The organism is Amycolatopsis sp. 195334CR (genome assembly GCF_017309385.1).
Taxonomy (GTDB): domain Bacteria; phylum Actinomycetota; class Actinomycetes; order Mycobacteriales; family Pseudonocardiaceae; genus Amycolatopsis.
In genome coordinates, this window is the sequence record NZ_JAFJMJ010000002.1 from 717631 (window position 1) to 771246 (window position 53616).

Annotated in this window: 63 protein-coding genes (2 of these 63 cut by a window edge); 36 read left to right on the top strand and 27 right to left on the bottom strand. The window is 71.2% G+C overall.

Going from position 1 to position 53616, the window contains the following annotated elements; genetic code table 11:
* A protein-coding gene (locus JYK18_RS26295; protein WP_206806157.1) for a discoidin domain-containing protein crosses the window boundary here: on the top strand, positions 1-855 show its final stretch. The gene continues 2235 nt to the left of window position 1, outside the view; 855 of the gene's 3090 nt are visible here — the last part of the coding sequence; the start codon falls outside the window, past its left edge; its stop codon occupies positions 853-855.
* On the opposite strand, the gene JYK18_RS26300 is transcribed toward JYK18_RS26295, so the two are convergent.
* Positions 827-1837: an LLM class flavin-dependent oxidoreductase gene (locus JYK18_RS26300; protein ID WP_206806158.1), complete on the bottom strand. Its 1011-nt coding sequence runs from the start codon at positions 1835-1837 to the stop codon at positions 827-829. The two genes, JYK18_RS26295 and JYK18_RS26300, sit on opposite strands and share 29 nt — an antisense overlap.
* A gap of 29 nt (positions 1838-1866) precedes the next feature.
* Positions 1867-2760 (bottom strand): SMP-30/gluconolactonase/LRE family protein, encoded by an 894-nt coding sequence (locus tag JYK18_RS26305; protein WP_307796070.1) that lies wholly within the window; start codon positions 2758-2760, stop codon positions 1867-1869.
* A gap of 223 nt (positions 2761-2983) precedes the next feature.
* Here JYK18_RS26305 and JYK18_RS26310 point away from each other — a divergent pair, with 223 nt between their 5' ends.
* From JYK18_RS26310 to JYK18_RS26320, 3 genes are read left to right on the top strand one after another with little or no spacing between them, the layout of a single operon-like run.
* Positions 2984-4285 (top strand): MFS transporter, encoded by a 1302-nt coding sequence (locus JYK18_RS26310; RefSeq protein ID WP_206806159.1) that lies wholly within the window; start codon positions 2984-2986, stop codon positions 4283-4285.
* Positions 4282-5877, top strand: a complete 1596-nt coding sequence (locus JYK18_RS26315) for a carboxylesterase/lipase family protein (protein WP_206806160.1) — start codon at positions 4282-4284, stop codon at positions 5875-5877. Before JYK18_RS26310 ends, JYK18_RS26315 begins: the two co-directional genes overlap by 4 nt.
* 24 nt (positions 5878-5901) lie before the next feature.
* Positions 5902-6579, top strand: a complete 678-nt coding sequence (locus tag JYK18_RS26320; RefSeq protein WP_206806161.1) for a TetR/AcrR family transcriptional regulator — start codon at positions 5902-5904, stop codon at positions 6577-6579.
* 7 nt (positions 6580-6586) lie between these two features.
* Here JYK18_RS26320 and JYK18_RS26325 read toward each other — a convergent pair whose 3' ends face one another.
* Positions 6587-6868 carry an ANTAR domain-containing protein gene (locus JYK18_RS26325; protein ID WP_206806162.1) on the bottom strand — a complete coding sequence of 94 codons (282 nt, stop codon included), beginning with the start codon at positions 6866-6868 and terminating at the stop codon, positions 6587-6589.
* A gap of 50 nt (positions 6869-6918) precedes the next feature.
* Positions 6919-7554: an STAS domain-containing protein gene (locus JYK18_RS26330; protein WP_206806163.1), complete on the bottom strand. Its 636-nt coding sequence runs from the start codon at positions 7552-7554 to the stop codon at positions 6919-6921.
* A gap of 87 nt (positions 7555-7641) precedes the next feature.
* Here JYK18_RS26330 and JYK18_RS26335 point away from each other — a divergent pair, with 87 nt between their 5' ends.
* Together JYK18_RS26335 and JYK18_RS26340 are read left to right on the top strand one after the other, a co-directional pair.
* Entirely contained in the window at positions 7642-8073 is a 432-nt protein-coding gene (locus JYK18_RS26335; protein ID WP_206806164.1) for a hypothetical protein, read from the top strand.
* Between the two features lie 125 nt (positions 8074-8198).
* The gene (locus JYK18_RS26340) at positions 8199-9077 is read left to right on the top strand and encodes a YihY/virulence factor BrkB family protein (protein ID WP_242582823.1); all 879 of its coding nucleotides are present in this window, start codon (positions 8199-8201) and stop codon (positions 9075-9077) included.
* Here JYK18_RS26340 and JYK18_RS26345 read toward each other — a convergent pair.
* Positions 9055-9537: a nitroreductase family deazaflavin-dependent oxidoreductase gene (locus tag JYK18_RS26345; RefSeq protein ID WP_206806166.1), complete on the bottom strand. Its 483-nt coding sequence runs from the start codon at positions 9535-9537 to the stop codon at positions 9055-9057. The two genes, JYK18_RS26340 and JYK18_RS26345, sit on opposite strands and share 23 nt — an antisense overlap.
* A 305-nt stretch (positions 9538-9842) precedes the next feature.
* Here JYK18_RS26345 and JYK18_RS26350 point away from each other — a divergent pair, with 305 nt between their 5' ends.
* The 4 genes from JYK18_RS26350 (at position 9843) to JYK18_RS26365 (ending at position 11722) form a co-directional block, all read left to right on the top strand.
* Positions 9843-10439, top strand: a complete 597-nt coding sequence (locus tag JYK18_RS26350; RefSeq protein ID WP_307796071.1) for a TIGR00645 family protein — start codon at positions 9843-9845, stop codon at positions 10437-10439.
* The gene (locus JYK18_RS46935) at positions 10436-10861 is read left to right on the top strand and encodes an SDR family oxidoreductase (RefSeq protein WP_307796072.1); all 426 of its coding nucleotides are present in this window, start codon (positions 10436-10438) and stop codon (positions 10859-10861) included. Before JYK18_RS26350 ends, JYK18_RS46935 begins: the two co-directional genes overlap by 4 nt.
* A gap of 73 nt (positions 10862-10934) precedes the next feature.
* The gene (locus JYK18_RS26360) at positions 10935-11255 is read left to right on the top strand and encodes a DUF3140 domain-containing protein (protein WP_206806168.1); all 321 of its coding nucleotides are present in this window, start codon (positions 10935-10937) and stop codon (positions 11253-11255) included.
* 35 nt (positions 11256-11290) lie between these two features.
* Positions 11291-11722: a hypothetical protein gene (locus JYK18_RS26365; RefSeq protein WP_206806169.1), complete on the top strand. Its 432-nt coding sequence runs from the start codon at positions 11291-11293 to the stop codon at positions 11720-11722.
* Between the two features lie 6 nt (positions 11723-11728).
* Here the strand turns inward: JYK18_RS26365 and JYK18_RS26370 are convergent, their stop codons facing one another.
* On the bottom strand, positions 11729-12562 hold the full coding sequence (locus JYK18_RS26370) for a helix-turn-helix transcriptional regulator (RefSeq protein ID WP_206806170.1): 834 nt from the start codon (positions 12560-12562) through the stop codon (positions 11729-11731).
* A gap of 142 nt (positions 12563-12704) precedes the next feature.
* Here JYK18_RS26370 and JYK18_RS26375 point away from each other — a divergent pair, with 142 nt between their 5' ends.
* Positions 12705-13511: an NADPH-dependent F420 reductase gene (locus JYK18_RS26375; RefSeq protein ID WP_206806171.1), complete on the top strand. Its 807-nt coding sequence runs from the start codon at positions 12705-12707 to the stop codon at positions 13509-13511.
* A gap of 48 nt (positions 13512-13559) precedes the next feature.
* Here JYK18_RS26375 and JYK18_RS26380 read toward each other — a convergent pair whose 3' ends face one another.
* The gene (locus tag JYK18_RS26380; RefSeq protein ID WP_374195086.1) at positions 13560-14198 is read right to left on the bottom strand and encodes an alpha/beta fold hydrolase; all 639 of its coding nucleotides are present in this window, start codon (positions 14196-14198) and stop codon (positions 13560-13562) included.
* A gap of 10 nt (positions 14199-14208) precedes the next feature.
* Here JYK18_RS26380 and JYK18_RS26385 point away from each other — a divergent pair, with 10 nt between their 5' ends.
* Both JYK18_RS26385 and JYK18_RS26390 read left to right on the top strand, forming a co-directional pair.
* Complete coding sequence (locus tag JYK18_RS26385; protein ID WP_206806173.1) at positions 14209-14868, top strand: helix-turn-helix transcriptional regulator; 660 nt, start codon at positions 14209-14211, stop codon at positions 14866-14868.
* Positions 14865-15554, top strand: a complete 690-nt coding sequence (locus tag JYK18_RS26390; protein ID WP_206806174.1) for an SDR family NAD(P)-dependent oxidoreductase — start codon at positions 14865-14867, stop codon at positions 15552-15554. Before JYK18_RS26385 ends, JYK18_RS26390 begins: the two co-directional genes overlap by 4 nt.
* A 162-nt stretch (positions 15555-15716) precedes the next feature.
* Here JYK18_RS26390 and JYK18_RS26395 read toward each other — a convergent pair whose 3' ends face one another.
* Both JYK18_RS26395 and JYK18_RS26400 read right to left on the bottom strand, forming a co-directional pair.
* Complete coding sequence (locus JYK18_RS26395; RefSeq protein ID WP_206806175.1) at positions 15717-16574, bottom strand: LysR substrate-binding domain-containing protein; 858 nt, start codon at positions 16572-16574, stop codon at positions 15717-15719.
* A gap of 16 nt (positions 16575-16590) precedes the next feature.
* Positions 16591-17346: an SDR family oxidoreductase gene (locus JYK18_RS26400; RefSeq protein ID WP_206806176.1), complete on the bottom strand. Its 756-nt coding sequence runs from the start codon at positions 17344-17346 to the stop codon at positions 16591-16593.
* A gap of 120 nt (positions 17347-17466) precedes the next feature.
* On the opposite strand from JYK18_RS26400, the gene JYK18_RS26405 reads away from it, so the two are divergent.
* Complete coding sequence (locus JYK18_RS26405; protein WP_206806177.1) at positions 17467-18213, top strand: helix-turn-helix domain-containing protein; 747 nt, start codon at positions 17467-17469, stop codon at positions 18211-18213.
* Positions 18214-18261: 48 nt separating this feature from the next.
* Positions 18262-18672: a VOC family protein gene (locus JYK18_RS26410; RefSeq protein ID WP_206806178.1), complete on the top strand. Its 411-nt coding sequence runs from the start codon at positions 18262-18264 to the stop codon at positions 18670-18672.
* Positions 18673-18679: 7 nt separating this feature from the next.
* Here JYK18_RS26410 and JYK18_RS26415 read toward each other — a convergent pair whose 3' ends face one another.
* The 4 genes from JYK18_RS26415 to JYK18_RS26430 are packed head-to-tail and all read right to left on the bottom strand — an operon-like array spanning position 18680 to position 22847.
* Positions 18680-19696 carry a hypothetical protein gene (locus tag JYK18_RS26415; protein WP_206806179.1) on the bottom strand — a complete coding sequence of 339 codons (1017 nt, stop codon included), beginning with the start codon at positions 19694-19696 and terminating at the stop codon, positions 18680-18682.
* A 40-nt stretch (positions 19697-19736) separates the two neighbouring features.
* Positions 19737-21137 carry an NAD(P)/FAD-dependent oxidoreductase gene (locus JYK18_RS26420; RefSeq protein ID WP_206806180.1) on the bottom strand — a complete coding sequence of 467 codons (1401 nt, stop codon included), beginning with the start codon at positions 21135-21137 and terminating at the stop codon, positions 19737-19739.
* Between the two features lie 31 nt (positions 21138-21168).
* Entirely contained in the window at positions 21169-21807 is a 639-nt protein-coding gene (locus tag JYK18_RS26425; protein ID WP_206806181.1) for a GPP34 family phosphoprotein, read from the bottom strand.
* Positions 21808-21821: 14 nt separating this feature from the next.
* Complete coding sequence (locus JYK18_RS26430) at positions 21822-22847, bottom strand: acyl-CoA desaturase (protein WP_206806182.1); 1026 nt, start codon at positions 22845-22847, stop codon at positions 21822-21824.
* 160 nt (positions 22848-23007) lie between these two features.
* Between JYK18_RS26430 and JYK18_RS26435 the strand changes: the two genes are divergently transcribed.
* Both JYK18_RS26435 and JYK18_RS26440 read left to right on the top strand, forming a co-directional pair.
* Positions 23008-23970, top strand: a complete 963-nt coding sequence (locus JYK18_RS26435) for a GntR family transcriptional regulator (RefSeq protein ID WP_206806183.1) — start codon at positions 23008-23010, stop codon at positions 23968-23970.
* Between the two features lie 13 nt (positions 23971-23983).
* The gene (locus JYK18_RS26440; protein WP_206806184.1) at positions 23984-24445 is read left to right on the top strand and encodes an NUDIX domain-containing protein; all 462 of its coding nucleotides are present in this window, start codon (positions 23984-23986) and stop codon (positions 24443-24445) included.
* A 10-nt stretch (positions 24446-24455) separates the two neighbouring features.
* On the opposite strand, the gene JYK18_RS26445 is transcribed toward JYK18_RS26440, so the two are convergent.
* Positions 24456-25181, bottom strand: a complete 726-nt coding sequence (locus JYK18_RS26445; RefSeq protein ID WP_206806185.1) for an SDR family oxidoreductase — start codon at positions 25179-25181, stop codon at positions 24456-24458.
* Positions 25182-25253: 72 nt separating this feature from the next.
* Between JYK18_RS26445 and JYK18_RS26450 the strand changes: the two genes are divergently transcribed.
* The 4 genes from JYK18_RS26450 to JYK18_RS26465 are packed head-to-tail and all read left to right on the top strand — an operon-like array spanning position 25254 to position 28779.
* On the top strand, positions 25254-26090 hold the full coding sequence (locus tag JYK18_RS26450) for a LysR family transcriptional regulator (RefSeq protein WP_206806186.1): 837 nt from the start codon (positions 25254-25256) through the stop codon (positions 26088-26090).
* Positions 26091-26144: 54 nt separating this feature from the next.
* Positions 26145-26315 (top strand): hypothetical protein, encoded by a 171-nt coding sequence (locus JYK18_RS26455; protein ID WP_206806187.1) that lies wholly within the window; start codon positions 26145-26147, stop codon positions 26313-26315.
* Positions 26316-26329: 14 nt separating this feature from the next.
* Entirely contained in the window at positions 26330-27523 is a 1194-nt protein-coding gene (locus JYK18_RS26460; RefSeq protein ID WP_206806188.1) for a 26S protease regulatory subunit, read from the top strand.
* An 8-nt stretch (positions 27524-27531) separates the two neighbouring features.
* A complete protein-coding gene (locus tag JYK18_RS26465; RefSeq protein WP_206806189.1) occupies positions 27532-28779 on the top strand; it encodes a lipopolysaccharide assembly protein LapB in 1248 nt (415 codons plus the stop codon).
* A gap of 49 nt (positions 28780-28828) precedes the next feature.
* Here JYK18_RS26465 and JYK18_RS26470 read toward each other — a convergent pair whose 3' ends face one another.
* Positions 28829-30313 (bottom strand): non-reducing end alpha-L-arabinofuranosidase family hydrolase, encoded by a 1485-nt coding sequence (locus tag JYK18_RS26470; RefSeq protein ID WP_206806190.1) that lies wholly within the window; start codon positions 30311-30313, stop codon positions 28829-28831.
* A gap of 280 nt (positions 30314-30593) precedes the next feature.
* On the bottom strand, positions 30594-30923 hold the full coding sequence (locus tag JYK18_RS26475) for a MerR family transcriptional regulator (protein ID WP_206806191.1): 330 nt from the start codon (positions 30921-30923) through the stop codon (positions 30594-30596).
* Between the two features lie 169 nt (positions 30924-31092).
* On the opposite strand from JYK18_RS26475, the gene JYK18_RS26480 reads away from it, so the two are divergent.
* The 4 genes from JYK18_RS26480 to JYK18_RS26495 all read left to right on the top strand — a co-directional run bounded on the left by JYK18_RS26480 (position 31093) and on the right by JYK18_RS26495 (position 34108).
* The gene (locus JYK18_RS26480; RefSeq protein ID WP_206808131.1) at positions 31093-31524 is read left to right on the top strand and encodes an Hsp20/alpha crystallin family protein; all 432 of its coding nucleotides are present in this window, start codon (positions 31093-31095) and stop codon (positions 31522-31524) included.
* Between the two features lie 67 nt (positions 31525-31591).
* The gene (locus JYK18_RS26485) at positions 31592-32077 is read left to right on the top strand and encodes a hypothetical protein (protein WP_206806192.1); all 486 of its coding nucleotides are present in this window, start codon (positions 31592-31594) and stop codon (positions 32075-32077) included.
* Positions 32078-32361: 284 nt separating this feature from the next.
* A complete protein-coding gene (locus tag JYK18_RS26490; protein ID WP_206806193.1) occupies positions 32362-33456 on the top strand; it encodes an endo-1,4-beta-xylanase in 1095 nt (364 codons plus the stop codon).
* 79 nt (positions 33457-33535) lie between these two features.
* Positions 33536-34108, top strand: a complete 573-nt coding sequence (locus tag JYK18_RS26495; protein WP_206806194.1) for a hypothetical protein — start codon at positions 33536-33538, stop codon at positions 34106-34108.
* A gap of 3 nt (positions 34109-34111) precedes the next feature.
* Here the strand turns inward: JYK18_RS26495 and JYK18_RS26500 are convergent, their stop codons facing one another.
* On the bottom strand, positions 34112-35017 hold the full coding sequence (locus JYK18_RS26500; protein ID WP_206806195.1) for a LysR family transcriptional regulator: 906 nt from the start codon (positions 35015-35017) through the stop codon (positions 34112-34114).
* Positions 35018-35132: 115 nt separating this feature from the next.
* On the opposite strand from JYK18_RS26500, the gene JYK18_RS26505 reads away from it, so the two are divergent.
* Genes JYK18_RS26505 through JYK18_RS26525 form a run of 5 tightly spaced genes read left to right on the top strand, consistent with a single transcriptional unit; the run spans position 35133 to position 38132 of the window.
* Positions 35133-35939: an inositol monophosphatase family protein gene (locus tag JYK18_RS26505; RefSeq protein ID WP_242582101.1), complete on the top strand. Its 807-nt coding sequence runs from the start codon at positions 35133-35135 to the stop codon at positions 35937-35939.
* Between the two features lie 9 nt (positions 35940-35948).
* Positions 35949-36575, top strand: a complete 627-nt coding sequence (locus JYK18_RS26510; RefSeq protein WP_206806196.1) for an NADPH-dependent F420 reductase — start codon at positions 35949-35951, stop codon at positions 36573-36575.
* A gap of 15 nt (positions 36576-36590) precedes the next feature.
* Positions 36591-37418, top strand: coding sequence for a GNAT family N-acetyltransferase (locus JYK18_RS26515; protein ID WP_206806197.1), 828 nt, complete (start codon positions 36591-36593; stop codon positions 37416-37418).
* On the top strand, positions 37411-37569 hold the full coding sequence (locus JYK18_RS26520) for a hypothetical protein (protein ID WP_206806198.1): 159 nt from the start codon (positions 37411-37413) through the stop codon (positions 37567-37569). The genes JYK18_RS26515 and JYK18_RS26520 overlap by 8 nt, the downstream gene beginning before the upstream one ends.
* Before the next feature lie 26 nt (positions 37570-37595).
* A complete protein-coding gene (locus JYK18_RS26525; RefSeq protein ID WP_242582104.1) occupies positions 37596-38132 on the top strand; it encodes a hypothetical protein in 537 nt (178 codons plus the stop codon).
* A gap of 291 nt (positions 38133-38423) precedes the next feature.
* Here the strand turns inward: JYK18_RS26525 and JYK18_RS26530 are convergent, their stop codons facing one another.
* Positions 38424-39218: a MerR family transcriptional regulator gene (locus JYK18_RS26530; protein WP_206806199.1), complete on the bottom strand. Its 795-nt coding sequence runs from the start codon at positions 39216-39218 to the stop codon at positions 38424-38426.
* A 78-nt stretch (positions 39219-39296) separates the two neighbouring features.
* Here JYK18_RS26530 and JYK18_RS26535 point away from each other — a divergent pair, with 78 nt between their 5' ends.
* Complete coding sequence (locus JYK18_RS26535; RefSeq protein WP_206806200.1) at positions 39297-39659, top strand: nuclear transport factor 2 family protein; 363 nt, start codon at positions 39297-39299, stop codon at positions 39657-39659.
* 40 nt (positions 39660-39699) lie between these two features.
* Positions 39700-40530, top strand: coding sequence for an SDR family NAD(P)-dependent oxidoreductase (locus JYK18_RS26540; RefSeq protein ID WP_242582107.1), 831 nt, complete (start codon positions 39700-39702; stop codon positions 40528-40530).
* An 86-nt stretch (positions 40531-40616) separates the two neighbouring features.
* Here the strand turns inward: JYK18_RS26540 and JYK18_RS26545 are convergent, their stop codons facing one another.
* The gene (locus JYK18_RS26545) at positions 40617-43931 is read right to left on the bottom strand and encodes an error-prone DNA polymerase (protein WP_307796073.1); all 3315 of its coding nucleotides are present in this window, start codon (positions 43929-43931) and stop codon (positions 40617-40619) included.
* 228 nt (positions 43932-44159) lie between these two features.
* Positions 44160-44765, bottom strand: coding sequence for a TetR/AcrR family transcriptional regulator (locus tag JYK18_RS26550; RefSeq protein WP_206806201.1), 606 nt, complete (start codon positions 44763-44765; stop codon positions 44160-44162).
* A 100-nt stretch (positions 44766-44865) separates the two neighbouring features.
* Between JYK18_RS26550 and JYK18_RS26555 the strand changes: the two genes are divergently transcribed.
* On the top strand, positions 44866-46020 hold the full coding sequence (locus tag JYK18_RS26555; RefSeq protein ID WP_242582110.1) for an NAD(P)/FAD-dependent oxidoreductase: 1155 nt from the start codon (positions 44866-44868) through the stop codon (positions 46018-46020).
* Positions 46017-46622, top strand: coding sequence for a DUF3159 domain-containing protein (locus tag JYK18_RS26560; RefSeq protein ID WP_206806202.1), 606 nt, complete (start codon positions 46017-46019; stop codon positions 46620-46622). The genes JYK18_RS26555 and JYK18_RS26560 overlap by 4 nt, the downstream gene beginning before the upstream one ends.
* A gap of 3 nt (positions 46623-46625) precedes the next feature.
* Here the strand turns inward: JYK18_RS26560 and JYK18_RS26565 are convergent, their stop codons facing one another.
* Genes JYK18_RS26565 through JYK18_RS26575 form a run of 3 tightly spaced genes read right to left on the bottom strand, consistent with a single transcriptional unit; the run spans position 46626 to position 49138 of the window.
* A complete protein-coding gene (locus JYK18_RS26565; RefSeq protein ID WP_206806203.1) occupies positions 46626-47567 on the bottom strand; it encodes a sigma-70 family RNA polymerase sigma factor in 942 nt (313 codons plus the stop codon).
* Positions 47568-47577: 10 nt separating this feature from the next.
* A complete protein-coding gene (locus JYK18_RS26570; RefSeq protein ID WP_206806204.1) occupies positions 47578-48780 on the bottom strand; it encodes an NAD(P)/FAD-dependent oxidoreductase in 1203 nt (400 codons plus the stop codon).
* A gap of 49 nt (positions 48781-48829) precedes the next feature.
* Positions 48830-49138 (bottom strand): hypothetical protein, encoded by a 309-nt coding sequence (locus tag JYK18_RS26575; RefSeq protein ID WP_206806205.1) that lies wholly within the window; start codon positions 49136-49138, stop codon positions 48830-48832.
* Positions 49139-49210: 72 nt separating this feature from the next.
* Here JYK18_RS26575 and JYK18_RS26580 point away from each other — a divergent pair, with 72 nt between their 5' ends.
* Positions 49211-50110: a LysR family transcriptional regulator gene (locus JYK18_RS26580; protein WP_206806206.1), complete on the top strand. Its 900-nt coding sequence runs from the start codon at positions 49211-49213 to the stop codon at positions 50108-50110.
* A 7-nt stretch (positions 50111-50117) separates the two neighbouring features.
* Here the strand turns inward: JYK18_RS26580 and JYK18_RS26585 are convergent, their stop codons facing one another.
* From JYK18_RS26585 to JYK18_RS26595, 3 genes are all read right to left on the bottom strand, one after another.
* Complete coding sequence (locus JYK18_RS26585; RefSeq protein ID WP_206806207.1) at positions 50118-51047, bottom strand: NADP-dependent oxidoreductase; 930 nt, start codon at positions 51045-51047, stop codon at positions 50118-50120.
* A 106-nt stretch (positions 51048-51153) separates the two neighbouring features.
* Positions 51154-51537 carry a MerR family transcriptional regulator gene (locus tag JYK18_RS26590; protein ID WP_206806208.1) on the bottom strand — a complete coding sequence of 128 codons (384 nt, stop codon included), beginning with the start codon at positions 51535-51537 and terminating at the stop codon, positions 51154-51156.
* A 10-nt stretch (positions 51538-51547) separates the two neighbouring features.
* Complete coding sequence (locus tag JYK18_RS26595; RefSeq protein WP_307796074.1) at positions 51548-52267, bottom strand: PAS and ANTAR domain-containing protein; 720 nt, start codon at positions 52265-52267, stop codon at positions 51548-51550.
* Positions 52268-52347: 80 nt separating this feature from the next.
* Between JYK18_RS26595 and JYK18_RS26600 the strand changes: the two genes are divergently transcribed.
* Positions 52348-53379 carry a Gfo/Idh/MocA family protein gene (locus JYK18_RS26600; RefSeq protein ID WP_206806210.1) on the top strand — a complete coding sequence of 344 codons (1032 nt, stop codon included), beginning with the start codon at positions 52348-52350 and terminating at the stop codon, positions 53377-53379.
* A gap of 9 nt (positions 53380-53388) precedes the next feature.
* On the opposite strand, the gene JYK18_RS26605 is transcribed toward JYK18_RS26600, so the two are convergent.
* On the bottom strand, positions 53389-53616 hold the final stretch of the coding sequence (locus JYK18_RS26605; RefSeq protein ID WP_206806211.1) for a hypothetical protein. The gene runs 1179 nt beyond the window's last position; 228 of the gene's 1407 nt are visible here — the last part of the coding sequence; its start codon lies beyond the right edge, outside the window; its stop codon occupies positions 53389-53391.

Sequence of the window (53616 nt, forward strand, 5' to 3'; positions counted from 1 at the left end):
TCCGACGGTGCCGCGGCACCGCTGCAGGTCGAATGCCACCCGGATCCCCGCGCGCTGCCCGTGGCCGGGGCGCGGCCGGTCGCCGACGTCGCCGCCGTGCGCACCTCGGTGCTCGACGGGCACCTCGTCCTGTTCAACCTGTCCGGCTCGGCCGCGACGGCGACCGTCGCGCTACCGGCGACGGAGGGCGTGGTCCCGCTGTACCGCGGTGATCAGGTGACCACAAAGGACGGTAGTGCGCTGGCGGTTTCGCTGGCCGCGGCGGAAGGGCGTGTCGAACCGGCGTGGTTCACCGTCCAGGTCGACGGCGGGCGGACCGGCCTGCGGGCCTCGGTCGCCGATGCCGCCACGCTCCGGCTCACCGCGCCCGCCGGGGACGTGGTCCGCTGCCGGGTGCAGCCCGTCGGTGAACCCGCTCGGCAGGTCGCCGTTCCCGGCGGCCGGACGGTCACGGTCACCGCGCGCACCACCCGGCCGTACCCGCTCGGCGACCTCGCGCTCGGGGCCACGGTGTTCCCGGCGGAGCCGCTGCCCGCGGGGATGTCCGCACCGGGTGCCGCGGTCGACGACAACGACCGGACCTCCTGGCAGCCGGGCACCGACGGCCGGATGGTCGTCGACCTCGGTGCGGTCCGGGCGCTCGGGCAGGCCGAGCTGACCTGGACCGCCGACGCGGTACCGGACATGGTCCTCGAAACCAGCGTCGACGGGCGCACCTACACAGCCGTCCCCGCGACACCCCGGCGACGACGCGACACGGTGCCGCTGAACGGTTCCGCCCGGTACGTGGCGGTGCGGGTGCGAGGCGCGGCGACCGCGGCACTGGTCAGTTTCCGGATCCTTCCCGGAAACTGACCGCCACCGCGTGGAAGCGTTCCAGCTCTCCCCGGATGTCCGGGCCGCAGGGCTGGAACACGATCTCGGTGACCCCGCGGGCCGCGAGCCCGGCGAGCTTGTGCCGGATCTGGTCGCCGGTGCCGCTGAGGGTGACGTCGGTGAGGATCGTGTGGCCGCCCGCGTCCCACGCCGCGCGGTCGGCCTCGTTCAGCTCGACGCAGTGTCCGGAGTGGACGGACAGGTGCCGGTCGGCGGGCGGGGTGCGGTCGACCACCGCGAGCCACTGCTCGCCGCCGGGCAGCGCGCGGACGGCGTCAGGACCTTCGAACTCGTAGGTGCCGTGGTAGGCCAGCGCCCAGCCGGGCCCGCCCGCGGTCCTGGCGTGCTCGGAGTCCAGCGCCTCGCCTTCGTCCAGCACGGTTCCCCAGGCCAGGAACGGCACCCACGCGTACTCGCCGGCGAACTCCGGCGGCTGCCGGGTCGTGTACAGCCCGTCGGCGTGCTTCTTCGCCACCTCGTTGCCCTTCGGCCCGAGCGCGGCGACCAGGACCGGCACCTCGACCGGGCGGGCGGGCGCGTGCCCGCCGGGGTGGAGCATCCGCATCCGCTTGCCTTCCCACGCCACGGTTTCACCCCGCAGCAGGCCGCGGTAGGCGGTGAGGTAGGCGTCCATGAACGACCAGCCGACCGCCCCGTACCCCATGGCGCGGCGGCCGGAGAACCCGGTGCCGAAGGCGATCGCCACCCGGCCGGGGGCGAGCGCGGCCAGGGTGGCGGTCGCGGCCGCGTTGGCCATCGGGTGGCGCAGGCTGGGGACGAGCACCCCGGGGCCGAGGCCGATGCGGTCGGTCCGCGCCGCGGCGAGGGCGAGCGTCATCCACACGTCCGGGCTCTGCTGCGGGGTGTCGTAGACCCAGGCGCGGGTGTAGCCCAGCTCTTCGGCCACCGCGATGTGCCCGGGGGTGTCGAGAGTGGTCGGGAAGGCGCACGCTACGTCCAACGGTTTCCTCCATCGCGGGGCGGGACGGATCAGGGCAGGCCGGCGTGCGGGACGTCGACCCGGCACGCGAGCAACTCGGCTTCGCGGGCCGCGCGACGTTCGTGCTCGGCGAAGGAGGGCGCGGCGCAGGCGAACAGCGTCCGGCCGTCGGCACCGCCGAGCATGCACGCGTAGACACCCATCTTGGTGGCGATCTCCTGGGCCACCTCCCCGCCTTCGCGGACCCGGAGCAGCCGCGCGTGCGTCGCGTCGGCAACCCAGATGGCACCTTCGGCGTCGGCGCAGATGCCGTCCGGCGCCACGGCGAGCCGGGTCACCGCGGTCTCGACCTCTTCGGTCCCCGGCGGCTCGCCGAACGCCGCCCACACGCGCCTGCCGGACAGCCCGCCGTCGGCGTCGATGTCGAACGCGGTCAGCCGCCCGGCGAAGGTCTCGGCCACGACCAGCACCCCGCCGGGCAGGATCACCATGCCGTTGGGGAAGTGCAGGCCGTCGGCCACCGTGGTGAGCGAGCCGTCGGGGTCGACGCGGGTGAGCACGGTGTCGCGCAGCGCGGCGCCGCTCATCAGGTCGAAGCCGAAGTTGCCGACGTAGGCGCGGCCACGCTCGTCGACCACCATGTCGTTGAGCGCGGCCGGTACCGCGCCGGAGAGGTCGGCGTGCTCGGACAGGCGGCCCGAGTCCTCGCGTACCAGGATCCGGCGGTCGCGCATGGAGACGATCAGCGCGCGCCCGTCGGGCAGGAAGCCGAGGCCGGAGGGCTGGCCCGGCACCTCGGCGATCACTTCGGTATCGCCGCGGTCGTCGGTGGCGACGACCCGGTTGGTGTAGAAGTCCGAGACCCACAGACGCCCGTCTCGCCAGCGGGGGCATTCCAAGAACGAGTAGCCGTCGAGCACGACGGACATCTCCGGTGGCCTCACCCAGCGAATGGTTGCCCCGCGCCGGGTTCGTGTCAAGGTGCGGTCATCCGGTTTGTCCTAACAGGACAGTGTCGGTGCTGCTTTGTCCAAAGAGGACTTTATCGCCGAGATCGTCCAGGTCGGCGGTGGGAGAAGTGGGGTCTTGTGTTCGGCTGTGACCTGTGGCACAGTCAAATGTCACCGAGTGCCATTCAGATGGCATCCAGTGTCATTGGAGATCGTCTTGAGCGAAGACGCCCTGCACGCCGCGGCCAGCCGCAAGGCGGCGTTCCGGCTGCTGCCGATCCTGTGCCTGGTCTACTTCATGGCCTTCGTCGACCGGACCAACGTCGGCCTGGCCAAGACCTCGCTGGAAGCCGACGTGGGCATCAGCGCCGCGGCGTACGGCGTCGGCGCGGGCATCTTCTTCCTCAGCTACGCGCTGCTGGAGGTGCCGAGCAACCTGGTCATGCACCGCGTCGGGCCGCGGCGGTGGATCACCCGGATCGCGGTGACCTGGGGCGCGTTGTGCGCCTGCATGATGTTCGTGCAGGACGAGTTCTCGTTCTACGTGGTGCGGTTCCTGCTCGGCGCGGCGGAAGCCGGGCTGTACCCGGCGCTGATGTACATCGTCACCCTGTGGTTCTCGCAGAAGCAGCGGGTGACCATCGTCGGCATCATCTACCTCGCGGTGTGCGCCGGGCTCGCCCTCGGCGGCCCGCTCGGGGGCGCGCTGATGGAGCTCCACGGCGCGGGCGGGTTGTTCGGCTGGCAGTGGATGTTCCTGGTCGAGGGCCTGGTCACCATCGTGGTCGCGGGGTTCGTCTGGCGCCTGGTGCCCGACCGGCCCGCGGACGCGCCGTGGCTGACCGAACGCGAGGCGAGCGTGCTGGCCGACCGCGCGGTGGTGCGCACCGCGCCGGAGCACAGCACGCTGAAGGGCAACTTCCGGGTCGCCTTCGGCAGGCCGTTCATCCTCGCGCTGTCCGCGGTGTACTTCGCCAACCAGGTCAACAGCGTGGCGATCCAGTACAACTTCCCGTCCATCGTGGAGAGCCTGGACGTCGAGGGCTCGTTCCTGATCGGGCTGGTGAGCGGCAGCGTCGGCATCGGCGCGTTCCTCGGCGTGCTCCTCATCCCGTGGGTGCAGCGCCGGATGCGCGACGAGATGCGCGTGCTGATGCTGGTGACCGTGGCGACGGCACTGGTGGCGATCGCCTACGCCCTCGCCGACGGCGCCCTCGCGCGCATCCTGCTCATCGATCTCGCCATGCTCCTGCTGGTCGGTGTCCTCCCGCTCTACTGGTCGGTCGCGATGGCGCGGATGACCGGCCTGATGGCGGCGGCGGGGCTGGCGTTCATCAACACGGTCGGCCTGCTCGGCGGATTCGTCGGCCCGTACCTGTACGGGTTCGCGGAGGGGCGGGGGAACGAGTACACCGTGCTCATCGGCGCTTCCGTGCTCGGCGTGCTGCTGATTCCGCTGCTGTGGCGGGCCCTGCGTTCCGAGGACCGGCAGGCCGTTTCCGTGGCCGGTGAGAAATGACCAGGCGGTTCACGGCACTCCTGCTCGGGTTCGCGGTGGTGGCCACCCTGGTCACCGCCCCCGCCACGAGCGCGCACGGGGCCGCGGTGCGGCGCACGGACCTCGGTCTGGTCAAGGGCGTCGACGAGAGCGGAACCCAGTCCTGGCGCGGCATCCCGTACGCCGAGCCACCCGTCGGGCCGTTGCGCTGGCGCGCGCCGGTGACCCACCGCCCGTGGCACGGGGTGCGCGAGGCCCGTGAGTTCGGCAACGGGTGTGTCCAAGAAGGACGGTTCTTCAGCCCCGCGCCGAGCGGCCCGCACTACGGGCTCGACATCCGCGACGGGCTGAAGAAACCCGTCGGTGCCGAGGACTGCCTGACGCTCAACGTGTTCCGCCCGTCGGCCCCGCGGCGGAACCTTCCGGTGATCGTTTTTGTGCACGGCGGCAGCAACGTGGTCGGCTACTCGGCCGACCCGATGTACGACGGGCGGGAACTGGCGCGGCGGGCCGACGCGGTGGTGGTCACGGTCAACTACCGCGTCGGCGTGTTCGGCTGGTTCGACCTGCCCGGGCTCAAGACCGGTGATCCGTACGGCGATTCGGGCAACTTCGGCACGCTGGACCAGATCGAGGCGCTCCGGTTCGTGCACCGCAACGCGGCCGCGTTCGGCGGGGACGCGGGGAACGTGACCGTGATGGGGGAGTCCGCCGGCGCGGTCAACGTGTGGGCGCTGATGGTCTCGCCGTTGAGCAAGGGGTTGCTGCACAAGGCGATCCCGCTCAGCGGCGGGTGGTCGTTCGAGACCCCGGCGGCGGCGCGGACCTACGCCGATCGGTTCGTCACCGAGGCGGTGGGGGACGCCGGTGACGCGGTGACCAGGCTGCGGGCGCTGCCCGCCGACGACCTGATCCGCGCCCAGGTGCGCGCCGGCGATCCACCCCGGGTGCTCAACGACGGCACCGTGCTGCCGGTGGACCACCGCGCGGCCGTCGCGGCGGGGGAGTACCGCGACATCCCCGTCCTGGCGGGCAACACCGCGGAGGAGGGCAAGCTCTTCGGCGGGGTCATCGGTGCCCACCGCCCGAGCGACTACGACCGCTTCACCCTGCAGTACTTCTTCGACCCCGACCGGCCGTCACCGCTGACCGCCCGCGACCTGATCGCCGACCGCTACCTGCCCGTCGACGCCCCCGGCGGCTGGAACGAGGCGTCGGCGCAGGTGGGCGACGCCATCTTCCAGGGCATCGTCGAGGATTCGATGAACACGCTGCGCCAGGCAGGGAACGACCGGCTGTACTACTACCGGTTCGGCTGGAACCAGCAGCCGGCGCCGTTCGACGTGGTCTACGGCGCCGCGCACGCGATGGACCTGCCGTTCCTCTTCCGCTCCTTCGACGAGGGGTACTTCGCGTTCTCGTTCAGCCGGCGCAACGAGCCCGGCAGGCTGGCGCTGTCGGACCTGATGATCGACAGCGTCCGCGTGTTCGTGCGCACGGGGAGTCCGCAGCACCCCGGCCTCGGCGCGCGGTGGGGCCAGTGGCCGCGCAGCATGGACCTGGACGCGGGCGACACGACGGCGACCGCGCGTCCCGGCACGTTCGGACACTAGACTCGCCGGACGAGGGGAGGGCCTGTGGCGGTCGACCGCGCGTTGGAGACGAAGTACCGCATCGCCGAGACGGCGATGGCGTTGTTCCTGGAACAGGGCTACGAGACCGTGACCGTGGAGGCCGTCGCCGACGCGTCCCAGGTCTCGCGGCGGACCGTGTTCCGGCACTTCGGCGGCAAGGACGAACTGGCGTTCCCCGATCACTCCGCCCGCCTGGAGCTGCTCTCGCGCAACCTGGGGCCGCCCAGCGGGGGCCGGACGCCGGTGGACGTGGTCATCGCGGCCACCGAGGCGTCGCTGCTCGACTTCCTCAGCCGTCCCGAGCTGGTGCTCCGCCGCTACCGCCTGACCCGCCTGGTCCCGGAACTGCGGCGGCGCGAGGTGCTGGAGCACGAGCGGTACGTGGCGCTGACCAGGGCCTACCTGCGTGACCACCTGCCTGCCGACAGCCCGCCGTTCCTGCCGATGGCGATGGCCGCGCTGATCGACGCGATGCACCGCTCGGCACTGGGCAACTTCGCCCGCAGCGACGGCACGGCCGACGCGTTCGCCGAGCTGAAGGAGGGCATGGAGTGGATACATCGCATGCTCGCCGCCGGATCGGCGACCGAGAGCCGGCTGCTGCTCGCCGTCCTGCCGGACACCGCCGCCGTGCGCCAGTCCCTGACCGCGCTCCGCGCCGAAGCCGAAGACCTGCGCTGAGCGCGGGTCAGGGCGGGTCCGCGCCGGGCAGGTCCAGTTCGGTGTGCCGGTGGGTGAGCGTGTCCGCCAGGTTGAACAGTTTGACGTTGAGGTCCTGCGAGGCGGCCCGCAGCAGGGCGAACGCCTCGTCGGCGTCCAGCCCCCGCCGGGCCATGATGATGCCCTTGGCCTGGCCGATCAGGTCCCGCCGGTCCAGCGCGCCGCGGATCCGGGTGCGCTGGAGTTCGGCGCGGCTGACCGCGTCGGTCTCGGCGATGGCCAGCGTGGCGTGGGTGGCCAGCAGCAGCACCAGGTCGAGATCGGTGCCGGTCAGCCCGCCGGGCCGGCTGGAGTAGAGGTTCAGCGCGCCGGACAGGCATCGGGGCCCAGCGCGGCCAGGGCGCGCCTTCGCGCAGGTCGTGGCAGGTGACGAACTCGGGTCCGCCCGGTGCGGCCGCGTCCCAGCCCAGCCCCTCGTGGAGGCGGTTCCGCGCCAGGTCGAGTTGCTCGGCCACCGGATCGGTGTGCACCGCGGTGTGCAGTTCCGCGGTCCGGCCGCGCAGGGAGAGCGACACCGGTGGCGTCGACGATGCGCTGGAGGACTTCGCCGACGGTGTGGGCGCGCATCAGCGCCTCGGTGAGCGTGGAGAACGCGGTCGCGGTGGTGCCGGCGGCGGGCTGGGTGCCGGACAGCGCGTCGGTGATCGCCAGGCCCGCCGCGGTGCAGGCCTGGTAGGCGGGGGAGTCCGGGCTGCAGATCAGGCAGAGCCGCACGCCCCTGGCCTGGCAGTGCGCCCCCAGCTCGGTGAGCAGCCGGGTGCCCGCCGCGTCCACGGTGCTCACCTCGCTGAGGTCGACCACCAGCGAGGTCGGCGGGGTGAGCGGTTCGACGACCTCGTGCAGCTGGGCGCGCACCTCGGATGCTCGCGCGACGCCGAGGTCGCCGCCGAGCCGGACCACCGCGGCGGCGTCCGCCCGGATCCGGGCGTCTTCCATGGGCACAACGATAGTGCGCGCCCGCCGGTCGCCGGGAGGTTTAACCACGTCGTGGGCGGGCATTGCTGGAAGGTGGAACACGAAGGCGTGCGACGCATCGCCGACCGCCTGCGCACCCTGGCCGCGGCGGCCGACACCGACGCACTGGCCGCCGAGCTGACGCTGGTGGTGAGCACCGATCCCGCGGCCGTGGTCGGGGAGCTGGTGGTGGACTGCGCGAACGCGGTGGCGGCCAGGAGCTCGCCATTGGGCGTCGAGGACGTGTTCACCGTCTTCGTGCACGACACCGGCGGACGGCCGGTGTCCATCGACGACCTCGAACCGGGTATCCGGGCGGCCCTGCGCGCGATCGTGGCCGAGCTGAACGGGGATTCCGGCGCGCGGGACGCGGAGGTCGGGCTGGCCGTCGCCGGTTCCTCGCTGGAGGCGCTCCGGGCGATCACCCACTGCCTGCGCTGGAGCACCGATCTGGCGGCGGGGGGTGCGCTGCCCGCGTTCAGCTGCAGCCTGCCGGACTGACCGCGTGACGTTTCCCGTCGGCTGGTGTCATGGGGGTACCGGGTGCCGTCAGGAAGGTAGTGCGCATGCGCGGGTGGAGGCGTCGGCTGACGGGGTCGCGGGGGTGGCGCCGGGCGGTGCTGACGATGGTCCGGTACCGCGAGCGCGATGGTGACCACTACGCGGCGGCGGTCACGTTCTTCACGTTGTTGTCGATGGTGCCGCTGCTGATGATCGCGTTGTCGGTGGCGGGGTTCGTGCTGGCCGGGGACCGGGCGCTGGCCGGGCAGCTGGACCACGTGCTGGACCAGTCGCTGCCCGCCGCGGTCAGCGACCAGATCGTGGCGGTGGTGAACCTGGTGGTCGGCGAACGCGGGAAGCTGGGGGTGCTGGCGCTCGCCGCGTGCGCGTATTCGGGCTGGAGCTGGATCAGCAATCTGCGGGACGCGATGACCACGCTGCTCGGGCAGCCCCGGGACCAGCGTTCGATGCTGCGCGTGGTGCTGGCCGACGTGGGCACGCTGCTCGGGATCGGGGTGGCGCTGGTCGTGTCGTTCGGGCTGGCCGCGCTGACCGGGGCGGCCGGGACGTGGGTGTTGTCGGTCGCCGGGCTGTCGGGGGCGCGGGTGGTGCTGGTGGCGGGGTCGCTGGTGCTGGGGCTGGTGGCCAACTGGCTGGTCATCGCGTGGTGCCTGGCCAAACTGCCGAGGGTGCGGCGGCCGGTGGCCGAGGGGTTGCGGGCGGCCGCCGTGGCCGCGGTGGGGTTGGCCGCGTTGCAGCAGGCCGGTGGGTTCTACCTGCGGTTGCTCGGGCATTCCCCGGCGGTGGCCACGCTCGGCGCGTTGATCGGGTTGCTGTTGTTCGTCTACCTGGTGGTGCGGTGGCTGCTGCTGGTCACGGTGTGGACGTCGACGCGCGAGGATCTGCCCGGTGGCACGCTGGCGGTCGAGGCCGGTCACGCCAGTGCGACGCTCGCGGCGGGGGCGTCGGCGAGCGTGGTGCTCAGGACGCTGTCCGGCCGTTGACCGCCGGGGTGAACGCGATGGCGTGCACGTCCGGCCAGCGGGGATCGGCTGGGTCCTCAGGGAAGCCGAGCCGCGGGGCGAGGCGCTTCCAGGCGTGCGGGTGGGCGTCCCGGTAGGCCATCAGGGTCTGCCGGGCTTCGGTGGCGTCGAGGAAGCGGTGCCCCGGGGCGGGCCACCGCCGCGCGCCGACGCGAACCTCGATCGCGGGTGCGGCTTCGAGGTTGCGGACCCAGTCGGGGGTGCCGCCCCAGGCGCCGATCACCACGGCTTCGGGCCCGGCCGGGTCGAAGGCCACGGTTTCCACCACGACCTCGCGGCGGGCACCGGTGCGACGGCCGCGGTGGGCGAGGTAGAGCAGGCGGTGCCCGGCCAGCCCGCCGAGGCGGGCGCGGTAGAGCCAGATCGGCGCGCGCAGCAGGAGCCGGAGCAGGCCGCGTGGTTTGCGGTCGGTCAGTGCCATGGGTGCTCACTTCCGCCGTGCCAGTACTGGAGGGCCCGTTGTAGCACCAGACCGTCGATGGCCGCAGCAGCCTGCCCGGCCGCCGCGAGCAATGGCCCGGGCCTGCTGTGTCCACAGTGGAGTGACGAGCGGGTGACCCACCATCGGCGGAACCCGGCGCGGTCGCCGCGCGGCCGGGCGGCGGCCCCGCTAAGAAGTTGATCAAGGTGTCGCGCTGCCGCGGCCCGCCCCCACCACAGCGAATCCGGAGGCCGTTCCGCATGCCCGCACGCAGTGCTCCCCCATCCGTTCGAGGCCCGGCGGGGGTGGGACGACTGCTGTTCTTCAGCCGCTGGCTGCAGGTCCCGCTCTACCTCGGGCTGATCGTGGCGCAACTGGTCTACGTGTGGCGCTTCCTGGTGGAGACCTGGCACCTGGTGACCAGGGCGCTCACCGGAGCCACCGAAGGCGGCGCGGTGTTCACCGAGGGCGACGTGATGCTCGCGGTGCTGCAACTGGTCGACATCGTGATGATCTCGAACCTGCTGATCATGGTGATCGTCGGCGGGTACGAGACGTTCGTGTCCCGGATCCGGCTGCGCGGCCACCCCGACGAGCCGCAGTGGCTGTCCCACGTGAACCCCAACGTGCTCAAGACCAAGCTGGCCACCGCGATCATCGGGATCTCCTCGGTGCACCTGCTGCGCACGTTCATCCAGCCCGCCCGGATACCGGAGACCGGGCAGGTCGACACTCAGGCGGTGATGTGGCAGGCGATCCTCCACGCCCTCTTTGTGCTCTCCGCCATCGGACTGGCCTCCATCGACCGGATCATGGGGCACGCCGAACCCGGCGGGCACACCCCGGTGCCCGCCCAGCGAGTCCATCCCGCCGAAGCCGAGCCGGTGAACAGCCGGTCGTGATCAGTGCCGGGTCAACGCCTTCTCGACGGCGTCGAGGATGTCGAGCGAGTATCCTCGCCGACCGCGAAACCGGACAACCCTCACCGGCGGGTTGTCCGTTATCGGCCAGCCTTCCCGGCCGGGCGTCGTACCACGCGGCGAAGCACGGTGTCGTCGGCCTGACCGGCAGCGCCGCGCTGGAATACGCGCCGCGTGGCATCCGTATCAACGCCGTGTGCCCCGGCATCATCAACACCCCCATGGTCAGCGACATGATCGAGAAGGGCGAGCTGGACCTCGCCGAATCCGAAGCGAGCCAGCCGATCGCGCGGCTCGGCACGGCCGAGGAGATCGCGCAGGCCGTGCTCTGGTTGTGCAGTCCGGGCGCCAGCTTCGTCGTCGGCGTCGCACTACCGGTCGACGGGGGTTACGTCGCCCAATAGCGCGATGGGCCGGGGTTCGGTTCGATCTCGCCGGGTACTCGAGGGTGCGTTCGTCCGAGCGAGAGGCGGGGAAATGAGCACCGACGAGGTGGAGCGCGATTTCCGCGACAACGTCAACATGACGGCCAAGGAGCTGTCGGACTGGCTTGCCACCGACGAGTCCAAAGGGGTCGGTCAGCACGACGGCGGTGAATCGGTGGGCCATCGCTCGGGCAGGCGGATCGTCGACCTCCTCCGGACCAAGTCCGCCGACCTCACCGACGACGATCACGCGCACATGCGGAAGGTGGTCGGCTACATCCACCGCCACCTGGCGCAACGCCCCTCCGGCGACGTGCGCGAAACCAGCTGGCGGTACTCCTTGATGAACTGGGGCCACGACCCGGTCAAGTGAGGTGTAGCGGGCCGGGGAAGCGGGAAGCCAGCGGGATGATCGATTTCCCGGATCGCGAGCCGTCGGAGGCGACTGTCGAGGCGGTCGGCAAGCTGAGCGAGGCGCTTGAGGTCGTGGAGCGCGCCCGCGGCCACCTCTACTCCTTCCACCAGCTCACCGGCACCGCCGACCTGGGCCTGAGCGACGCGGCCGACCTGCTGGAACGGGCGGGCCACCCGGACTGGGCCGAGCGGATCAGACGTGACCTGATCGGGCTCAACGTGCTCCCCGAACGGTGGACCTTCCAGATCGTCGAGGAGTACGACGACGGCTACTACCGCACCTTCACCGACCTCGAGCGCGACGTGCGGGACGCGCTCACCCAGGGTCGCCGCCACCTCTTCGAGCAGCAGCTGAAGGAACGACGCCGGACACACGGACAAGCCGGCCACGAGCCCGGCGCCCCGACCACCAGCCCGCCCCGGTGAGGCTGGTCAGGCCGCGGCCACGCGCTCCCGCAGCACGGCGAGCTTCTCGGCGGCGTCCGTGCCCGGCGCCGCCCAGTTGAGCACGATGTGCAGGTCGGCGCGCTCGATCGTGAGGATGTCGCAGTCCAGCACGAGCTCGCCCAGTTCGGGGTGCACCACCGTCTTGTGCGACCGGCCGATCGGCAGGGTTTCGTACCGGTCCCACAGGTCGGCGAAGCGCGGGTTCGCCTCCCGCAGACCGCTGATCAACTCGGTGACCGCCCGGTCGTCCGGGTAGCGATCGGCCGCCCGCCGCAGGTCGGAAACCATCATGCGTTCGAACGCGTCGGCGTGCGCGGCGTCGCGTTCGATGCGGGAGGCACCGGCCGGGCTCGCGGCGGCGAAGTAGCCCCAGATCAGGTTGGCCGGCCCGGTGGGGCTGCCGAACAGTTCGCTCCACAGCGGGTTCCACTGCACGGCGTCCCACGCGGCGGTGAACACGGCCAGCGGGGTGTCGCTCATCCGGTCGATCATGCGCTGCACCCCGGGCGGCACCTCCCGCGGCACCGAACCCGACGGCGGCACCACGGAACCAGCCAGGCGGTAGAGCAGTTCCCGCTCTACCGCGTTCAACCGCAGCGTCCGCGCGAAGGCCCCGAGCACCGGCGGCGAGGGGTTCCCGGAGCGGCCCTGTTCGAGCTGCACCAGGTAGTCGACGGAGATCCCGGCCAGCACGGCAAGTTCCTCGCGCCGGAGCCCGGGCACCCGGCGGTTGCCACCGGCGGGCAGGCCCACCTCGGCCGGGCCGATGCGTTCCCGCCACGCGCGCAGGGCGGTGCCGAGTTCCGTGTGCGTGCTCATGGCCACCAGTATGCGCTCCCGTTCCGGTGGCTGGGTGGTACTCGGATTACCAGGCACGAGGACGCCTGGTGCCCCCGCGCGGCCGGGCCGAACATCGACTCGTGGCAACCCGCCTCACCAGCCAAGAAGAAAGAACTCGGTGATGACTCAGACGATCGGAATCATCGGCTCCGGCCTGTCCGGCAGCGGGCTCGCCCGCCTCGCCGTCGCGGCGGGGTATCACGTGGTGCTCAGCAATTCGCGTGGTCCGGAGACCATTTCCCACCTGGTCGAAGAACTCGGCCCGCTCGCCCGCGCCGCCACGGTCGAGGAGGCGATCGAGGCCGGGGAGCTGGTCGCGATCCCGTTGCCGCTGGCGAACTTCGAGGCCCTTTCCGCCGGCGAGCTCGCCGGGAAGGTGGTCATCGACCAGACCAACTACTACCCCTCGGCCGGTGAATTCCGGCGGGCCGATCTCGACGCCGGTGAGCTGACGTCGAGCGAACTCGTGCAGCGGCACCTGCGGGATTCGAAGGTGGTCAAGGCGTTCCACAACCTCGACTGGCACCACCTGTCGTTCAACGCCCGGCCGGTGGGCGACCCCGGGCGGACGACCCTGCCGATCGCCGGGGACGACCCCGCCGCCAAGGAACTCGTGACGCGGTTCGTGGAGTCGGTCGGGTACGACGTGGTCGACGCCGGTTCGCTCGCCGACAGCTGGCGCGTCGAGCCGAACACGCCGATCTACTTCTGGCCCTACGCACCCACCATCCCGAATGGACTGACGGAGGACGAGGAGAAGAAGTACTACCTGGAACACGCGGGCGAACCCCTTTCCCGGGAAAAGGCAAGGGAACTGATCGACAAGGCGGAACGCCCGTCGCCCATCGGCGGCACGCTGGACGGGCTCCCGCCCGCGCACGTCGCCATTTTCCTGGAGCTGGCCAGCGCCGGGACCTGGCAGAGGTGACGGTCCACCGCGGCCGCCCGGGGTGCACCGGGCGGCCGCGGTCCCCTTTCAGTTCTTCCGTTCCTTCTCGCGTTCGCCGAGCCAGGAGAGGACCTCGCGGTTGAACACCTCGGGCGCGTTGCGGGCGATGAAGTGACCGGCTCCGCCGATCCGCTTGAGCGTCAGCGGGCCCTCGATGAACTCGCGGCCGACGAACAGCTGCTCCGGCCCGATGTAGGGATCGGTCATGGAGTAGAACTGCAGGACGGGCACGGTCACCGGTGGCAGCGGGTCCATCCTGGGCGAGGTGTCGGGGTTCACCGTGGCGCGGTACCAGTTGAGCCAGCTGGCCTTCAGGCCGTTCGGGCGCTCCCAGTCGGCGAGGATGAGGTCCATGTCCGGGTGCCAGTCGAAGAACTCCCTGGCGAGCGCCCAGTCGTCCGCCCGCAGCGCCGCCTCCGCCGCCTCGAACTGGAAGTAGGTCATGTACCAGGACCGCTTCCGCTGGTCGATCGCCGGGTTGACGAAGAAACCGTTGAGGTGGCTGACGTTCTCCGAGATGAGGCCGAGCACCCGGCCGGGGTTCAGCGCGGCGAACATCCACAGTGGAATGCTGCCGCGGTCGCCGCCCTCGACGTAGAACTCGTCGATCCCGAGCGCGTCGACGACCGCCAGCGCGCGGTCGTAGTCGCGGGGCGCCCTGGCCAGCGCGCTCGAAGTGACCCCGAGTGACGCCGCTCAGGAGGGTGACGAGGTGCGCGTCGGCGAGGTGGCCGATGAGGACACCTACGTCTGCTGCATCGACTTCGTGTTCGAGGAGGCCAACGCGTCGGTGCTGTTCAACGTGCTGCCGCCGATCGTGCTCGTCCGGGCGGGGGATCCGCGTGGCGCGCTGCTCAAGAACCTGTCGGCGCTGACGGTCGCCGAGATGGAGTCGGCGGGCGTCGGGCGGTCCCTGGTGCTGGAGCACCTCGCGCAGCTCATCCTCGTGCACATGCTGCGGGTGCACGCCGACGGGACCGAGCGGCCCGTGGGCTGGCTCGGTGCGCTGGTCGAGGACGGGATCGGGGCGGCGTTGCGGGCGATGCACGCGGATGTGGGCCGTCGCTGGACGCTCGACGAGCTGGCCGCGATCAGCCACATGTCCCGGTCGGCGTTCGCGGCGTCGTTCAAGGCCAAGGTCGGCACGGCGCCGCTGACCTACCTGATCGAATGGCGGATGAGCCTGGCCAGGGACGCCCTGCGCAACGACACCCGGTCGATCTCCGAACTGGCCGCCGCGACCGGGTACGAGTCCGAGAGCGCCTTCAGCACGGCGTTCCGGCGCGTGGTCGGGGCGTCACCGCGGTACTTCCGGGAAAAAGCACGGCTTGGATGATCCTGGCGAAGGAAGGCGCGACCGTCGTGCTCACCTACAACGCGAGCAAGGATGGCGCCGACGAAACGGTGGAGGCCATCGAAAAGTCGGGTGGCCGGGCCTTCGCGCTCCACGCGGACCTTCTCGACACGGAGTCCATTCCGGACTTGTTCGCGGCGCTCGACCGTGAACTCCTCCAGCGGGGCGGAAAGCTCGATCTGCTGGTCAACAATGCGGGGAACGCGGGCTGGGGTGGTCTCGTGGACGCCACGCCGGAAAGCTGGAACACCATTTTCGCGGTCCACGCCCGTGCACCTTTTTTTGTGGTCCAATCGGCATTGAGCCGCCTTGCCGACGGCGGGCGGATCGTCAACATCTCCTCGGCCGCCGGGACGCGGCCGATGCAGGCCGTTCCCATTTATTCCATGGCGAAAGCGAGCATCAACAACCTGACCCACGCGCTCGCGATGGAGCTGGGGCCGCGCGGGATCACGGTGAACGCCGTGGCGCCGGGGTGGACGCGGACCGACATGAACGCCGCGGTCCGCGAAAACGCCGGAATGGTAGCGGAAATCGAGGCGGACACCGCGCTCGGACGCTTCGGTGAGGCGTCGGACATCGCGGAGGTGGTTGCCTTCCTCGCCTCCGACGCAGGCCGATGGGTGACGGCCCAAGTAATCGAAGCCAGCGGCGGTTACCAGCTTTGACCGCACCTCCGCGCCGCCGCCGCGACGTACGCGGGACCGGCCGGAGCAGCCCGACGGCGGGTGGTCCGTCGCGAGGGGAGAGCGGGCGCTGGGACCGTTCCCGAGCCCGTGCGGTGCGGCGGCCGGAGGTGGCCGCGCTGACCGATGAGCGAGAACGCCGGTTCAGGCGAAGGCGCTGAGGAAGGCGTCGCGCGCGTCGGAGGTGCTGTGCTGCGGCCACAGCGCGTGGAGCGGTACGTGCGCGGGTGGCGTCAGCTCGAGGACGCGGACCGCGTTGCCCGCTGCCGGGCCGGGGTCGGCGGTGACGAAGGCGACGCTGCCGGTGCCGACCACCGCGGTCACCGGCGGGGTGCCCTGGATCGGGTTGCGCCGCACGCGGGGTTCGAAACCGGCGTCCCGGCACAGGTTGAGCAGCAGGTCGGTGTAGCCGGACCGGCCGGGCGACCCCCAGACGGTGATCTCCTCACCGGCGAGGTCGGTGAACCGGACCTCCTCCCGCCCGGCGAGCGGGTGCCCGGCGGCGACGGCGACGCGCAGCCGCTGCCGGGTCAGGGTGGTGCGGACCAGGCCGTGCGCCGGGGTCAGCGCGCGGCCCAGGCCGAGGTCGAGCTCCCCGTCGAGCAGCTGATCGGTGAGTTCACCCGGGTAGCGCTGGTTGACGTCGGTGACCAGTTCGTCCGGGACGACGCGCAGCAGCGAGATGACCTCGTCGCCGGTGACGGCCGGGGTGTGCCCGATGCGCAGCCGCTCCGGTTCACCCCGGCCGATCCGCCGGGCGCGCCGGACCGCCGCGCCGGCGACGCCGTGCAGGACGCGGGCGTCGTCGATCAGGGCCTGCCCGGCCGGGAGCACGGTGACCCCGGTGGCCCCGCGGTCGAGCAGGGGCACGCCGATCTCCCGCTCCAGCGTGCGCACCGAGGTCGACAGCGCCTGCTGGCTCAGGTGCAGCCGGGCCGCGGCACGGGTGAAGCTGCCCTCCTCGGCCACGGCCACGAGGTGGTTGAGCTTGTACAGATCCACCGGATCAGCGTAGGGCTCAGCGCGTGGTGTAGCCGCCGTTGGGGAACAGCGTCTGCCCGGTGAACCACCAGCCTTCGGTGACCAGGAACCGGATGATCGGCACGATGTCCTCGATCCTGGTCAGCTGGTTGCCCAGCGCCTGCGACCGGTGGAACGCCACCCGTTCGGGGGTCTCCTGCGGGTAGAAGAACGGGGTGTCCATCGGGCCGGGGGCGACCACGTTGACCGAGATGCCGCGATCGGCGAACTCCTTGGCGGCGGCCCTGGTGAAGTGCTCCAGCGGCGCCTTGCCGCCGGCGTAGGTGGCGTAACCGTCGGTGAACGCGGCCAGCAGGGAGGTGCCGAGGCTGACGATCCGGCCGTGGTCGGCCAGTCGCCGCCCGGCCTCCTGGATGAAGAAGTAGGCCGCCTTCGCGTTGATGCCGAACATGCGGTCGTACTCGTCCTCGGTGGTGTCCAGGATCGGTTTGCGCAGCACCATGCCGGTGGTGTTCACCGCGATGTCGGCGCCGCCGAAGGTGTCCGCCGCGGTGTCGAACAACCGGCGCACGTCGGCGACGCGGGTGAGGTCGCCCTGCACGGCGACGGCCTCGGAGCCCGCGCCGCGCACCGCCTCGACGGTCTTCTCGGCGTCGACGGCCGAAGCGTCACCGTGGTAGTGGACGACCACCTTCGCGCCGGCTTCGCCGAGGGTGGTGGACAGCAGCCCGCCGAGGTTCTTGGCCCCGCCGGCGATGACCGCCACCTTTCCGCGCAGGTTCGGCTCACTCATGATTCTCCTTGGGGTGCGGTGGATTCCTGCCGATTTCCACGGTAGGAGCCGGGGGCCGGGACGGGGAAACACAAGATCTGGTTGGGGTCACAAGCACGACTGGTGGGGTAGGTTCTCGACGTGAGCCTCGAGGTGGCCGGTGGTGTCGAGCAGCGCCCGTCCGAGTCCCCGTACGTCGAGCGCGTCTACCGCGCCGGGGACGTCGCCGGGGCGGTCCCGGCGCGGATGCGGTCGGTCGCGAACTCGAACTGGGAGCTCGTCGTCTGGCGCGACCGGGGCGAGACGCACGTGGCGGTGCGCGGCCCCGAGACCGGTCCCACGGTGCTGGAGCTGGGGCGGGGCGAGAGCGAAACGGTCGGGATCATCTTCCGGCACGGTGCGTTCCTGTCTCCGCTGCCGGTGCCGAAGCTGGTCGACACCGCCGTGTCGAGCCCGCACACCACGGCCCGGTCCTTCGTGCTGCAGGGCGAGGAGTGGGAGACGCCCGCCTACGACAACGCCGAGGTCTTCGTGGACCGCCTGGTCCGCGCCGGGTTGCTGGTGCGTGATCCGCTGGTCACCGACGTGCTGCGCGGGGACGCGACCACTTTGGTCACGCCGCGGTCGGTGCAGCGGCGGGTGGCCGCGGCGACCGGGTTGACGCAGGGCGCGATCCGGCAGATCGAGCGGGCCAGGCAGGCCGTGCTGCTGCTGGGCCGCGGGATGGCGGCGGTCGAGGTCGCGCAGCGGGTGGGGTACCACGACCAGCCGCACCTGGCCCGCTCGCTGACCCGGTTCACCGGCCGGACGGCCTCCCAGCTGCGGCAAGCCGACGGCGACGAGGTGTTGTCGCTCCTGTACAAGACCGAGGTCGCGGTGCGCCCCTAGGTTTCGTGGTGACGCCGGAACCCCCGGCCCGAGTCCTTGGAGGACGTCGTGGCGATCACCCAGATCTACATCAACCTGCCGGTCACCGACCTCGAGGTGAGCAAGAAGGTCTACACGGCGCTGGGCGGGACGATCAACCCCGACTTCACCGGCGACACCTCCGCCCAGGTGTCCTTCGCCGACGCGATCGTGGTGCAGCTGATGACCCGGGAGACGTTCGCGTCCTTCACCAAGCGGTCCACATCGGACGGTCCGATCGAGGTGATCAACGCGCTGGCCGCCGGTTCGCGGGAGGAGGTGGACCGCCTGGCCGACGCCGCGCTGGCCGCGGGCGGCACCGAACCGCGGGAGGCCCAGGACATGGGCTGGCTGTACAACCGGGCGGTCGACGACCCGGACGGCCACAGCTGGGAGCTGCTCGCCTACAACCCGGACGCGATGAGCGACGGCCGGAGCTGACGCCGGTTCAGCGGTTCACCGTCCACATCGGAGCGGTGACGGCCGCCCGCTGCCGGAGGTGCCTGGCGAGCCGGATCAGCAGGTACACCTCCGCGGCGAGGATCGGCGCGCCGACGAGGGCGGCGGTCAGCGACGCCGGCATCATGAACGCGGTGTGCGAAACCAGGATCCCGCCGAAGAGCCAGATCTGGTGCCGCTCGCTCCAGTCGGCCGCCGCCTGCCAGCGCCGGACCAGCAGGCCGAACGGAACCGCGGTGATGGCGGCGAACACCAGTCGCAGGACCGGCGGCATCAGGTCGCCGAACAGCAGGGTGGACCCCAGGCCGAGCGGGAGCAGGGTGGTCAGGAAAGCCATGGTCAGGTACAGGGACACCAAGCCGACCACGCCCGGCCGTGGCGCGGTCCTGGCCACCTGACGGCGGCCGGTGGCGCGGCGCCGGGGCAGGACCACCAGCGCGAGCAACCCGAGTGCGACGATGAGCGCGAGGAACACCACCGTCTGGCCCCACGGGGTCTGGTACCCCGGATCCTGCGTCGCGGAAATGAGGAAGCGGAGCCCGAACACCCCCACGACCGCCAGCAGGGCGGCGCCGAGCAAACCCCTCTTGCTCAGGTACGGCCGGGCCCGCTGGGCCGGGAAGAGCAGGTTGACCAGGCCGATCGGCACCAGGACGCTGAGCACGACGTGCACGCCGATCTGCGACTCCCAGTACGTCCAGTTCACGCCGAGCGCGCGCAGTCCCCAGTCGGCGGCACCGTACATCTCGGGGCTCGTCAGCGCCTGCAGGCCGAGGCCGTCTTCGGTGATCTGGTAGGCCACGCCCAGCAGCACCAGGCTCGGCCAGCCGCCGCCGGTCCGCACCACCGCCTCGCGGATCACCAGCACCCCGGCCCCGTACATCACCATGAGCAAGGGCAGGAGCAGCCAGGTGAACGGCACCGCGACCGCGGTGAACGTCAGTTCCGCGCACACCGTGGTCAGCAGGGTCAGCGCCCAGGGCGCGCGGTTCCTGAATAGGGTCATCGGTTCCCCTCGTTCGGTCGAATTCGGTGTCGTGGCGGGATCAGCGCGCTTCGTGCGCGTGCAGGAGTTCTTCGAGCTTCGCGTTCTGCGCTCGCGCCATGGCCACGCCCTGCTGCTCGAAGGCGGCCCGTTCGGCCGGGTCTTCCGGCATCGGCGGGGCGATGTCCGGGTGCAACCGCGAGGTCCGCATCCAGGCGCCGATGTCCGCGTTGCCCGCCCAGCGCAGCTGTTCCGCGTTCGCCGAAATCGCGAACCGGAGCCAGTCCGCGTCGGTTTTCGGGTTCGGCGTGACGGGGCAGAGCGCGTTCTTCTCGGCCTCGTCCGGGTAGGCCGCTTCCACGTGCGCGATGAGGGCGGCGCTGAAGACCGGTTGGCACACGCGAACCGACTGCAGCGTGATCAGTCCACCTTGGAAGATCGGGACGACGGGGAGCTGCTTGACGGCGTCGGCGGTGCAGTCCACGTGCAGCACGCGCGGACCGGTCGGGACCGTGCCGCCATCGAGTTCGATCTCCGTCTCGCTGATGCGTTTCACCCGGCCGAAGCGGACGACGTTGTCGATCTTGCGCAGCTGTTCGAGTTCCGCCCGCGAGACGGTCGCGCAGCGGAACGCCGTCGGCCGGTCGTCCGGCGAGATCCTCAGCACCGCGCCCACGGCTTCGAGCCGGGTGAAGAGGTCGGGTACGGATTCGGCCCCCATGATGGCTTCGTGCTTGGCGCCGTACTCCTTGGCGATGTCCTCGGCCTGGCGAAGGGGGAGCGGCTGCACCGTGGCCCGGTCGATGAGCCAGGGGGCGCGGGGCATGATCCAGGTCAGGTCCGCTGGGGCGACGCCATGCTCCAGCAGCCAGAGGCAGGCGTCGATCCCGGTTTTGCCCGCACCGACGACGACGTACCGGTCGTGGGGTTCGCGCACGGCGGGCAGTTCGTTCGGCGGGACAACGGGAATGCCGGGTGCCACCGGGAACTCCGGCGCTCGCATGGCGGGCACCGTCACGCTCTGGTACGTGGTGTCCACGATCTTCCGGCGCACCTTCACCTGGTATTCCTTGCCGGAGGTGGTCAGGTGGAACCGCCCGCCGCCCTGGTACTCGGCCATCGGGAAGTAGGAAACCCGGCCGCTCGGCAGGAACGTCTGCCGCATGACCTGGTCGAAGTAGCCGCAGATCTCCGCCGCGCCGGCCAGTTCGTAGAGCCCGGCGTTCCAGCCGGTCCGGTCGACCCGGTTCTCGCCGAGCGGGCGGGAGTTCACGCCGTACATGGCGGAGGGCTGGTGCAGCCGCACGTAGGGGTAGGCGATGGTCCAGTGCCCGCCCGGCTGGTGGTAGCGGTCGACGATGGTCACGGTCGCGGAGGATTCGGTCAGCAGGGTGTCCACGAAGGCCATCGCCGTCGCGCCCGCGCCGATCACCAGGTAGTCGGTTTCGATCTCGGTCACCATTTCTTGGTCCTTTCGTTGGGGTTGCGGAGGTTCAGCCGCTGCTCGAAGCGGCGGCCATCGCGGCGATGGCCGCCTGGGTCCGGACGATCGCCTTGCGCACCGCGGGGCTGACGGACTGGCCCTTCGCGATCTCGGCCATGCGCCGCCGGACCTGCTTGCGTTCGCCGGTGGGCACCGCGCGGCGCCACAGCTTCGCGGCGTGCAGCACGCCGATCAACGCGGCGGTGCGCTCGTCCGGCGTTCGCCCGTTGAGGACGGTTCCGGTCAGCCTGGCGCGGACCTCGGCCTCGGCCGCCCCTTCGCCCGCCGGGTAGCGGTGCGCCGGGAGCACGCCGAGCAGCCAGGTCCGCTTCTGCTGGAGCACGCCGCGTTCGACGAGCGCGGCGATGGTGCGGCCCGGTGCGCCGTGGCGCGTGCGGCGCAGCAGTTTCGGGACCTTCACCCCATCGGCCCCGGTGAGCACCGCGTCCAGGTGCCCGACCCCGGTCGGGGCCGGATCCAGCACGGTGACGAGGTCGTCCTCGGCCACCGCGATCCGCTGGGTGAGGGCCAGTTCGACGATGGCCGCCCCGGCCACCGCCCAGTCGAGGCCGAGGCGTGCCTTGCCTCCGCCGGTCTGGTCGTCGAGGGCGATCAGGACGACCTCTTCGGCAACGGTGAGTTCCGGCACCGTGTTCTCCCTTCTCACTCGGCGGCGCGCAACGGGGCGCCGGCGTGGTGGAGGTGCCGCAGCGCCTGCCGGTAGGAATCCAGCAGGCCCGTTTCGTGGTACGGCACCCCGATTTCCGCGCAGTACGCCCGCACCACCGGTGCCGCGAGGCGCAGGTTCGGCGAGGGCATGCTGGGAAAGAGGTGGTGCTCGATCTGGTGATTCAGCCCGCCGAGCGCGTGGTCGACGAACCGGCCGCCGCGCACGTTCCGCGAGGTCAGCACCTGCCTGCGCAGGAAGTCCGGGCGCTCGTCGCCGCTGAACAGGGGCATGCCCTTGTGGTTGGGCGCGAAGATCGAGCCCAGGTAGATGCCCCACAGGCCCTGGTGCACCACGACGAAGACCAGCGCCTTCTCCACCGGCAGCACGGTGAAGACCGCGCCGGAGTACCCGGCGAAGTGCGCGGCGAGCAGGCTCGCTTCGAGGACCCGGTGCTTCGTCTTCGGCCGGAGAACCGCGCGGATGCCGGAGTAGTGCAGGTTCCAGCCTTCGAGCGTGAGCAGCGGGAAGAACAGGAACGCCTGCCACTTCCCGATGAATCGGGGGAGCCCGCGGCTGGCCCTGGCCTGGCCCTTCGACCAGACCAGGATGTCCGGATCGACGTCGGGATCGAGTTCGGTGTGGTTCGGGTTGGCGTGGTGGCGGGTGTGCTTGTCCATCCACCAGCCGTAACTCATGCCGATCGCGAGGTTCCCGGCCAGCCTGCCCGCCACCTCGCTCGGCTTCCTGGTGCGGAACACCTGGCGGTGGGCCAGATCGTGGGCCACCAGGGCGATCTGTCCGAACACGACGGCGAGCAGCGCGGCGACCGCCAGCTGCCACCACGAATCGCCGAGCCGGGCGAAGGCCACCCAGCCGCCGGCGAACAACAGGGCGACGGCGCCGAGTCTGACCCCGTAGTACATCGGGCGCCGGTCGAGCAGGCCGAGCACGGAGATGCGGTGGGACAGGTGCGCGAAATCGCTCGCGGTTCGCGCCGGCCGGGGTGCGCTGCGGTGCATGATCGTCCAAACCAGGTTGCGTACAGTGTATTGATCTGCCGCGTACAGTGTATTAGGACACCGGAGCCGGTCAACAGATTCGGCTTGTATGGGAAGAAAAAGTGCACTAGTGTGGTTAAAATGAACTAGTTCACTTGGGCACGGGATCAGGAGGTACGCGGTGGCTCAGCCGGAACCGCTCTACCGGCGCATCGCCGGGGAGTTCGAAGCCCGGATCCGGTCCGGGGAACTCCAGCCGGGGGACCGGCTGCCGTCCATCCGCCAGATCTCGGAGCGCTGGGGGATCGCGATCGCGACGGCGACCAGGGTGCTCGCCACCCTGCGCGAAGACGGGCTGGTCGAAGCGAAGGTGGGCTCGGGCACGGTGGTCAGCGCGACGCCGGGCCGGCCGCGGCCCGCCGCCCGCCCGAAGGCGCCCGCCGCCCCGCGGCCGCCGGGTGGCGCCAAGCAGGCGCTCGGCCGCGAGCACCTGCTGCGCACGGCCATCGCGATCGCCGACGTCGAAGGGGCCGACGCGGTGTCCATGCGCCGGGTCGCCGCCGAACTCGGCGTGGGCACGATGTCGCTCTACCGCCACATCGCGAACAAGGACGATCTGGTGACGCAGATGGCGGATCTGGTCTTCGGCGAGGCGGAACTACCCGATCCGGGTCCGGCGGGGTGGCGGGCCAAGCTCGAACTTATCGCGCGGCGGCAGTGGTCGTTGTGCTGGCGGCACCTCTGGCTGCCCAAGGCGGTTTCGTTCACCCGGCCTTCGCTCGCGCCCAACATGATGGTGCACACCGAGTGGACCCTGCGCGCTCTCGGCGGGCTCGGCCTCCCGCTGCGGACGCGGATGCAGGAAGCGCTGGCGTTGCACTCGCTGGTGGTCAACCTCGCACTGTCCACAGCGGACGAAGTGGAGGCCGAGCAGGAGACCGGGGTGAGCCTGGCGAGGTGGTTGCAGGCGCAGCGGGCGCGGACCGAGGAACTGTTCGCCAGCGGGCGGTTCCCGTTGCTGGCTCGGGTGCACGAGGAGTCGGCCCCCGATCTCGACGAGCTCTTCGAGTACAGCCTCGCCCGCCACCTCGACGGCTTCGCCCTGCTCGTGGGCGAAGCCGTTCCCGTGCCCCATCGACAGTGAGGAAGGCGCCCGGATGCCGGACGGCCAGCACACCATCATCGACGCCCACGTCCTGCTCGTCCGCGACGGTGACGTCCTGCTCACCCGCCGCCGCGGCACCTACGGCGACGGGATGTGGCACCTGCCCTCCGGCAAACTCGACCCCGGCGAATCCCTGCTCGCCGCCGCGGTTCGCGAAGCGCGCGAAGAAGTCGGCGTCCACATCGACCCCGGCGACCTCCGGCACGTGCACACCCTTCACGTCACCGGCTCCGGCCGGCGGCCACGGCTTGGCATCTTCTTCGCCACCCACCGGTGGTCCGGGGAACCCCGCAACCTCGAACCGGACAAGTGCTCGGCCGTCGGCTGGTTCCCCCTCGACGCCCTCCCCGAGGAGGTCATCCCGTACCCGCTGGCCGGAATCCGCGCTTACACCGACGGTTCGCCCTTCGGCCTGCTCGGCTGGGCCGCCGACCCGGCCCGGCCGACCTGCTGACCGTTCCCGGTTACCAGGCAACAACTCCTTCGTCGTCGAAGAAGCTGCCTCGGGGGCCGTCGTCGGGCAGGGTGGCGAGGTGGAGGGCGATCGCGGCGCCCTGTTCGGGGGTGCGCGGGGCGTTGAAGCCGGTGAAGTCGGTCGCGACGTAACCGGGGCAACCGGCGTTCACGATGATGTTCGTGTCGGCGAACTGGCGGGCGTACTGCGCGGTGATGCTGTTGAGCATGGATTTCGACGGTGCGTACGCGGCCATGATCGGGCCCGTCCGCAACGCCAGCGAACCCATCGAACTCGACATGTTCACGATGCGCGGCGAGTCCGCGCGGCGCAGGAGCGGGAGCACCGCGTTGGTCACCCGGATCACGCCGAACACGTTGGTGTCGAGCACGGCCCGGACGACGTCGAGGTCGAGCTTCGTCGGATCCTGTGTGCCACCGTCGATCCGGCCGGAGATGCCCGCGTTGTTGACGAGCACGTCGAGCCGTCCCGCGGTCCGCTCGACGGTGTCGGCCGCCGCCGCGGCGCTGTCGTCGGAGGTGACGTCGAGCGCGACTCCGAACGCGTCGACGCCCTCAGCCCGCAGGCGTTGCACAGCGTCCCCACGCCGGGCGTCGTCACGCGCGCCCACCGCGACGGTGAAACCGATTTTTCCCAGGCCCTGCGCGATGGCGAAGCCGATGCCCTTGTTCGCGCCGGTGACCAGCGCGGTCTTCTTGTCGTTCACGTGTTTCATGCTCGGCGCGCCGCGCGCCCGTGTCCAAGATCGAGTCGGTCGGCTGTGATACCCGCCGGGTATGGTCGTGCGGTGGACGATCTCGAGACCCGCGAACTTCGGTATTTCCTCGCTGTGGCCGAAGAACTGCACTTCGGGCGCGCCGCCGTCCGGCTCGGGATCGCGCAACCACCGCTGTCCCGCGCGATCGCCCAGCTGGAGCGGCGGCTCGGAGTCCAGCTCCTCCAACGAGACCGTCGCGGCGTGGAACTCACCGACGCCGGCCGGATTCTGCTCCGCGAGGCACGAACGGCCCTCGACGCGGTCGCCGCCGCGGCACGGCGGACGCGACGCGCCGGGCTCCCGAACCGGCCGCTGGTGCTCGCGACCAAAGCCGGGGCCTCCCACGAACTGCTGCAGCGACTCCTCGACTCGGCCGGCCCGGACGAGGTCGAGGTCCTGCTGTGCGAGGTCGGAGAACAGGCGCAACTCCTGCGTGACGGCCGGGCCGACGTGGCGCTCATGCACCGGCCCTACGACGACCTCGCCGGCTTCGACACCGAAGACCTCCACGTCGAAGGCCAGGTCGCGATCCTGCCCGCGCGGCACCCGCTCGCCTCCCGCGACCGGCTCGAACTGGCCGAGGTCAGCGACGTGCCGGGCCTGCCGATCGCTCGCTGGCCCCGTCTCGACGGGTCCTATCCGGACGGACCGGGACCGGAAGTGCGTACGCAGTCCCAACTCGCGCAGCTGGTGGCGCTGGGCAGGACGCTGCTCGTCATCCCGGCCTCCAGCCGGGCCTGGCAGTGGCCGGAACACGTCGCCGTCCCGGTCGTCGACGCGCCGGAGGTCACCACCGTGATCGCCTGGCCGTCGAGCAGCCGCTCCCCGGCGATCGCCGCCCTGGTCCGCGCCGCGGCGGGGGCATGATCGACGGCCGGGACGGCGAGACCTAGGATGCCGGTCGACAGGGGGATGAACCACATGGACGCAGACCGGAATCCGGACAACGCGATCTACGCCGAGCGCGGCGATCTGTTCGACATGGCACCGGAGCCCGCCGAGTTCGCGCGCCGGCTCACCCCTCACGTTTTGGCTCGAGGCATCGGAAGGACAGGCTGCCGGCGGCCCGGCGACAGACACCTGGTGAGCTGACGAGAGAGAATCGAATGAGCAAGGACAACGACTTCGTCGAGGTGATCGCGCGCGAGGTGGCGGCCGATCCCGACAACCTGGCGCTGCGCGAGGACTTCGTCACGCTGCTGCTGGAGCAGGACCCGGGCCGCGCCGCCACCGAGCTGACGGCGTTCGAGGCGCACGGCGGTGATCCGGCGCGGGTCCGCCTGCTGCGTGCCCGGCTGATGGCCGCGCGGCTGCGCACCTCGACCCCGCCGCCCGCCGAAACCGCGGCACCCGCGCCGAAACCGGTACCGGTCCCGGTGGACGAAGACCGTCAGGACACCGGCGCCGCGGTGTCCATGTGGGACGCCGAACGCCCGGCGGTGACGCTGGCCAACGTCGCCGGTCTCGCCGAGGTCAAACGGCACCTGGACACCGCGTTCCTGGCGCCGCTGCGCAATCCCGAGCTGGCGGCGGCGTTCGGGCAGAAGCCGGGCGGATCGCTGCTGATGTACGGCCCGCCCGGGTGCGGCAAGACGTTCATCGCCAGGGCGATCGCCGGTGATCTCGGCGCGTCCTTCATCCACGTGACGCTCGCGGACCTGCTCAGCAAGTGGATCGGGGAGAGCGAGAAGGCCATCCAGAGCGTGTTCCGCCACGCCCGCGCGGCGGCGCCGTGCGTGATCTTCTTCGACGAGTTCGACGCGCTCGGCGGACGGCGGACCTCCGGTGGTGGTGGGTCGCAGGCGATGCGGATGCTCGTCACCCAGCTGCTGGAGGAACTCGACGGCGTGGCCGGGGCCAACGACGGGGTCTACTTCCTGGCCGCGACGAACCGGCCGTGGGACATCGACCCCGCGCTGCGCCGCCCGGGCCGGATCGACAAGACGGTGCTGGTGCTGCCGCCGGACGCGGTCGCCAGGGCGGCGATCGTGCAGGGTGCGCTGGACGGCAAGCCCGCCGCCGAGGTCGACGTGGTCGCCGTCGCGGCGGCGACCGAGGGGTTCTCCGGCGCCGACCTCGCGCACCTGACGACCACCGTGCTGCAGGAGGCGATGGTCGAGTCGATGAGCCGCGGTGAGCTGGTGCCGGTCACCACCGACGCGGTGCTGACCGCGGCCGGTGGCGTCGTCCCGTCCACGGCGTCGTGGTTCGACCAGGTGGCGCCGGTGCTGGAGTACGGCGTCGACGACGGCACCTTCGACCAGCTCCGCGCGTACCGGGTCAAGCGGGGCATGCGATGAGCGGGGCCGTGGCGAAGGATCTGGACCTGGCCTGGGAACTGCTCGCCGCGCAGCCGACGCACCCGCAGGTCGCCGAGCTGGCGCTGCGGGTGCTCGCGGCCCAGCCGGAGCGGAACAGCGCGCTGATGGCGCTCGGCAACCACCGTCACGCGTGCGGTGAGCTCGACGAGGCGCGGCGGTTGTTCCTCCAGGTGGCCGGTCGCCGCGACGGGTGGTTCACCATGGCGGCCCGGTCGCTGCGGCGGCTGGAAACCACGGCGAACAACCACGACGAGGCGTTGCGGTGGGCGCGCACCGTGGTGGCCGAGGAGCAGGAGGAGTGGGACGACCGGATGCAACTGGGCCACGCCCAGGCCCGCGCCGGCGAGCACGAGGCCGGGTGGCGCCACCTCGACGAGGCGGTGGCACTGTGCTCGCGGACCGCGCCGGACGACCTCTCCGAAGCGCTCCGGAAACGGGCGGAGTACCTGCTGGGGAGCTTCGCCCCGCCCGAACGGTTCGCGCCCGCGGCCGAGGAGGCCATCCGGGCCAACGCGGCGGACTCCTGGGTCGCCGTGCTGCTCGGCTTCGCCTACATGGCGCAGTACCGGTTCGAAGACGCCGAACAACTCGGGTTGCGCCAGCTGCGCGAGGACCCGACCGACGACGTGGCGCAGAGCCTGGTCGAGGGAGCCAGGGCGATGCTGCGGATCGTGGAGAAGGCACGCGACGAGGACATCACCCTGGAGGACATCCAAGGCACCGGCGCGGTCGAGATGGCGTGGCGGCAGATCCGCGACGAGCAGATCGGGGTCGACCTGCCGTCCGCGCTGGCGGCGCTGGACGGCGTGCTGCCCGACGGCCTGCGTGCCACCCTCCGGCCGGGGGCCGAGGACCTGGCCGGGCAGAAGGTCGGCTCGATGGCGGCGAAGCACCTGGTGGCCCGGCACGACGGCCAGGAGGCGGGCACCGGTGCCGCCTGGGGGACGGACGAGCCGTTCCGCCTGCTGTCCGCGGCCGAGATCCTCGCCATGGACGCCGAGATCGAGGCCGATCCGGCGGCGCACCCCGGCTGGCCGGAGAACGAGGTCTGGGAGCAGGTGATGACCGACGACGCCGGTGCGTACCTGGTCGCCGTCGCGTTCGGGACGCTGGTCAAGCGCCGGCCGGGACAACCGGACGAGCCCGTCGCCGCGTCGGTGGCCGACTGGATCTGGGACCGGGTGGCCGCTTTCGGCGGATCGGACCCGCGACCGGCGCCGAGGAAGCCCGAGTAACGCGCGAGACGGCGGTTCGACCCGTGGGCCGAACCGCCGCCTCGGGCGATCAGCGTTGCAGGGTCAGCAGACCCGGCCGGTAGGGCAGACGGCCGTAGTCGCCGCCCGAGTTGGGGTCGCGGCCCTGGTAGAGCAACTGCAGGTTGCAGGGATCGATGGTCTTGGTCTGGTCGGGGTTCGTGCGGATCAGGTCACCGTGGCTGATGTCGTTGGTCCAGGTGGCGCCGCTGTTCGCCTTGCCGGCGAAGGGATTGCTCTCGCTCGTGGCCTGCGGGGTCCACGAACCGCCCAGGCTGCTCGAGGTGAACGAACGGAAGTAGCGCCCGTTGTTCCCGATCGCCTCGACGATCATCAGGTACTGGTTCTGGCCCTGGACCTTGTAGACCTCGACGGCTTCGAACAGGTTGTTCGTCGTGTCGCTCATGATGGTCGTGTAGGACGAGCCGAAGTTCCCCGGGAAGTTCCCGAGCGGCATGCTGGACCGGTAGATCTTGCCGTTGTCCCCGGCGAAGAACAGGTACATGTTCGTGCCGTCACCGATCAGCGTCTGGTCGATCGGGCCGGTGCCGGAGCCGGTGATGCTCGCGGTGGACAGCGTCTGCGGGGCCGACCAGCCGTTCGGGTTGGTGGGGTCGCTGGAGGTCCGGTAGCTGAACGCGGGCCCGCCCCACTGGTAGGCGAGCACCCAGATGTTCTTCGGCGCGAAGTACAGCAGCGTGGGTGCGACGGTGCCGGAGTTCATCGTGTTCTGGCTGGCCGAGGCCATCTCGGACCAGTTGGTGAACGGGGTGAAGTTCATCGAGCCCCAGCTCGTGCCCGTGTCGTGCGTGGTCCCGTAGACCAGGTGCTTGCCGTTGTGGACGACGTGGGTGAAGTCCTTGAGGGAGACCCAGCCCTGCTTCGGTTGCGCCAGCGGTCCGGTCGACGTCCACTTGTAGGTCGACGGGAGGGTGCAGGCGCCGGGAACCTCGTCCACCCTGGCGAGCTGCCACTGCTGGTTGGTCCCGTTCCAGTCGCCGTACTGGACGATGGCCGCGCCGTCCGCGGTCGACGCGCCGGACACCTCGACGGCCTTGCCGCTGTTGCGGTTGATCAGCCGGACGTGGCCGCCGTCGGAGTCGGCGAGGCGGAACTGCTGGTTGGCCCCGTTGAGGTCGGGCCACTGCTGGATCTTCCCGCCGTCGGCGGTCGACCAGTTGGTGACGTCGAGCACCTTGCCGGAGTTCTTCGACTTCAGCCGGTAGTAACCGCCGCCGGAGTCGACGAACTGCCACTGCTGGTTGGCGCCGTCGTGGCGGGCCCACTGGTGGATCGCCGCGCCGTCGGCGGTGGACACGCCGGAAACGTCCAGCGCCTTGCCGCTGTTGCGGTTGACCAGCACGTACCAGGCGCTCGTGTCGACGGTCGCCGCCGAGGCGGGACCGGTGTCGAGCGCGACCAGCGCGCCGGCCGAGAGAACGGTCGCGAGCAGGGGGATCAGCGCGCGGGCGCGGGGGTTTCGCCGACGGCGGGGAGCTCGACCCGTCGAACTCATGGTGGTTCTCCTTCAGCATCAGGGCCGCACGAAGCCAGCAGCGGGGAGGGCAAGCTGGGAGCGCTCCCAACCGTACTGCGGCCGCTGGGTGACCTCCAGGCGTTCTTGCTTCCCGAGTTCGGTCACGCCCGTGGTCGGGACCGTGGATCCGCAGGTCAGGGCCGGGAAACGCGGTGATAAGGCCGCGTGCCGGAGGCCGGTGCGTACTCCGGCCCGCCGGATGACGGCCGATCGGTGGCCCGTCGCGGGAGCGAAATCACCGGCGGTGGGTGTTCGCCGGTCAGGCGGTGTTCTCGCCGGTGTGGCGGTCCAGTTCGGCGCGCAGGGCGCCGATCTCCTCGTGGGCTGCGGACAGTTCGGCTTCGAGGCCGGCGATGCGCGCCGCGGCCTGCAGGGGGTGGCCCTGGTCGAACAGCTCCCGCAGTCGCGCGGCCTGCTCCAGCTGGCGCCGCGAATACCGGCGGTGCCCGCCCGCCGAGCGCTCGGGGCTGACCACGTCGGCGGTGTCGAGGCTGCGCAGGAAGGCGGTCTGCACGCCGAGCAGTTCCGCGGCCTGTCCCGTGGTGAACGCCGGGAAGTCCTGGTCGTCGAGCCTGCCCAGATCTGACACCAGTCCTCCTTTCGCAGCAGTTCACTCACCTTAGGTGCAGCGACTGGTTGACACAACCTCCAGTGCGCGCTACATATTTTCCCGTAGCGGGAACAGGAAACCTGAGTCGAGCGTTAGCAAGTACGAACCGCCTCCCCAGCACGGGAGGCCTCGAGAGGAGGACGACATGATGTTGATGCGCACCGACCCGTTCCGTGAGCTCGACCGGCTCACCCAGCAGGTCTTCGGCACCCAGGGCACCAGCGCGCGCCCGGCCGCGATGCCGATGGACGCCTACCGCGAAGGCGACGACTACGTCGTGCGGTTCGACCTGCCCGGGGTCAGTGCCGACACGATCGACCTGGACGTGGAGCGCAACGTGCTCACCGTGCGGGCCGAGCGGCAGGCCGAGTTCGGCGACGATGTCGAGGTCAGCGTGTCCGAGCGGCCGCGCGGGGTGTTCAGCAGGCAGCTGTTCCTCGGCGAGTCCCTCGACACCGAGCGCATCGCGGCGGAGTACCACAGCGGGGTGCTGACCCTGCGCATCCCGGTCACCGAGCGGGCCAAGCCGCGCAAGATCGCGGTCGGCTCCCGCGAGGACGCCAAGCAGATCGACGCCTGACAGTCCCATTCGCTGCTGCCCCGGCCGCCCCGCGGCCGGGGCAAGGCTGTGCCCCTGGACCACGAACATGTTCCACACCACGCTGTTCGGCTACGACCGGACCGACGTCGAAGACCACCTGAGACAAACCGAACTGGCCCACGCGAAGCTCGCGGACGAGCGTGATGCGCTCGTGGCCCGCTGTCGCGAACTCGAACGGCGCCTCGCGGCCGCGCACGACCAGAACGCCGAACTGCGGGCAACTGCCGCCCTGCTGCGCCGCGAGCCGATCGACGCCGCCGCCCTGCAGGAACGATTGCGGGGCATGCTCGATCTCGCCCGTGAGGAGGCGGCCGAGCACCTGGCCGCCGCGCGTACCCAGGCCGCCGAGCACCTGGCCGCCGCACGCGCCCAGGCGGAGGCTGAACTCGAGCGCGCTCGTCGCGAGGTGGCCGGGCTGCACCACGTGCGCGACCGGCTCCGTGACCAGCTGGCGCGGGCGGGCGCGCTGCTGGCCCAAGCTGAGTCCACAGTGGACGGGGAGGAGCGGCCTCCGCACCTGGCCGCGGCGTAGCTCCGAGCCGGTGGCTGCTGCCGCAGCCTCTTTGCCCGGGCAGAGCGGCGCCCGGCCATCGCCAGCCGCGTGCCGGGCTGTCGCCAACCGCGCGAAGCGGGCGCCCCGAGTTCGCTGGTGGTTACCGCGGCGCCCGCGGCTCGCCGGGCTTTCGGAGGTGTGCTCGGGAGCGCCCCGGATACCCGGCGGCCGCCCGCGAAAAACCGCTCTTGACGGCCGGACCAAGGCGACTTACAGTTCGCCCGAAACTTTCCCGTTCGCTTTCGAAACTTTCGGGAGTTCGGATGAAGCCGTTCCGCCTGCTCACCGTCGCGCTGACCGCGCTGGCGCTCCTGGCCCCCCTGCCCGCGACGGCTTCGCCCACGCACGGCCACGACGAATCCCTGCGGGAGGCGGCGCCGCGGGGCTTCCGCATCGGGACCGCGGTCGCCGGCGGCGGGCACCACGAGACGATGCCGTACCCGGACCCGTTCACCGCGGACAAGCCGTATCGCAAGCTGCTCGGCACCGAGTTCAGCTCGGTCTCGCCGGAGAACCAGATGAAGTGGGAGTACCTCCACCCGGAGCGCGACCGGTACGACTTCACCGCCGCCGACGCGATCGTGCGGTTCGCCCAGCGGCACCACCAGGTCGTCCGCGGGCACACCCTGCTGTGGCACAGCCAGAACCCGGATTGGCTGGAGAACAGCGACTTCACCCCGGCCCAGCTGCGCTCGATCCTGCGCGACCACGTGCGGAAGGTGGTCGGCCGGTACCGGGGCCAGATCCAGCAGTGGGACGTGGCCAACGAGATCTTCACCGAGACCGGGGCCTTGCGCACCACCGAAAACATCTGGCTCCGCGAACTCGGCCCCGGCATCATCGCCGACGTGTTCCGCTGGGCGCACCAGGCCGACCCCCACGCGAAGCTCTTCTTCAACGACTACGGCGTGGAGGGCGTCAACGCCAAGAGCGACGCCTATCTGGCCCTGATCCAGCAACTGCGCGCCCAGGGTGTGCCGGTGCACGGGTTCTCGGCCCAGGGCCACCTGAGCCTGCGTTACGGTTTCCCGGCGGATCTGGAGACCAACCTCAACCGCTTTTCCGCGCTGGGGCTGCACACCGCGATCACCGAAGTCGACGTGCGCATGGACCTCCCGGAAAGCGGGGTGCCGACCGACGCGCAACTGGCCCAGCAGGCCGACTACTACCAGCGCATGCTTTCCGCGTGCCTCAACGTCCGCGGCTGCGATTCGTTCACCATCTGGGGATTCACCGACAAGTACTCGTGGGTGCCGGTGTTCTTCGAAGGGGAAGGCGCGGCAACGGTGATGTGGGACGACTTCTCGCGCAAACCGGCCTACCACGTCCTGCGCTCGACACTCGCCGCCGGGCGCTGAGCGCGGACGGCGTTCCCGCACCTCAGCCGGTCGAACCCCGTTACCTATGGCGGCCGCGGCGAAGGCCGACAATGGTCCCGTGCACGTTCCCGAGCTGCTTCGACGCGCCACCGACCTCATCCCCGACGACGCGAGAAGCGACGCCGGTCTCGTAGCCGCCGACGTCCGTGAATACCTCGTCGAGGACGAGTGGGATCTCGCGCTCGGCATTCTCGAGGACTTCGACGGAATCGAGTGGCAACCCGTCGAATACTGGGATCTCCTCGTCGAGGCCGCCCGGCAGCTGTTCCTCGAACGCCGGGCCGCCTGGTGCCGGTGGCGAGGCTGGGAAACCCGCAACGGCGTGGTCAAGGCCGACCTCCAGCTCGTCGCACCCGAAGCCGGGGGCCGTCACCTCCCGATCCCGGGGGACGGGAAACTGCGGCCGATGTGGGCGATCGGCCGGGCCGCGCCCGGGCCGCACGAGGATCTGCACATCGCGAGGATCTGGGTCGAATTCGCGCCCGAGCTCGAACCCGGGGGCCGAGGTTCGGTCAGGCTCGCCCCGCTCACACCATTGAACTGGCGTCACCTCGCACCGGGGGACCCGATCACCATGCACGAACGCTCGCCGGTCGCGGGAATGGCGACGATCACCGAAATCCGGATGTGATCGTCACTGGAGCGCGAGCACGGCTTCGAGGGTCCGGATGGCGGTTTCACGCAGCCAGACGTGGGCGGGATCGTTGTGGTGGCGCTGGTGCCAGAGCAGGTGGAGGGGCACTTCCGGGAGGTCGAGCGGCAGCGGCAACGTGGTCAGGCCGAGCTGGTCGCGAGCGGCGCGGGTAACCGCCTCGGGCAGGGTCACCACGAGGTCGGTGTCCCGGGCGAGTTGCAGCGCGGTGGCCGTGGTGGGGGCGGAGGCGATGACGCGGCGCTCGTGACCGAGTGCGGTGAGGGCGTCGTCGATCCGGTCGCGCAGGCGTCCGCGCCGGGAGACGGTGACGTGATCGGCCGCCGCGTACCGCTCGGCGGTCACGGGCCCTTCGGCGAGCGGGTGGTCCGACCGGACGGCGAGGGCGAGCCGGTCGTGGCCGACGAGGTGGTGACGGAGGTCGGGCAGGGACGGCGGGCCGGCGCTGGAGGCGAGGTCGACCTCGCCGCGGCGCAGTTCGGGGGTGTCGTCACCGGGTTCGGCGGTCAGCCGCAGGCGGACTCCGGGGGCCTCGCGGTGGACCGCGGCGATCAGGCCGGTGCCGCACGCGGTGGCGAGGGCGTCGTGCCAGCGGACGGTGAACACCCGCTCCAGCGTCGCCAGATCGAGGTCCGCCTGAGCGGACAGCAACTGGTGCGCCTGCTGCACCAGGGCGTGCACCTCGGTGCGCATGGCCACCGCGCGGGTGGTGGGCGTCATGTGGCGGCCGGTGCGGACCAGGATCTCGTCGCCGGTGGCCTTGCGGATGCGGCCGAGCGAACGGCTCATCGCCGGTGCGGTGACGTGGAGGCGGGCGGCGGCGCCGGCCACGCTGCCCTCTTCCAGCAGCGCGTCGAGCGCGGTGAGCAGGTTCAAATCCAGTTGCATGGGAGTAACTGTACAAGTGCCGAACATGCACTTGTTGTTAATGGTTGGGCTCACTAACTTCGACAGCGCGGGGCCGGAAAGCGTTCCGCTCCAACGAAATCCAGGGAGTTACGTGATGAGCACAGTCATGCCCGCCGACCTCGACCGGACGCTCCTGTCCGCGGTGACCACCGCGGTGCGGGACGCCGGAGCCACCCTGCGGGAGCGCTACACGACACAGGCGCGAGGGGTGAGCCTGACGGAGATCGTCGCCGAGATCCACGCGAACGACGAGGCGGTCCTCGCCGTCCTGCGTGAGCCGCTGCTGCGGGCGCGGCCGGGTTCGCGGTGGGTGGAGGACGAACTGGAGGGCGGGGCGCTCCCGCCCGGCGAGTGGTGGGTCGCCGACCCGGCCGAGGGCAACATCAACCACGTGCACGGCATGCCGGACTGGGCCGTCACGGCCACCCTGGTCCGCGACAACCAGCCCGTGCTCACCGTCGTGCACCTCCCGCTGACCGGCGACACCTACACCGCCACCGCCGGCGGCGGCGCCCACCACAACGGCGAACCACTGGTGGTGTCGGCCAAGAGCGACCTGGGTGCCGCGCTGATCGGCACCGGCCAGGCCCGGCCAGGGGAGAGCACGGACTCCTTCCGCCGGATCGGCGAATCGGTCACCGCCATGCTCACCGCCGGCCTCGTCGTGCGGGTGTCCGTTCCGGCCACGCTGCAGCTCATCCACGTCGCCGCCGGGCGCATGGACGCCTTCTGGCAGTTCTCCGACGTCCGTTCCGGTCTCGTCGCCGGTGCCCTGCTGGTCACCGAGGCCGGCGGCACCGTCACCGACCTGGACGGCAAGCCCTGGAGCGCGGCCAGCGGCGACTTCCTCGCCGCCGCCCCCGGCCTCCACGCCGCCGCACTCGACGTCCTCTCTTTTTAGGAGCAATCCATGACCAACATCGGCATCCTGGGCGCCGGTCGCGTCGGCACGAGCCTCGCCCACGCCCTGTCCTCGGCGGGCCACGACGTCACGCTCGGCCGCCGTGAGAACGGCGACGAGGCGGGCACGGCGATCCGTTACGCCGACCACGCCACCACCGCCCGCACCGCGGACATCGTGATCAACGCGACTCCCGGCGACAGCACGCTGGAGCGGCTCACCGGCCTGCGAGCCGAACTCGCGGACAAGATCCTTATCGACGTCTCCAACGCCACCCGCGACGACGCCGACGGCCTGCCCGGAGCCCTGTGCTATCCCGGCAGCAGCCTTGCCGAACAACTCCAGGCCGCCCTGCCCGGCACCCAGGTGGTCAAGACCCTCAACACCATGCTGTTCACGGTCATGACCGCGCCCGGGGCACTGGCCGTCCCGCCGACGGCGTACCTCTCCGGGAACGACGAGCGGGCCAGGAAAACCGTCGCCGGACTCCTCGGCGATCTGGGCTGGGACTCCGCATGGATCGAGGATCTCGGCGACATCACCACCGCCCGCGCCACCGAAGCGATGATCCTCGTTGTCCCGCATATCTTGCGCCGCAACGGTTTCACCCCCTTCGCCGTGTCCATCGCACGCTGACCAACGGGAGCACCCATGACGACCACCGTGCCGGTCGATGTCGCCGAGCTGACCGAGATCAAGGCCTACATCGACTTCGCGACCAGCGCCCCGGCAACCGTCCAGGAGGCACTGGGCCTCGGCGTTTCGCGGACCGGACCAGCCCAGGCACTCGCCGTTCGCGAAGACCCGAGCTACTTCTTCAACCGGGCGGGCGGGTTCGGCACCGGCCGCCCGATCACCGCCGACGACCTGATCCCGCTCTGCGACTTCTACCGAGAACACGGTGTGGCGCAAGGATCTTTGATGATCGCGCCGCCCCTGCTGCCGCCCGACTGGGCCGGCACCGCCGCGGAACTGGGCCTCACCGAAGGCAGCCGGTTCGTCAAGCTCGGCCGCGACCTCGACACCGCGGACGCCGGGATTCCCGCGCTGCCCGCGGATTGGCGAATCGGCGTGGTCGAAGCCTGGCAGGCCCACGAATGGGCCACCGTCATGCAGACCACCTTCGGGTTCACCGCGCCGGACCTGATCGAGATGGCCGCGTCCTTCGTGGGCAAGGAGAACTGGCGGCAGTACGCGGTCTGGGACGCCGACCGGATCGTCGCGGTCGGGAGCGTCTTCTTCCACGGCGAATGCGCGCACATGTTCGCCGGAGCCACCCACCCGGACGCGCGTGGCCGCGGTGCGCAGTCCGCGCTGATCGCCGCCCGCCTCCGCGCCGCCGCGGCCGAGGGCTGCCGGTGGATCGTCGCGGAAACCGGTGCGGAAGGACCTGGCGAGCACAACCCGTCCTTGCACAACCTGCTGCGCGCCGGCTTCGAGCCGATGTACGACCGCGCCAACTGGCAGTGGCATGCGTGAGGCCACCACCGTGGTCATCACCCGACACGAAACCGACCGCCTGCTCGAATGGACCGTTCTCGCCGCGCGGGCGGCCGATCCGGTCGGGCACCGCTTCGGTTACCGGCTCGAACCGCGGGGCACCGGCATCCTCGCCCGGACCGTCGAATGACCCCGGCCCCACAGACTAGGACGACGATGAGCACCCAAGTCACCTCCCGGCCCGCCTCGCCACCTCCGCCGAACCGGGTTCGCTGGCGCGTTCCGGTTCGGTTGCGCAAGAGCATCCTGGTCACGCACATCGTGTCGGCGGGCGCCTGGATCGGCATCGATGTCCTCGCCGTGGTCCTGGTGGCGATCGGCTGGGCTCGCGCGGGCGACGACCGCGCCACCGTGTACCAGGCACTCGCGGACTTCTTCGTGGTTCCCCTGCTGCTGACCGCGTTGATCGCGGGGGTGGTCTGCCTGATCACCGGCCTCCTGCTGGGACTGGCGACCAAATGGGCGCTCCTGCGTTATTGGTGGGTCGCGGTGAAGCTGGCCCTCAACGTCGTCGCCTGCGCGATGATGCTGGCCTTCCTGGGGCCCATCACCGAACTCTCCACCGGTGAGCAACCGCTGGCGGACATCTGGTTCGTGTCGTTCCTCGCGGCCACCGCGCTGGCTCTCCTGAGCTTCGCCACCGTGCTCTCGGTCTTCAAACCGTGGGGCAGGGTTGCGCCTCAAGCTGCATGAGGTCGCGCCGAGGGGAACGAACGCCGCCGGCACCGCGACGGCGGCCGGCCAAGTCGCCAGGAACTAGCTGACCGAGGGGGATGCGCTCGATCCGGGAAGTGATCCTCGAGATGCTGAGGGCTGTGCTGGCCGGTGCGCTGCGCGCCGCGCAGGTCGCCGATCCCGGGTTGCGCGTCGAGCCGGTGCTGGAGTAGTCGGAGTCACGCTGGACCCGTCGATCGTGCTGAGCGCCAACGACTCCTTCTCACACCGTCCCCTGTTGTTCCCAGGCCCGGCTTCGCACCGACCGCTTCAGGTGACGCGGAAGACCGGCCAGCCGATCTCGGTGCGCCACGCGGCGGGGTCGCTTGAGTCACGAGGGCCGACGACGTAGACCTCCCGCACCGGCCCGGCCACCGACATCGCGTTCTCCACCACCCAGGTCCCGAGTTCGCCGTAGGTGACCTCGACGCCGTCGTGCTCGCCGACGTGGGTGGTGACGGCCAGTTCCGCGGCCGGCAGCACCGCGGGGTGCACGCGTCCGGTGCGAGGCGGCGCGGCGGTCGGCAGGTAGACGAGCGCGTGACCGCGTTCCTGTTCGAAAAGGGCGTTGTCGTAGCAGCCGCCCGGCGGACCGGTCGCGGCGGCGCCGACGGCCGCCTCCAGTTCGGCCATCGCGCCGGCGAACCAGGCCGCCACGTCGCGACCTCCGAGCACGGCCTCCACCGCCGCGACCGTCCGGGCGGGCTCCGCACGCAGCTCGACGTCGATCGGCGCGGGGTCGGGCCGGAGCAGGCGCCGCAGCGACACGACCGCGGTCCGGGTGCGGTCGAGCACGTCCTCGAGGCGTTGCAGGTGGTCCGCGACCAGGGCCGCCCGGACACCGGGGTCGGGGGTCCGCAGGATCCGCTGCACGTCGCTCAGGGGGACGTCGAGTTCGCGGAGCCGGTGGATGACCTGCGCGGTCGGGATCTGGTCGAGCCCGTAGTAGCGGTAACCCGTGGTCTCGTCCACCACGGCGGGTTCCAGCAGGGCCGCCTCGTGGTACCGGCGCAAGGTCCGCACGCTCAAGTGGGTCAGCCGCGAGAACTCCCCGATGCTCAGCACCCCTCCATTCTGGACTCTCTCCCCGGGGGAGAGTCCACGGCTTGACCCTCCCACGCCGTGAGCTCACACGATGGGTTCATGACACAGCACACCGATCTCCCGTCCGAGCTGCTCCCGGCCACCGTCCGCGAGTTCTTCGCCGCCCACGTCGTCCGCGACGCCGACACCGCCTCGTCGTTCCTCACCGAGGACGCGGTGGTCGTCGACCAGGACGAGACCTTCCGCGGCCGGGAGCAGATCCACGCGTTCCTGGGGGACGCCGGGTCCGAGTTCGAGTACACGACCGAACAGATCGGCGCCCACCGCGTCGACGACACCCACTGGGTGCTGACCGTGCGACTCGAAGGCGACTTCCCCGGCGGCATCGCCGAGCTCGACTACCGGTTCACGGTGCGGGACGACCTCATCGCCGAACTCGTCATCGCCAACCACGCGGCCTGACCGAACCCACGTCATCTCAATCTTCGACGGAGAAAAAATCATGAAGACCTGGTTCATCACTGGTGGGACGCCCGGAGGGTTCGGCCTGGCCTACGCCGAGGCCGCGCTGGACCAGGGCGATCGAGTCGCGGTGACCGTGCGTCGGCCTGCTGAGCTGCTGGAATGGGCTGAGCCTTATGGCGACCGCGTGCTGGTTCTGGAGCTCGACGTCACCGATGCCCAGCAGGTGCGTGCGGCGGTCAAGGCGGCGGAGGAGCGGTTCGGCGGAATCGACGTGCTCGTCAACAACGCGGGCCGCGGCTGGTTCGGCTCGATCGAAGGGGCCCCTGACGAGACGATCCGCCGCACCTTCGACCTCAACCTGTTCGCCGTGGTCGACGTGGTGCGTGCGGTCCTGCCGGGTATGCGGGCACGCGGCGGCGGCTGGATCGTGAACATGTCGTCGGTGGCGGGCCTCGTCAGCGCGCAGGGGTTCGGCTACTACTCGGCGGCGAAGTTCGCGGTCGAAGGACTGTCGGAGACGCTGCGGCTCGAGGTCGAGCCGTTCGGTGTGCGGGTGCTCGTCGTGGAGCCGGGAGCAACCCGCACCAAGGCCTTCGCCGGCTTCCAGGACCAGCCAGTCGACGAGGTCGTCGACGCTTACGTGCCGATGGTCGAGAGCGTCAAGGCGGCGTTCGTGGACCACAACGGCAAGCAAGAGGGCGATCCCGTGCGGGGAGTGCGGGCCGTGATCAGCGCGATGAACGCACCCGTTCCGCCGCGCCGGATCGTGCTCGGCAACTCCGGCTACGACGTCATCACCGCGATGCACGAGAACGCCCTCGTGGAGCTACGCGCCAACGAGAAGCTTTCACGCAGCACGGACTTCTAGCCCAGCGGCTGCGGGCCACCCGTGCTCGCGCCTCGGCCAGGCGACAGGAACGGAGATTCCACAGCGCCATCCGACGGTCGACGGCGTCATCGGTAGTCGCGGGAGGGGGTGGTGCCGTTTGCCGACAGCGGCTCCAAGTGGTCGGCGACGACGTTGAGGGCGCCCGAGTTGGATTCGAGGATGCCCCGCACGAGCAACGCCGTGCTGGCACGGATCATGGTGCGGTACTTGCGATCCAACCCGGGCGAGACGGTGACGTTGACAACGCCGGTTTCGTCCTCCAGCGACAGGAAGGTGACGCCGCCGGCGGTGGGCGGGCGCTGCCGGTGGGTGATGACACCGCCGACCAGGACGCGGGTTCCGCCGAGTACTTCGGACAGCGCGGCGACGGTGTGGGCCCCGCGGTCGGCGAGGTGGGTGCGCAGCAGGTCGACCGGGTGCTGGTCGGGGGACAGGCCGGTGGTGTGGACGTCGGCGGTGAGCAGTTCCAGTTTGGTCATCCCGGGCAGGGCCGGTGGCGGTGCGGGGACACTGGTCCCCGGCAGCAGCCCGGGTTTGTCGCGGGCGGCCGCGCCGGCTGTCCACAGTGCACGGCGGCGTGACCGTTCCAGCGGCGCCAACGCGCCCGCGGTGGCGAGGTTTTCCAGTTGCGCGGTGGTGAGTTCGGTGCGGCGGGCGAGGTCGTCGATGCCGGTGAACGGCCGTTCGGCGACGATCCGCGCGGCGACTTCCTCGCTGAGGCCCCGGATTTCGCCGAGCCCGAGCCGGACGGCGACGCCGCCGTGGCTGTCCGGGTCGGGTTCGGTGGTGGTCCAGGCCAGGCTGCGGTCGACGTCGGGATGGTGGATGAGCACACCGTGGCGGCGGGCGTCGGCGGTCAGGGATTGCGTGGAGTAGAAGCCCATCGGCTGGGCACGCAGCAGGCCCGCGCAGAACGCGGCCGGGTGGTACAGCTTGAGGAACGCCGAAGCGTAGACCAGGTGCGCGAACGACATCGAGTGCGCTTCGGGAAAACCGTAGCCCGCAAACGCTTCCACTTGCGTGAAGATCTGGTCGGCGAGTGCACCGGTGATGCCGTTGGCGGCGGCTCCCGCGTAGAAGCGTTCCCGGAGCTGGGCCATCTTGCGGTGGGAACGCTTGGCCCCCATGGCGCGGCGGAGCTGGTCGGCTTCGGAGGCGGTGAAGGAAGCGACGTCGACGGCCATCTGCATGACCTGCTCCTGGAACAGCGGCACCCCCAGCGTCCGGTCGAGCGACCGCGCCAGCAGCGGGTGCGCGTGCTGCCACTCACCGCCGTTGCGGCGCTGGATGTACGGGTGCACCGAGCCGCCCTGGATGGGGCCGGGGCGGATGAGGGCGACTTCGACGACGAGGTCGTAGAACTCGCGTGGCCGCAACCGGGGCAGGGTGGCCAGCTGCGCGCGGGATTCCACTTGGAACACTCCGATCGCGTCCGCGGCGCAGAGCATGTCGTACACCTTGGGATCGGCCAGATCGAGGTGCGCCAGGTCGATCACGGTGTGCTCGTGCTCGGCGACCAGGTCGACGGTGTAGTGGATCGCGGAGAGCATGCCGAGGCCGAGCAGGTCGAACTTGGTCAGCCCGATCTCGGCGCAATCGTCCTTGTCCCACTGCAGAATCGTGCGATCGGCCATGCGGGCGTTCTCCACCGGCACGATCTCCGAAACGGGCTGGTCGGTGATCACCATGCCGCCGGGGTGGATGCCCAGGTGTCGCGGTGAACCCTCCAGCCCCGCGGCCAGATCGAGGACGTCGTCGGGGATGTCCTGGTCGGGATCCGCGCGGGCGGAAGCCAGCGAACCCCACGCGTCCAGGGTTTTGGCCCAGCGGTCGATCTGGCCGGGGGAGTGGCCGAGGGCGCGGGCGGCGTCGCGGACCGCGGAGCGGTTGCGGTAGGTGATCACGTTGGCGACCAGCGCGGCCCGGTGACGGCCGTGGCGCTCGTACACGTACTGGATGACCTCTTCGCGGCGGTCGGACTCGATGTCGATGTCGATGTCCGGCGGCCCGTCGCGTTCGGGGGCGAGGAAGCGCTCGAACAGCAGACCCCACTTCACCGGGTCGGCTTTGGTGATGCCCAGGGCGTAGCAGACCGCGGAGTTCGCCGCCGAGCCCCGGCCCTGGCAGAGGATGTCGTTCTCCCCGCAGAACCGCACGATGTCCCACACCACCAGGAAATAGCCCGGGAAACCCAGGCCTTCGATGATGTCGAGCTCGTGGTCCAGCTGGGCGTAGGCCTTCGGGTTCTCCTCGCGCGGACCGTAGTGCCGCGCGGCGCCTTCCCAGGTCAGGTGCCGCAGGAAGGTGATCTCCGTGTAACCCTCCTCGACCGGGAACGGCGGCAACCGCGGCGCGACCAGGCGAAGATCGAACGAGCACTCGACACCGAGCAGAGCGGCGTTCTGCACGACCTTCTCGTACCGGGAGAAGATCTCGATCATTTCCGCGCCCGAGCGCAGGAACGCGTCGTCGCTGGCCCGCAGCCAGCCCTCCATCTCGTCGACCGAGCGCTTCGCTCGCAACGCCGCGACGGCCGGCGCGAGCGCGCGGCCCCGCCCCGGCGAGTGGTAGCGCACCCCCTTGGACGCGATCGCGGTCAGGCCGTGGCGCGCGGCCAGGGCAGCCAGGTCGTCGTTGTGCACGTCGTCGAGCGGTTCCCCGTAGGCGATCAGTTCCATCACCACGTGCTCGCGGCCGAACTGCTCGATCAGGGTGGTGAGCGCTCGTTCGGCGGCGGGGAGGCCACCGGTGAGGTAAGCGCTGCGCACCGCTCCGTGATCCCCGCCGGTCAGGACCTTGACGTGCCCGGCCAGCTCACGCACCAACTCCTCGCGGTCATACCGCGGCAGGCCCTTCTCCGCGTCGGCGCGCAGGTGCGCGGCGGAGATGACCCGGCACAGCCGCCGGTAACCCTCCGGGCCGCGGGCCAGCACGAGCAGGTGCTCGCCTTCGGGGTAGGCGACGCCGGTCTGCTGGCGGGGCAGGTCCAGGCTGAGCTCGGCGCCGTAGACCGTGCGGACGCCGAGTTCGCGGGCGGCCTGGGCGAAGCGGACCGCGCCGTACATGCCGTCCAGATCGGTCAGCGCGAGCGCGTCCAGCCCCAGCCGCGCGGCTTCCTCGACCAGTTCCTCTGGCGAGGAGACACCGTCGAGGAAGCTGAAGTAGGAGCGGCAGTGCAGCTCGGCGAAGGGCACGTGCGCGGGTGAGGCTGCGCTGCTGGCGGGCGGCGGCTTCCGCTGGAGATCCTGTGGCGGCACGTACAGCTCGCGGCGCCGGTTCGAGGTCGGGCTGTCGCGCTCGATGCCCTCCGCGACCGCCCGGCCGTCCAGTCGCGCGGCCAGATCCTTCCAGCGCGACCCCGCGCCACCGTTGAACGACACCGGCTGAACACCCTCACCAAGCTCGAGCCGTCGAGGGGAAGCCGACCGCGGTAGAACGCCTGAGCGAATCCTGTGCCGTCGGGCCGGTGGTGTCAAAACCGGCGGGCAGAACCACCCGGCCGGGGGATGATCTGTCGCAGGTGGACGGTGGCGTGGCTCACCCGCGTGCCGGAAACGCAGTAGCCCCAACGCGGACAGCGACGACCACGTGACCGGCGCCGAGGCGGCCTACGGCCCGGTGAGGCTCTGCTGCACGAGGGGACCGAACCTGGCGACCAGTTCGCCGACCGGCGCGGAGGCGATCGGCTCGATCCTGGCGATGTAGCGCGCCACCGTGATGCCCAGGATCTGGACGTTCACCATGCTCGCCCGCCAGGTGGCGTCCGGCGTGCCGATCAGCGCCGCCAGCCTGCCGGTGATCTCCCGGTCGATGAACTCGCGGAGCAGGGTCTCGGACTCGTCGTGGGTGGTCGCCGACCGGGTGAGCGTGACCAGCGGCGCGCGGTCGGAGGCGTCCAGGTTCTCCACGAGCGTCCGGACGAGGCGTTCACCGAGGGTGCCGAGTTCGCCGGTGAAGATCGATTCGATGGCGGGGGGCAGGTTCGAGGACATCTCGATCGCCGCGGCGAACAGGCCCTGCTTGGTGCGGAAGAAGTAGAACACCATCGCGGGGTCGACCCCCGCTTCGGTGGCGACCGCGCGCACCGTCGTGCCGCCGTAGCCGTGCTCGCGGAACAGGCCGCGGGCCGCGTCCAGGATCCGTTGCTTGCTCTCCGCGCCGGATCGCCAGCGTCCAGGGCGTCCGGGGGGACCGTCTTCCGTCGTTTCCGCCATCGCGGAGGAGCCTAGCGCAGTTTCTTCACCACCCGGTGGAGAACCTCTCGGAATGTCGCTACGGTGAACTTCATCAGGTGATGAAGAAAGGGGTGCGCGGATGAGGGTGATCGTGATCGGCGCGGGGCTCGGCGGGCTGACGCTGGCCAACGGGCTGCGTCAGGCGGGGATCGACGTCGCGGTCTACGAGCGGGACGAACCGGGGAGACGCAGGCAGGGCATCAGCCTGCACCTGGACGACCGGGGAAGGACGGCGCTGCGCGAGTGCCTGCCACCGGAACACACCGCCATGGCCGAGGCCACCCTGGGCGGACCGCGCGAGCACAGCCTGCTGCTGTCCGAAGTGGACGGAGAGCTCGCGGTCGCCCACCGGCAGCCGCTCGCGCCAGGACACCCGGTGCGGGCCCGCCCGGGCAGGCAGGCCCACCGGCCGCTGCTGCGGGCGGTCCTGCTGACCGGCCTGGCGGACGCGGTGCGGTTCGGGGCGGAGTTCACGCGCTTCGAGCGACGGGCAGGCGGCACCGTCAGGGCGCACTTCCGCGACGGCCGCACCGACACCGCGGACGTGCTGGTCGGCGCCGACGGCGTCGGATCGGCGGTGCGCCGCCAGTACCTGCCCGGCGTGCGCGTGGTCGACACCGGGAAACGCACGCTGATGGGCGCGGCACCCCTGCGCGCGGTGGCCGGAACCGGGTTGCCCGCGCTGATCGGCCACCACCCCGCCAGCGCGCGGGTGCGCGGCACGATGATGGCCCTTGGCGTGCTGCGGTTCACCGAACCGCCGTCGGTGGCACGGGAACAGCGGCTGCCCGCACTGCCCGCCTCGGCCGTGGCCGAGGTCGAGGACTACGTGATGTGGGCGATGCCCGTCGTCAGGGAGCGCCTCGGGCCCGTCGAACTGCCGGCGGCGGCGTGGGGCGCGGCCAAGGTGCTGGCGGCGGACCTGCCCCCGGCGTTGCGGTCGGTCGTCGACGAAGCGTGGCCGCGGGCCACGGTCGCGTTGCGGGGCGGGGTGATCCCGCCGGTGGCGCCGTGGCCCGCCTCCTCGGTGACGGTCCTCGGTGACGCCATCCACCTGGCTCCCGGCTTCGGCGGCAACCTGGCGATGCGGGACGCGCGGCGCCTCCGCGACGCACTGGTCCGGGCCGCGACGGGCGAACAGGGGTTGCTCGCCGCGATCGGCGACTACGAAGACGCGCTGCGCCGGGACAGCTTTCCCCCGGCCGGGGCACGTGATTCGGCGGCGAGCGCATGAGCTTCAGCGTGCTGACCCGCAAGTCGATGTCCCTGTTCGACGCGGTGGGTGGCTGGCGCACGGTCGCCGAAGCCGTCGCGTCCCGGGTGGTGTTCCTGGTCGCCTACCTGCTGACCGACCGGGTGCCGGCCTCCGCGCTGATCGCCGTCGGCGCGGTGGCGGTGCTCGCCGTGGTCCGGGTGTGCACCGACCGGGCGTACTGGTCTGCGGCCATCGGGCTGCTCGTCGTGGGGCTCTCGGCGGCGCTGGCCGGCAGCACCGGGCGCGCGGTCGACTTCTACCTGTGGGCCGTGCTCTGGCAGCCGGGTGCCGCGGTGCTGCTGCTGGTGTCCATGGCGGTGGGCTGGCCCGCGGTCGGGCTGGCGGTGGGGATGGCCCGTGGTGAGCGGTTCACCTGGCGGCGGGATCCCGTGCGACGACGGCGGTATCAGCTGTGCACGGCGTTGTTCGCGGTGAAATCGACCGTCGCCGCGGCCGTTCTGGTGCCGCTGTACCTCGCCGAGCAGACGATCGCGCTCGGCATCACCGCCACCGTGCTCGGCGGCGCGCCCGCCACCGGCGTGTGCCTGTACCTGTCCTGGCGGATCCTGCGCACCGGCTGACCCTCACCACGATTCGATCAGCGGCACGTCGTGCTCCTGCCGCAGCCACTCCCCGGTGAGGCGGCCGAGCCGGTCCGGGGCGGCGATGCCGTGCATGCCGGCGATCTTGTCGTCACGGACCTCCAGGACCACCACGCTCAGCACCCGGTCGCCGAGCGTGGCGAGCATGGCCGGGCAGCCGTTGACCACGACGGCGTGGATCGAGGGCGAGCCACCCACGAGCCTCCGCTTGGCCGGGGACGGTTTGAAGGCCCGTGCCGCGCTCGCGAGCCGCTCCGGGGTCGGGAACCGGACCGGCTTCGCGGGCAGCCCCAGCCCGGCGCCGTCGGAAACGCCGGTCGCGTCGTCGGTCAGCAGCGCCACCAGCCGCTCGGTCCGCCCCGACGAGGCGGCGTCGACGAACGCCTTGACGATCCGGCGCGCGGAGGCGGGGGCGAGGCCGGTGCCGTGGCCGGTACCGGCGGCGATCCGGCGCCGGGCGCGGTGGAGGTGTTGCTGGCTCCCGGATTCGGTGATGCCGAGGATCCCGGCGATCTCGGCGTGGCGGTAGGAAAAAGCCACGTGCAGCACGTAGGCGGCCCGTTCGACGGGGGAGAGGCGTTCCATCAGCGTCAGCACCGCGAGGGTCACCGATTCGCGCTGCTCGACGGTGTCCGCCGGGCCCAGCATCGGGTCGCCGTCGAGGAGTGGTTCGGGGATCCAGGCACCGACCGCGCGTTCGCGCCGCGCCTTCGCTGACCGGAGCCGGTCGAGCGCGAGGTTGGTGACGATCTTGGTCAGCCAGGCCTCGGGCACCTCGACGTGCTCGCGGTCGGCGGCCTGCCACCGCAGGAACGCGTCCTGCACCGCGTCCTCGGCGTCGGCGGCCGAACCGAGCAGGCGGTAGGCGAGCGAGGCCAGCCGGTCCCGGCTGGCCTCGAACCGCGCCACGGCGGCGGTGTCCATGAGCACGACTCTAGGCGGCGACCGCGCCGGCCGAGCGCTCCCGAGTCGTGGTCAAGCGGTACCGGTGACCCGGTTTCCCGAAGGTGGGATGGCTCAGCGCCCAGGCGGCGCCGTCGAGGATCGCCGTTTTGACGCGGGCGGCCGTCCGGCCGCGCAGTGCCCACGGCTTCCCGCGCGCGTCACCGTCGACCAGCTGGAAGATCGCGTCCTTGCGGCCGAGGCTGATGTGGTTGCCGACGTAGGACATCGAGGTCACCGCGATCTCGCGCCCGGTCAGGTCCCCGATGATCGCGGCCACCGCCTGCTTGCTGGTGGATCCCGCGGAGGCACACGACATGGGCAACGGCCTGCCGTTCTCGCCGATGACGAAGGCGCTGTCACCGGCGACGTAGACGTCCGGGTGCGAGACCGAGCGCATCTGGCGGTCGACCTCGATCTGGCCGGTGGACGCCACTTCGAGACCGCTGGCGGCGGCGATCGGGTGGACGGCGAAGCCGGCCGCCCACACGGTCGCCTCACTGGCGAACGCGGTGCCGTCGGCCGCGATCGCCGCCGCCCGCTCGACCCGCTCGATGGTGGTGTGCTCGTGGATCGTGATGCCGAACCGGTCGAAGGCGCGCAGCAGGTGGCCGCGGGCCTTCGGACCCAGCCAGCCACCCAGTTCACCGCGGGTGGCGAGGCTGACCCGGAGGCCCGGCCGGGATTCGGCGATCTCGGTGGCGGCCTCGATCGCGGTCAGGTTGCCGCCGACCACCAGCACCTTCCCCGCCCCGCCCAGCTCGTCCAGCCGGGCGCGCAGGCGCAGCGCGGACGGCCGCGCGGCCACGGGGAAGGCGTGCTCGCCGACCCCGGGAAGGCCGTGGTCGGCGGCCGTGCTGCCGAGCGCGTAGAGCAGGGTGTCGTAGTCGAGCCGGTCGACGCCCTCGCCGTCGGTGACGGTGACCGCCCGGTGCTCGGCGTCGACACCGGTCACCCGCGCCACGCGCAGCCGGATCCCGGTGCCCGCGAACACTTCCGCCAGCGGCCGGTGCCGGAGCTCCTGCCCGGCGGCGAGCTGGTGCAGGCGCAGCCGTTCGGCAAAGTCGGGTTCGGCGTTGACGACGGTGATCTCGAAGTCATCGGGGTGGAGTTGGCGGGCCAGGCAACCGGCGGAGAAGGCCCCGGCGTACCCGGCCCCGAGGACGACGATGCGGTGCTGTTGTTTCGTGCGCATGTCCCCTGAACGGGACAGCCCCCGAATTCCTGACAGCGACCGGGTGTGGTCAGGCCACCGGCGCCAGCGGCGTCGCCGCCTCCTCGGCACCGCGCTTCTTCTTGCGCAGCGCCCGCCGGACCCCGATCACCGCCTGCACGCCGATCAGCACCCACACCACGTTCGAGGTGAGCGACGGCCACGCCCCGCTCGACGCCGCCGACACCGCCAGCAGGACGCCGCCCAGCACGTTGAGCGCCTGGAAAAGCGTCGAGTCGGCGGTCAGCCGCTGCCGTGACACGAGGGCGTAAGCCGCTGCGGTGCACAAGGTTCCGGTCCATCCGGCCGCCGACGCGGCGACGGACATCAATTCCTCCATGGCCCCGAGTGTGCGGACGCTCTGGGTACAGATCAATCGAACTTCTCTGGCCCCGGTATTAAGCTCTACTGAATGGACATCGATCCCCGCAAGCTCATGGTGCTGCTCACCGTGCACCGCGCGGGCGGTGTGCTGGCGGCCGCGGACCACCTGCACCTGACGCCTTCCGCGGTGTCGCAGCAGATCGCGCGCCTGGAGGACGCGATCGGCACGGCCGTGCTCGACCGCCAGCCGGGGGGAGCGGTGGTCACCCCGGCCGGGCGCGTGCTGGCCGAAGTGGCCGAGCGGATTGAGGGCGAACTCACAGACGCGCGCAAGGCACTGGCCGCGCTCAACGAGGACGTCACCGGCACCGTGGTGATCGGCGCGTTCCAGACGATCATCGGCGCGGTGCTGGTGCCGATGCTGCACCGCCTGCGCGAAGACCTGCCCGGGGTCGAGGTGGTGATCCTGGAGGTCGACCCCGACGAGGGCCAGCAGCGGCTGCGCTCGGGCGAGGTGGACCTGCTCACCCTGGAGGCGGACAGCCCGGTCGGGCGCCGCACCCCGCGCGGCACCCACGACGTGCCGATCCTGGAGGAGCCGTGGATGGCGCTGGTGCCCGCCACCATGCCGACCCCGACCGGCACGGCCGACCTGGAGCACCTGCCGTGGCTGGGGGTGGACGACGGCTCGGCCGCGCACCCGGCGACGGACCGGGCCCGCCGCAGCCTCGCGACCGATCCGGCGACCGTGCACAGCTACGAGAACTACAACGTCGCGATGTCCATGGTCGCCGGTGGTCTCGGCATCGCCATCGTGCCGGCGCTCGCCACCCGGGAGAACCTCGGCGAGGCCACGAAGGCGGTGAGCCTGCCGGGCCTGGGCACGCGACGGCTCATCGCGCGCCACCGGACCACGCGGTCAGAGCCGCGCGCGGAGGTGCTGGCGGTGCTCGACGCGATGATCGCGGTGGCCGCCGAACTGGAGTGAGACCGGCTCAACCCGCGGCCACCTTGAGCACGACCTTGCCCGCGGCGTGGCCGTTCTCGACGGTGGCGAGGGCGGCGGGGGCGTCGGAGAGCGGGTGGACCGCGGTGATCACCGGTGCGAGGACGCCGTCGAGCGCCAGCCGGGCCGACCGCTCCAGGTTCTCGCGGTCCAGGCGGCGCTCGACGAACCGCCCGCCGAGCTCCGGCACCGACATGTCACCCACGGCGATGACGTTCCGGGGATCCCGGGCCAGCGGCGCGACCGTCCGCAGCGAAGTGCCGCCGACCAGGTCGACGATCCCGTCGAAGCCGTCCGGGACCAGCTCGCGCGCCGCGGTGACGACATCCTCGGCGGCGTAGTCGACGAACCGCACCCCGATGGCTTCGGCGTGCTCGCGCTTGGCGGCGCTCCCGGTGCCGATCACCCGCAGCTCGCGCCCGATGGCCAGCCGCGCGACGGCGAGGCCGACCCCGCCCCCGACGCCGTTGACCAGGATCGTGGCACCAGCCGGGAGGCCGAGCTGGTCGAGCACGTCCACCGCGGTCGTCCCGGCCACCGGCAGCGTGGCCGCCACGGTCGCGGACAGGCCCGCCGGGATGCGCGCGGTGTTCTGCGCGGACAGCACCGTCGTCTCGGCGTAGGTCCCGCCACCGGTGAGTGCGAAGCCGAAAACCTCGTCCCCCACCTCGAGCCCGTCGACGTCCTCACCCCGGGCGAGCACGGTTCCGGCGGCCTCCATGCCCAGCACGCGGGGGAACGGGCGCCCGCCGTCGAGCCCCGGGACCAGACCCGAGCGCACGAGGTGGTCGAGGGGGTTCACCCCGGCGACATCGACCCGGATCAGCACCTCACCACGACCGGGGACGGGATCGGGACGCTCGAAGAACTCCTGGACCTCGGGCCCGCCGTGCTTGCCGAAACCCCACGCCTGTCCCATTTTCCGCTGCCTCCTGGATGCGCGGCCCGGTACTTCCGGGCGCTGTCGCCATCCTCACCGCTGACATCGGTGTAAGGGGCAAGCGGCTGAGGCGCGGGTCACAGCGTCAGGCGGACTCCGCGGCGGTGGACAGCTTCGCCCGGTGCCTGCTGTTGGCGCTGATCAGCAGGTCCAGCGCGTCCCTGGTCTCGATCAGGTGCGCGATGTCGGCCTCGATCCGCTCGCGCTGGCGCAGCATCGCGGTGAACGTCTCCTCGGCGACGCCCAGGTCGCCGGGGAGGTCCACGCACGGCAGCACGGTCGCGATCACCTGGCTGGACATGCCCGCGTCGAACAGCTGCCGGATCAGCGCCACACGCTGGACCTCGGCCTCGGCGTAGTGGCGCTGCCCCGCCTCGGAGCGCGAACTGGTCAGCAGGCCCTGCTTTTCGTAGTACCGCAGGGAACGGGGACTCACGCCCGTGCGCTGGGACAACTCGCCGATCCGCATTCCGGCCAGCCTACGCCCGCGTGCCCGGCCCGCCGGTGGCGTCCGGGGCCGGTGGGTCGGGGCGCTCGTGGATGGTGAGCAGCAGGTGGTCGAACTGGGTGCGCTGCTGGAGCGGGCCGCCGCCGAGCGTGCTCAGCGCGTGGGTGAGCTTGGCGGCCAGGTCCCGGAGCTTGCTGTTGGTTTCCTGGGAGCGCCACTTCAGCACGGCGAAGGCGTGTTCGGCGGTGAGGCCGTAGACGAGCATGAGCGCGCCCTTCGCCTGTTCGATCACGGCCCGGGATTCGAAGAAGCCGGGCAGGGCCTCGTCGAAGATCTGCTGGCGCTGCTCGGCCAGGTCGGGGCCGAGGTCGATGTAGTAGCCGTCGGTGCCGACGACGGCGCCGGTGTCGTCGAAGAGCCGGTCGGCGACCACGAGCACGTGGTGCTCGATCCCTTGGGTGTCGAGGATGCGGTGGCGGCTGCAGAACGCGGTGCCGTCGCGCACGGCCGCGGCCAGGGTGCCGGCGACGGCGGCCCGGTCGTCCGGGTGCTTGTGCGAGAGCAGCAACTCGGTGGTGGGGTGCACGGTTCCCGGCTCGTAGCCGTGCAGCAGGGCGACCTCGTCGGACCATTCCCAGCGCTGGTCGGCGAAGTGGAACTGGAAGCGGCCGATGGTGTGCGGGCGACCGGCCACCACCCGGCCGAGCGCGGGCGGCGGGACGTCGAGGACGGGTTCCGAGGTATCGGTCACGAGTGCCATTCTGCCCAGCCGCGACGGCGGCATGATAGGTCGTGCAGTTCCCCGCCGTCCTGACGAAGGGTTCGACGACCATGGCCGCACTGCCCGCTCCGCGCACGCCGGATCCGATGGACGCACCGGTGATGCGGTGGGGAATCCTCGCGCCGGGTGGGATCGCGCGGTTGTTCTGCACCGCGCTGCGACAGGGGACGCGACAGGAGATCGTCGCCGTCGGTTCCCGGAGCTTGGACCGGGCGAAGGCCTTCGCCGACGAGTTCGGTGCCGCCTCGGCGTACGGCTCCTACGCGGAGCTGGTGAACGATCCGCAGGTCGACATCGTCTACGTGGCGTCGCCGCATTCGGAGCACCACCAGCAGGCCCGCCTCGCGCTGGAGGCGGGCAAGCCGGTGCTGGTGGAGAAGGCGTTCACCCGCAACGCGGCCGAAGCCGAGGACCTGGTCGAGCTGGCCAAGGCGAAGAAGCTGCTGCTGGTGGAGGCGATGTGGGCCCGGTTCCTGCCGCACTACGACGTGGTCGGGCAGGCGCTGGCGGACGGGTTGATCGGTGAGGTGACCACGGTTTTCGCCGACCACGGCCAGCCGCTGTACCCCGACGGGCCGGCGCGGCTGGCGAGCCCGGAACTGGCCGGTGGTGCCCTGCTCGATCTCGGCGTCTACCCGGTGTCGTTCGCGGACTTCGTGCTGGGACCGTTCACCTCGATCACGGCCGTCGGCGCGCTGACCGACCTCGGTGTCGACAGCCAGGAAGCCATCACCGTCACGAACGCCGCCGGCGCGCACGGGGTACTGCACGCCTCGATGCTGGGCACGACCCCCGGCACGGCGTCGATCTGCGGTACCGGCGGCCGGTTGGACCTCGGCGGTCCGTTCTACGGCCCGACCTGGGTGCGGCTGCACGACCGGAACGGCGGGCTGGTCGACGAACACGTGCAGGTGGCGGGCGCGGGACACGCGGGCCTGCGGTACCAGGCCGCCGAGGCGGCGCGCTGCCTCGCCGCGGGGCGAACCGAGTCGGAGCTGTTCCCGCTCGACGCCACCGTCCGGGTGATGGCGGCGATGGACGAGATCCGCGCCCAACTCGGGGTTCGCTACCCGGGCGAATGAGCCGCTCGGTCAGATCCCCTGGACGTCGGCCAGCAGGTTGTTGACGATCTGGAGGTTGGCTTCCTCGTTGGCGGCGGCGTTGTTCGCCACCCAGCGGAGGTCGTCGCCGTACAGCCGCAGCCGCTCCACGGCGGTGCGGTGCTTGGCGACGGCCTCCTGACCCAACTCGCGCACCCGGGTGGCGAACCGCTCCCGTGCCGCGGCGACCTCGGGGAAGACACTCGACGGGACGGCCCA

Bases quoted from the DNA above. Each gene is read 5' to 3' on its own strand.
- JYK18_RS26480 (WP_206808131.1), top strand. From the start codon at position 31,093: ATGTTGATGCGCACCGACCCGTTCCGTGAGCTCGACCGGCTCACCCAG.
- JYK18_RS26445 (WP_206806185.1), bottom strand. From the start codon at position 25,181: ATGAAACACGTGAACGACAAGAAGACCGCGCTGGTCACCGGCGCGAAC.
- JYK18_RS26550 (WP_206806201.1), bottom strand. From the start codon at position 44,765: ATGGCGGAAACGACGGAAGACGGTCCCCCCGGACGCCCTGGACGCTGG.
- JYK18_RS26360 (WP_206806168.1), top strand. From the start codon at position 10,935: ATGAGCACCGACGAGGTGGAGCGCGATTTCCGCGACAACGTCAACATG.
- JYK18_RS26390 (WP_206806174.1), top strand. From the start codon at position 14,865: ATGATCCTGGCGAAGGAAGGCGCGACCGTCGTGCTCACCTACAACGCG.
- JYK18_RS26600 (WP_206806210.1), top strand. From the start codon at position 52,348: ATGGCCGCACTGCCCGCTCCGCGCACGCCGGATCCGATGGACGCACCG.
- JYK18_RS26500 (WP_206806195.1), bottom strand. From the start codon at position 35,017: ATGCAACTGGATTTGAACCTGCTCACCGCGCTCGACGCGCTGCTGGAA.
- JYK18_RS26570 (WP_206806204.1), bottom strand. From the start codon at position 48,780: ATGCGCACGAAACAACAGCACCGCATCGTCGTCCTCGGGGCCGGGTAC.
- JYK18_RS26525 (WP_242582104.1), top strand. From the start codon at position 37,596: ATGAGCACCCAAGTCACCTCCCGGCCCGCCTCGCCACCTCCGCCGAAC.
- JYK18_RS26365 (WP_206806169.1), top strand. From the start codon at position 11,291: ATGATCGATTTCCCGGATCGCGAGCCGTCGGAGGCGACTGTCGAGGCG.
- JYK18_RS26485 (WP_206806192.1), top strand. From the start codon at position 31,592: ATGTTCCACACCACGCTGTTCGGCTACGACCGGACCGACGTCGAAGAC.
- JYK18_RS26580 (WP_206806206.1), top strand. From the start codon at position 49,211: ATGGACATCGATCCCCGCAAGCTCATGGTGCTGCTCACCGTGCACCGC.
- JYK18_RS26315 (WP_206806160.1), top strand. From the start codon at position 4,282: ATGACCAGGCGGTTCACGGCACTCCTGCTCGGGTTCGCGGTGGTGGCC.
- JYK18_RS26505 (WP_242582101.1), top strand. From the start codon at position 35,133: ATGAGCACAGTCATGCCCGCCGACCTCGACCGGACGCTCCTGTCCGCG.
- JYK18_RS26575 (WP_206806205.1), bottom strand. From the start codon at position 49,138: ATGGAGGAATTGATGTCCGTCGCCGCGTCGGCGGCCGGATGGACCGGA.
- JYK18_RS26470 (WP_206806190.1), bottom strand. From the start codon at position 30,313: ATGAGTTCGACGGGTCGAGCTCCCCGCCGTCGGCGAAACCCCCGCGCC.
- JYK18_RS26540 (WP_242582107.1), top strand. From the start codon at position 39,700: ATGAAGACCTGGTTCATCACTGGTGGGACGCCCGGAGGGTTCGGCCTG.
- JYK18_RS26590 (WP_206806208.1), bottom strand. From the start codon at position 51,537: ATGCGGATCGGCGAGTTGTCCCAGCGCACGGGCGTGAGTCCCCGTTCC.
- JYK18_RS26560 (WP_206806202.1), top strand. From the start codon at position 46,017: ATGAGCTTCAGCGTGCTGACCCGCAAGTCGATGTCCCTGTTCGACGCG.
- JYK18_RS26455 (WP_206806187.1), top strand. From the start codon at position 26,145: ATGGACGCAGACCGGAATCCGGACAACGCGATCTACGCCGAGCGCGGC.
- JYK18_RS26510 (WP_206806196.1), top strand. From the start codon at position 35,949: ATGACCAACATCGGCATCCTGGGCGCCGGTCGCGTCGGCACGAGCCTC.
- JYK18_RS26345 (WP_206806166.1), bottom strand. From the start codon at position 9,537: ATGGCACTGACCGACCGCAAACCACGCGGCCTGCTCCGGCTCCTGCTG.
- JYK18_RS26440 (WP_206806184.1), top strand. From the start codon at position 23,984: ATGCCGGACGGCCAGCACACCATCATCGACGCCCACGTCCTGCTCGTC.
- JYK18_RS26400 (WP_206806176.1), bottom strand. From the start codon at position 17,346: ATGAGTGAGCCGAACCTGCGCGGAAAGGTGGCGGTCATCGCCGGCGGG.
- JYK18_RS26565 (WP_206806203.1), bottom strand. From the start codon at position 47,567: ATGGACACCGCCGCCGTGGCGCGGTTCGAGGCCAGCCGGGACCGGCTG.
- JYK18_RS26520 (WP_206806198.1), top strand. From the start codon at position 37,411: ATGCGTGAGGCCACCACCGTGGTCATCACCCGACACGAAACCGACCGC.
- JYK18_RS26415 (WP_206806179.1), bottom strand. From the start codon at position 19,696: ATGACCCTATTCAGGAACCGCGCGCCCTGGGCGCTGACCCTGCTGACC.
- JYK18_RS26370 (WP_206806170.1), bottom strand. From the start codon at position 12,562: ATGAGCACGCACACGGAACTCGGCACCGCCCTGCGCGCGTGGCGGGAA.
- JYK18_RS26340 (WP_242582823.1), top strand. From the start codon at position 8,199: ATGGTCCGGTACCGCGAGCGCGATGGTGACCACTACGCGGCGGCGGTC.
- JYK18_RS26375 (WP_206806171.1), top strand. From the start codon at position 12,705: ATGACTCAGACGATCGGAATCATCGGCTCCGGCCTGTCCGGCAGCGGG.
- JYK18_RS26515 (WP_206806197.1), top strand. From the start codon at position 36,591: ATGACGACCACCGTGCCGGTCGATGTCGCCGAGCTGACCGAGATCAAG.
- JYK18_RS26420 (WP_206806180.1), bottom strand. From the start codon at position 21,137: ATGGTGACCGAGATCGAAACCGACTACCTGGTGATCGGCGCGGGCGCG.
- JYK18_RS26460 (WP_206806188.1), top strand. From the start codon at position 26,330: ATGAGCAAGGACAACGACTTCGTCGAGGTGATCGCGCGCGAGGTGGCG.
- JYK18_RS26330 (WP_206806163.1), bottom strand. From the start codon at position 7,554: ATGGAAGACGCCCGGATCCGGGCGGACGCCGCCGCGGTGGTCCGGCTC.
- JYK18_RS26585 (WP_206806207.1), bottom strand. From the start codon at position 51,047: ATGGGACAGGCGTGGGGTTTCGGCAAGCACGGCGGGCCCGAGGTCCAG.
- JYK18_RS26490 (WP_206806193.1), top strand. From the start codon at position 32,362: ATGAAGCCGTTCCGCCTGCTCACCGTCGCGCTGACCGCGCTGGCGCTC.
- JYK18_RS26555 (WP_242582110.1), top strand. From the start codon at position 44,866: ATGAGGGTGATCGTGATCGGCGCGGGGCTCGGCGGGCTGACGCTGGCC.
- JYK18_RS26430 (WP_206806182.1), bottom strand. From the start codon at position 22,847: ATGCACCGCAGCGCACCCCGGCCGGCGCGAACCGCGAGCGATTTCGCG.
- JYK18_RS26535 (WP_206806200.1), top strand. From the start codon at position 39,297: ATGACACAGCACACCGATCTCCCGTCCGAGCTGCTCCCGGCCACCGTC.